Origin of the sequence: Olivibacter ginsenosidimutans (assembly GCF_039542865.1) — a bacterium.
In the GTDB taxonomy this organism is placed as follows: Bacteria; Bacteroidota; Bacteroidia; order Sphingobacteriales; family Sphingobacteriaceae; genus Olivibacter; species Olivibacter ginsenosidimutans.
The window spans coordinates 1-57,671 of record NZ_BAABIQ010000044.1 but is presented as its reverse complement, the minus strand read 5'-3'; the positions used below and the strand labels follow the sequence as shown (position 1 = coordinate 57,671).

Annotated in this window: 48 protein-coding genes (1 of these 48 running past the window's edge); 30 read left to right on the top strand and 18 right to left on the bottom strand. The window is 38.9% G+C overall.

Annotated features, from left to right (window positions below):
- The 3 genes from ccsA to ABD930_RS19810 all read left to right on the top strand — a co-directional run.
- Positions 1–560: the 3' portion of a cytochrome c biogenesis protein CcsA gene (gene ccsA, locus ABD930_RS19820; protein WP_345234621.1), read on the top strand. Its footprint begins 94 nt before the window's first position; only the last 560 of its 654 coding nucleotides appear in the window; the start codon falls outside the window, past its left edge; it ends in the stop codon at positions 558–560.
- A 155-nt stretch (positions 561–715) separates the two neighbouring features.
- Entirely contained in the window at positions 716–946 is a 231-nt protein-coding gene (locus ABD930_RS19815) for a CcmD family protein (protein WP_345234619.1), read from the top strand.
- An 11-nt stretch (positions 947–957) separates the two neighbouring features.
- Entirely contained in the window at positions 958–2,391 is a 1,434-nt protein-coding gene (locus ABD930_RS19810; protein WP_345234617.1) for a Glu/Leu/Phe/Val family dehydrogenase, read from the top strand.
- 67 nt (positions 2,392–2,458) lie between these two features.
- Here ABD930_RS19810 and lon read toward each other — a convergent pair whose 3' ends face one another.
- Entirely contained in the window at positions 2,459–4,921 is a 2,463-nt protein-coding gene (gene lon / locus ABD930_RS19805) for an endopeptidase La (protein ID WP_345234615.1), read from the bottom strand.
- Between the two features lie 342 nt (positions 4,922–5,263).
- Here lon and ABD930_RS19800 point away from each other — a divergent pair, with 342 nt between their 5' ends.
- Positions 5,264–5,935 (top strand): tetratricopeptide repeat protein, encoded by a 672-nt coding sequence (locus ABD930_RS19800; protein WP_345234613.1) that lies wholly within the window; start codon positions 5,264–5,266, stop codon positions 5,933–5,935.
- A gap of 136 nt (positions 5,936–6,071) precedes the next feature.
- Here ABD930_RS19800 and ABD930_RS19795 read toward each other — a convergent pair whose 3' ends face one another.
- Both ABD930_RS19795 and gpmI read right to left on the bottom strand, forming a co-directional pair.
- Positions 6,072–6,614 carry a hypothetical protein gene (locus tag ABD930_RS19795; protein ID WP_345234611.1) on the bottom strand — a complete coding sequence of 181 codons (543 nt, stop codon included), beginning with the start codon at positions 6,612–6,614 and terminating at the stop codon, positions 6,072–6,074.
- 126 nt (positions 6,615–6,740) lie between these two features.
- Positions 6,741–8,258: a 2,3-bisphosphoglycerate-independent phosphoglycerate mutase gene (gene gpmI / locus ABD930_RS19790; RefSeq protein WP_345234609.1), complete on the bottom strand. Its 1,518-nt coding sequence runs from the start codon at positions 8,256–8,258 to the stop codon at positions 6,741–6,743.
- 236 nt (positions 8,259–8,494) lie between these two features.
- Here gpmI and ABD930_RS19785 point away from each other — a divergent pair, with 236 nt between their 5' ends.
- The 4 genes from ABD930_RS19785 to ABD930_RS19770 all read left to right on the top strand — a co-directional run bounded on the left by ABD930_RS19785 (position 8,495) and on the right by ABD930_RS19770 (position 11,446).
- Positions 8,495–8,896: a DUF4783 domain-containing protein gene (locus tag ABD930_RS19785; protein ID WP_345234607.1), complete on the top strand. Its 402-nt coding sequence runs from the start codon at positions 8,495–8,497 to the stop codon at positions 8,894–8,896.
- A gap of 141 nt (positions 8,897–9,037) precedes the next feature.
- Entirely contained in the window at positions 9,038–9,889 is an 852-nt protein-coding gene (gene nadC / locus ABD930_RS19780) for a carboxylating nicotinate-nucleotide diphosphorylase (protein WP_345234605.1), read from the top strand.
- A gap of 52 nt (positions 9,890–9,941) precedes the next feature.
- Complete coding sequence (gene plsY, locus ABD930_RS19775; protein ID WP_345234603.1) at positions 9,942–10,595, top strand: glycerol-3-phosphate 1-O-acyltransferase PlsY; 654 nt, start codon at positions 9,942–9,944, stop codon at positions 10,593–10,595.
- 44 nt (positions 10,596–10,639) lie between these two features.
- Complete coding sequence (locus tag ABD930_RS19770) at positions 10,640–11,446, top strand: M48 family metallopeptidase (protein WP_345234601.1); 807 nt, start codon at positions 10,640–10,642, stop codon at positions 11,444–11,446.
- 157 nt (positions 11,447–11,603) lie between these two features.
- On the opposite strand, the gene ABD930_RS19765 is transcribed toward ABD930_RS19770, so the two are convergent.
- The 4 genes from ABD930_RS19765 to ABD930_RS19750 form a co-directional block, all read right to left on the bottom strand.
- Entirely contained in the window at positions 11,604–12,893 is a 1,290-nt protein-coding gene (locus tag ABD930_RS19765; protein WP_345234599.1) for an anthranilate synthase component I family protein, read from the bottom strand.
- Positions 12,894–12,897: 4 nt separating this feature from the next.
- Positions 12,898–14,172 carry an adenylosuccinate synthase gene (locus tag ABD930_RS19760; protein ID WP_345235429.1) on the bottom strand — a complete coding sequence of 425 codons (1,275 nt, stop codon included), beginning with the start codon at positions 14,170–14,172 and terminating at the stop codon, positions 12,898–12,900.
- A gap of 201 nt (positions 14,173–14,373) precedes the next feature.
- Positions 14,374–14,880: a Fur family transcriptional regulator gene (locus ABD930_RS19755; RefSeq protein WP_345234597.1), complete on the bottom strand. Its 507-nt coding sequence runs from the start codon at positions 14,878–14,880 to the stop codon at positions 14,374–14,376.
- 140 nt (positions 14,881–15,020) lie between these two features.
- The gene (locus ABD930_RS19750; RefSeq protein WP_345234595.1) at positions 15,021–17,234 is read right to left on the bottom strand and encodes a RelA/SpoT family protein; all 2,214 of its coding nucleotides are present in this window, start codon (positions 17,232–17,234) and stop codon (positions 15,021–15,023) included.
- A gap of 148 nt (positions 17,235–17,382) precedes the next feature.
- Here ABD930_RS19750 and ABD930_RS19745 point away from each other — a divergent pair, with 148 nt between their 5' ends.
- From ABD930_RS19745 to ABD930_RS19730, 4 genes are all read left to right on the top strand, one after another.
- Positions 17,383–18,021, top strand: a complete 639-nt coding sequence (locus tag ABD930_RS19745) for a DUF4294 domain-containing protein (RefSeq protein ID WP_345234593.1) — start codon at positions 17,383–17,385, stop codon at positions 18,019–18,021.
- Positions 18,021–18,506 carry a glutathione peroxidase gene (locus ABD930_RS19740; protein ID WP_345234591.1) on the top strand — a complete coding sequence of 162 codons (486 nt, stop codon included), beginning with the start codon at positions 18,021–18,023 and terminating at the stop codon, positions 18,504–18,506. Before ABD930_RS19745 ends, ABD930_RS19740 begins: the two co-directional genes overlap by 1 nt.
- 393 nt (positions 18,507–18,899) lie before the next feature.
- The gene (gene bshB1 / locus ABD930_RS19735; RefSeq protein ID WP_345234589.1) at positions 18,900–19,622 is read left to right on the top strand and encodes a bacillithiol biosynthesis deacetylase BshB1; all 723 of its coding nucleotides are present in this window, start codon (positions 18,900–18,902) and stop codon (positions 19,620–19,622) included.
- A 76-nt stretch (positions 19,623–19,698) separates the two neighbouring features.
- The gene (locus tag ABD930_RS19730; protein ID WP_345234587.1) at positions 19,699–21,054 is read left to right on the top strand and encodes an acyl-CoA dehydrogenase family protein; all 1,356 of its coding nucleotides are present in this window, start codon (positions 19,699–19,701) and stop codon (positions 21,052–21,054) included.
- A 3-nt stretch (positions 21,055–21,057) separates the two neighbouring features.
- On the opposite strand, the gene ABD930_RS19725 is transcribed toward ABD930_RS19730, so the two are convergent.
- On the bottom strand, positions 21,058–22,095 hold the full coding sequence (locus ABD930_RS19725) for an aldehyde dehydrogenase family protein (protein WP_345234585.1): 1,038 nt from the start codon (positions 22,093–22,095) through the stop codon (positions 21,058–21,060).
- A gap of 135 nt (positions 22,096–22,230) precedes the next feature.
- On the opposite strand from ABD930_RS19725, the gene ABD930_RS19720 reads away from it, so the two are divergent.
- Positions 22,231–22,584 carry a 4Fe-4S dicluster domain-containing protein gene (locus tag ABD930_RS19720; protein ID WP_345234583.1) on the top strand — a complete coding sequence of 118 codons (354 nt, stop codon included), beginning with the start codon at positions 22,231–22,233 and terminating at the stop codon, positions 22,582–22,584.
- A gap of 92 nt (positions 22,585–22,676) precedes the next feature.
- Here the strand turns inward: ABD930_RS19720 and ABD930_RS19715 are convergent, their stop codons facing one another.
- Positions 22,677–23,165 (bottom strand): universal stress protein, encoded by a 489-nt coding sequence (locus ABD930_RS19715; RefSeq protein ID WP_345234581.1) that lies wholly within the window; start codon positions 23,163–23,165, stop codon positions 22,677–22,679.
- A 138-nt stretch (positions 23,166–23,303) separates the two neighbouring features.
- On the opposite strand from ABD930_RS19715, the gene ABD930_RS19710 reads away from it, so the two are divergent.
- Positions 23,304–24,086: a C40 family peptidase gene (locus ABD930_RS19710; protein ID WP_345234579.1), complete on the top strand. Its 783-nt coding sequence runs from the start codon at positions 23,304–23,306 to the stop codon at positions 24,084–24,086.
- Positions 24,087–24,130: 44 nt separating this feature from the next.
- Here ABD930_RS19710 and ABD930_RS19705 read toward each other — a convergent pair whose 3' ends face one another.
- From ABD930_RS19705 to ABD930_RS19695, 3 genes are all read right to left on the bottom strand, one after another.
- Positions 24,131–25,525: an arginine decarboxylase gene (locus ABD930_RS19705; protein ID WP_345234576.1), complete on the bottom strand. Its 1,395-nt coding sequence runs from the start codon at positions 25,523–25,525 to the stop codon at positions 24,131–24,133.
- A gap of 126 nt (positions 25,526–25,651) precedes the next feature.
- Complete coding sequence (gene ctlX / locus ABD930_RS19700) at positions 25,652–26,581, bottom strand: citrulline utilization hydrolase CtlX (protein WP_345234574.1); 930 nt, start codon at positions 26,579–26,581, stop codon at positions 25,652–25,654.
- A gap of 96 nt (positions 26,582–26,677) precedes the next feature.
- A complete protein-coding gene (locus tag ABD930_RS19695; protein WP_345234572.1) occupies positions 26,678–28,093 on the bottom strand; it encodes an arginine deiminase family protein in 1,416 nt (471 codons plus the stop codon).
- Between the two features lie 202 nt (positions 28,094–28,295).
- On the opposite strand from ABD930_RS19695, the gene argS reads away from it, so the two are divergent.
- Complete coding sequence (gene argS, locus ABD930_RS19690) at positions 28,296–30,065, top strand: arginine--tRNA ligase (protein ID WP_345234570.1); 1,770 nt, start codon at positions 28,296–28,298, stop codon at positions 30,063–30,065.
- A gap of 10 nt (positions 30,066–30,075) precedes the next feature.
- On the opposite strand, the gene ABD930_RS19685 is transcribed toward argS, so the two are convergent.
- Positions 30,076–30,912 (bottom strand): MBL fold metallo-hydrolase, encoded by an 837-nt coding sequence (locus ABD930_RS19685; protein WP_345234567.1) that lies wholly within the window; start codon positions 30,910–30,912, stop codon positions 30,076–30,078.
- Positions 30,913–31,422: 510 nt separating this feature from the next.
- On the opposite strand from ABD930_RS19685, the gene pckA reads away from it, so the two are divergent.
- A complete protein-coding gene (gene pckA / locus ABD930_RS19680; RefSeq protein ID WP_345234565.1) occupies positions 31,423–33,033 on the top strand; it encodes a phosphoenolpyruvate carboxykinase (ATP) in 1,611 nt (536 codons plus the stop codon).
- A 53-nt stretch (positions 33,034–33,086) separates the two neighbouring features.
- Here pckA and ABD930_RS19675 read toward each other — a convergent pair whose 3' ends face one another.
- On the bottom strand, positions 33,087–35,870 hold the full coding sequence (locus ABD930_RS19675) for a S9 family peptidase (protein ID WP_345234563.1): 2,784 nt from the start codon (positions 35,868–35,870) through the stop codon (positions 33,087–33,089).
- Between the two features lie 259 nt (positions 35,871–36,129).
- Between ABD930_RS19675 and ABD930_RS19670 the strand changes: the two genes are divergently transcribed.
- Complete coding sequence (locus ABD930_RS19670; protein ID WP_345234561.1) at positions 36,130–36,456, top strand: HesB/IscA family protein; 327 nt, start codon at positions 36,130–36,132, stop codon at positions 36,454–36,456.
- Between the two features lie 126 nt (positions 36,457–36,582).
- On the opposite strand, the gene ABD930_RS19665 is transcribed toward ABD930_RS19670, so the two are convergent.
- The gene (locus tag ABD930_RS19665) at positions 36,583–37,770 is read right to left on the bottom strand and encodes a cysteine desulfurase family protein (protein ID WP_345234559.1); all 1,188 of its coding nucleotides are present in this window, start codon (positions 37,768–37,770) and stop codon (positions 36,583–36,585) included.
- Between the two features lie 267 nt (positions 37,771–38,037).
- Between ABD930_RS19665 and ABD930_RS19660 the strand changes: the two genes are divergently transcribed.
- The 12 genes from ABD930_RS19660 (at position 38,038) to ABD930_RS19605 (ending at position 52,992) form a co-directional block, all read left to right on the top strand.
- Complete coding sequence (locus tag ABD930_RS19660; RefSeq protein WP_345234557.1) at positions 38,038–40,743, top strand: alpha-L-rhamnosidase-related protein; 2,706 nt, start codon at positions 38,038–38,040, stop codon at positions 40,741–40,743.
- A 6-nt stretch (positions 40,744–40,749) separates the two neighbouring features.
- Positions 40,750–42,531, top strand: coding sequence for a chloride channel protein (locus ABD930_RS19655; RefSeq protein ID WP_345234555.1), 1,782 nt, complete (start codon positions 40,750–40,752; stop codon positions 42,529–42,531).
- 253 nt (positions 42,532–42,784) lie between these two features.
- Positions 42,785–43,375, top strand: a complete 591-nt coding sequence (locus tag ABD930_RS19650; RefSeq protein ID WP_345234553.1) for a hypothetical protein — start codon at positions 42,785–42,787, stop codon at positions 43,373–43,375.
- A gap of 14 nt (positions 43,376–43,389) precedes the next feature.
- Positions 43,390–44,289 (top strand): AraC family transcriptional regulator, encoded by a 900-nt coding sequence (locus ABD930_RS19645; RefSeq protein ID WP_345234551.1) that lies wholly within the window; start codon positions 43,390–43,392, stop codon positions 44,287–44,289.
- Between the two features lie 475 nt (positions 44,290–44,764).
- A complete protein-coding gene (locus ABD930_RS19640; protein ID WP_345234549.1) occupies positions 44,765–45,214 on the top strand; it encodes a MarR family winged helix-turn-helix transcriptional regulator in 450 nt (149 codons plus the stop codon).
- A 53-nt stretch (positions 45,215–45,267) separates the two neighbouring features.
- On the top strand, positions 45,268–46,473 hold the full coding sequence (gene spt / locus ABD930_RS19635; RefSeq protein ID WP_345234547.1) for a serine palmitoyltransferase: 1,206 nt from the start codon (positions 45,268–45,270) through the stop codon (positions 46,471–46,473).
- A 68-nt stretch (positions 46,474–46,541) separates the two neighbouring features.
- Positions 46,542–47,660 carry a hypothetical protein gene (locus ABD930_RS19630; RefSeq protein ID WP_345234545.1) on the top strand — a complete coding sequence of 373 codons (1,119 nt, stop codon included), beginning with the start codon at positions 46,542–46,544 and terminating at the stop codon, positions 47,658–47,660.
- Between the two features lie 216 nt (positions 47,661–47,876).
- Positions 47,877–50,453 (top strand): DUF5686 and carboxypeptidase-like regulatory domain-containing protein, encoded by a 2,577-nt coding sequence (locus tag ABD930_RS19625; RefSeq protein WP_345234543.1) that lies wholly within the window; start codon positions 47,877–47,879, stop codon positions 50,451–50,453.
- A 69-nt stretch (positions 50,454–50,522) separates the two neighbouring features.
- On the top strand, positions 50,523–51,155 hold the full coding sequence (locus ABD930_RS19620; RefSeq protein WP_345234541.1) for a sterol desaturase family protein: 633 nt from the start codon (positions 50,523–50,525) through the stop codon (positions 51,153–51,155).
- 78 nt (positions 51,156–51,233) lie between these two features.
- On the top strand, positions 51,234–51,986 hold the full coding sequence (locus ABD930_RS19615; protein ID WP_345234539.1) for a CDP-alcohol phosphatidyltransferase family protein: 753 nt from the start codon (positions 51,234–51,236) through the stop codon (positions 51,984–51,986).
- Entirely contained in the window at positions 51,973–52,383 is a 411-nt protein-coding gene (locus ABD930_RS19610; RefSeq protein ID WP_345234537.1) for a GtrA family protein, read from the top strand. The genes ABD930_RS19615 and ABD930_RS19610 overlap by 14 nt, the downstream gene beginning before the upstream one ends.
- A 12-nt stretch (positions 52,384–52,395) precedes the next feature.
- Positions 52,396–52,992, top strand: coding sequence for a DUF4833 domain-containing protein (locus ABD930_RS19605; protein ID WP_345234535.1), 597 nt, complete (start codon positions 52,396–52,398; stop codon positions 52,990–52,992).
- A gap of 33 nt (positions 52,993–53,025) precedes the next feature.
- On the opposite strand, the gene ABD930_RS19600 is transcribed toward ABD930_RS19605, so the two are convergent.
- From ABD930_RS19600 to ABD930_RS19590, 3 genes are all read right to left on the bottom strand, one after another.
- On the bottom strand, positions 53,026–54,351 hold the full coding sequence (locus ABD930_RS19600) for a DUF6600 domain-containing protein (RefSeq protein ID WP_345234533.1): 1,326 nt from the start codon (positions 54,349–54,351) through the stop codon (positions 53,026–53,028).
- A 124-nt stretch (positions 54,352–54,475) separates the two neighbouring features.
- On the bottom strand, positions 54,476–56,191 hold the full coding sequence (locus tag ABD930_RS19595) for a GMC oxidoreductase (protein WP_345234531.1): 1,716 nt from the start codon (positions 56,189–56,191) through the stop codon (positions 54,476–54,478).
- 11 nt (positions 56,192–56,202) lie between these two features.
- Positions 56,203–56,745 (bottom strand): gluconate 2-dehydrogenase subunit 3 family protein, encoded by a 543-nt coding sequence (locus ABD930_RS19590; RefSeq protein WP_345234529.1) that lies wholly within the window; start codon positions 56,743–56,745, stop codon positions 56,203–56,205.
- A 151-nt stretch (positions 56,746–56,896) separates the two neighbouring features.
- On the opposite strand from ABD930_RS19590, the gene ABD930_RS19585 reads away from it, so the two are divergent.
- On the top strand, positions 56,897–57,478 hold the full coding sequence (locus ABD930_RS19585) for a DUF4230 domain-containing protein (RefSeq protein ID WP_345234527.1): 582 nt from the start codon (positions 56,897–56,899) through the stop codon (positions 57,476–57,478).
- Positions 57,479–57,671 lie beyond the last annotated feature (193 nt).

Below are 57,671 nucleotides of genomic sequence, written 5' to 3'. Positions count from 1 at the left end.
TGCATGAAACCATTCGTAATACCTACTTTCATATTCCGATGTGGTTTGCTATGATTTTATTGTACTTTATATCGGTAGTTTATAGTATAAAATATCTTTCTTCCAACGATCAAAAACATGATCTGATGGCCGTAGAATGTGTAAATGTAGGTATTATATTCTGTGCTTTTGGACTAATGACTGGAATGCTTTGGGCTAATGTAACTTGGGGAGAGCCTTGGCCAAATGACCCAAAATTGAACGGCAGCGCTATTGCGACGCTTATGTACCTCGCTTATTTGGTGTTGCGGAATGCTTTGGATGAAGAACAAAAGCGTGCAAAAATTTCAGCAATCTATAATATTTTTGCCTTTCCGGTAATGGTGGTATTATTGTTTATTCTACCTCGGCTTACAGACTCTTTGCACCCAGGGAATGGAGGAAATCCAGCGTTTAGTAATTTGGATATGGATGGTACCATGCGTGCTGTATTCTATCCTGCTGTTGTTGGATGGATGTTAATCGGTGTTTGGATTATGTCTTTACGTTTTCGTTACCGCTTATTGGAAAACGAAGAATAGCCAGCCCCTCAAAGATGACAGAATTTTGATGTATAGAACTCATTATTAGGTTTTTTAAATTTTATTGTCTTAGTGATAAAAGACACAATTGGTATAGGGAACGTATGATTTTGAGTTTTTTATTTAAAATAAAATAATAATTTGTATTAAACGATATGAAGAAGCTAATTCTTTTGTTTTTGCTAGGGGTGATATCCTTTTTTCCTAGTTTTGCACAGACATCAAACGATGTGGAAATGGCTGATGTTTTGCGGAGTTCGGGTAAGATTTATGTGGTAGTGGCTGTAGTTTGTGTAATCTTTTTAGGCTTTATCATATATCTGTTTACCATAGACCGGAAAATCAGTCGCATGGAAAACAAAAGGAAAAACAAAACCAATTACTAATTAATTTTATTATGGCTACAAAAAAGTCAACAGGAGAATTTAGTTTCTTTAACGACGTTTGCCAATTTTTTGATCATGCAGCCCAATTTACGAACCACGATAGAGGTTTGCTTGATCAGATTAAGGCGTGTAACAGTGTTTATCGTTTTCGTTTCCCCATTCGTAGAGCGAATGGCAAGTTGGAAGTTATTGATGCATGGCGAGTAGAACATTCCCATCACAAATCACCAACAAAAGGAGGAATTCGTTATAGCGATATGGTGAATGAGGATGAGGTGATGGCTTTGGCAGCGTTGATGACCTATAAATGTGCTATTGTTAATGTTCCTTTTGGCGGAGCTAAAGGCGGAATTTGTATTAATCCTAGAGATTATTCCGTGCCCGAACTGGAAACGATTACCAGAAGGTATACTGTTGAATTGGTAAAAAAGAATTTTATTGGTCCGGCTATTGACGTTCCAGCGCCTGACTATGGTACAGGTGAGCGTGAGATGAGCTGGATTGCCGACACCTATTTAACCATGAACCCCGGGCAATTGGACGCCCTAGGGAGTGTAACGGGTAAACCGCTTTCCTTAAGTGGCATCGATGGGCGTAAAGCCGCAACTGGAAGGGGAGTGGCTATAGCGATTAGGGAATGTGTAGACGTTGCAGAAGATATGAAATCTTTGGGCTTAACACCAGGTATTGAGGGTAAGCGGATTATTGTGCAAGGACTGGGAAATGTAGGATATAATACAGCTAAAGTATTAGTGGAATATGGGGCGGTGATTGTTGGAGTATGCGAGTATGATGGCGCGCTGTATAATCCAGACGGATTGGATGTGGACGCTATTTTGGAGCATAGACGCAATACCGGAAGTGTTTTAGGCTATAGGAAAGCGAGCAAAGAATTTACAGTTCCCAGTGAAGGCCTAGAACAAGACTGTGATATTTTGGTTCCTGCGGCACTAGAAAACCAACTTACCGAAGAAAATATCCGTAAAATTAAAGCGAAGATCATTGCGGAAGGCGCTAATGGGCCAACCACTCCGAAAGCGGAAGAAATTTTTACACAAAGTGGTGGAATCATCATTCCGGATATGTATTGTAACGCTGGAGGGGTAACCGTTTCTTATTTTGAATGGCTTAAAAATTTATCACATGTAGCCTTTGGGCGGATGGACAAACGTTATGAAGAAACGGCTAATCTTAATATTGTCAATATGGTAGAAGCTGTAACAGGTGTTACGTTAACTTCCGAGCAACGTAGTGTTATTGTTAAAGGCGCTTCTGAGTTAGAGTTAGTCAATTCGGGGCTCGAAGATACCATGATTCGTTCATACCATGAAATCCGGAAGATTAAAATGGCGAATCCTAATATTGATACGTTACGTACGGCGGCTTTTGTCGGCTCGATTGATAAAATCGCTACCTCTTATCAGAATATGGGTATTTGGCCTTAAAACGTAAACATAAAAAATGGCTAACAGAAAATTCCCGTTAGCCATTTTTTATGTGCATTTTGAATTTTTACGTATTCGCGTTTACACTGAAATCCAGTGGCCTTTTGACCTTTTCATCTAATAATGCCAATTTCACCACTTCATTCATATTGGTCACGTAATGGAAATTCAAGTCTTTAATATAATCTTCTTTAATTTCAGTAATATCTTTTTTATTGGCCTTACATAAAATAATATCTTTTATGTTGGCTCGTTTTGCTGCTAATATTTTTTCTTTGATGCCACCTACCGGAAGCACTCTTCCTCTTAAAGTTATTTCGCCTGTCATGGCTAAATTGGCTTTTACTTTGCGTTGGGTGAATGAAGAGGCTAGTGCGGTTAACATGGTAATACCTGCGGAGGGGCCGTCTTTTGGTGTTGCTCCAGCAGGTACATGGATATGTACATCCCACTTATCAAATAAATCGAAGTCAATGCCAAATTCTTCCGCATGGGCCCTCAGATAGGCCATGGCAATACCGGCAGATTCCTTCATGACATCTCCTAAATTACCCGTTAATGTAAGTTTACCTTTGCCTGGGCTTAAGCTGGATTCAATGAAGAGAATGTCGCCACCAACCTGCGTCCATGCCAGACCAGTTACTACACCGGCCACATCATTGCTTTCATAAAGATCTTTATCGTATATCGGCGCACCTAAAATATCAATCACTTCTTGCGAATTAATATTGGGCCCGATAGGTGTTTCCATAACAATATGAGTTGCAACACCACGAACCAAAGCACCAATACGTTTTTCGAGTCCACGCACACCCGATTCACGGGTGTATTCATCAATCACCTGTTCAATAATTTTGCTCTTTAAGGTAATATCTTTTGCAGTTAGGCCGTGCTGTTCTCGTTGTTTAGGTAATAAGTGCTTTTTAGCAATTTCTATTTTTTCCTCAATGGTATAGCCGTTGACTTCAATGACTTCCATACGATCTAACAGAGCAGGTTGTATGGAGCTAAGGTTATTGGCCGTTGCAATAAACATTACATTCGAAAGATCATAATCCATTTCAACATAATGGTCGTAAAAAGCATTATTTTGTTCAGGATCCAGCACTTCCAATAAAGCTGACGAAGGATCTCCCCTAAAGTCATTTCCCACTTTATCGATTTCGTCTAACACAAAAACCGGATTAGAAGTCCCCGCCTTTTTTATGGATTGGATGACCCTGCCTGGCATCGCGCCAATATAAGTTTTGCGGTGGCCCCTAATTTCCGCTTCATCACGTACGCCTCCTAAGGCCATGCGGACATACTTGCGGTTTAATGCTTTGGCGATAGATTTACCAAGAGAAGTTTTCCCTACTCCTGGAGGGCCTACTAAACATAGGATAGGCGCTTTCATATCTTTCTTTAGCTTTAATACCGCTAAATATTCAATAATACGCCGTTTTACTTTTTCTAAACCATAATGATCTTTGTCTAGAATTCTTTCTGCTCTTTTGAGATCAAAATTATCTTTACTGAAATCATTCCAAGGCAAGTCAATCAATAACTCTAAATAATTCAATTGTACCGAATAATCGGCAGCGGCTGGATTGATTCTGCTTAATTTATCCAGTTCTTTCTTAAAATGCGCAGCCGGCTCTGCCCCCCATTTTTTAGTGAGGGATTTTTTTCGTAATTCTTCGATTTCCAAATCAGGTGTAGAACCACCAAGCTCTTCTTGTATAGTTTTTAATTGTTGATTGAGGAAATAATCCCGTTGTTGTTTATCGAGGTCAACCCGTACTTTGTTCTGAATCTGGTTTTTGAGCTCTAATAGTTGCAATTCTGCCGTCAATTGCTCTAATACTTTATTAGCTCGTTGTTTAATGTCTTTCATTTCCAACAGTTGCTGTTTTAAAATTAAGTCAGCATTCATATTGGATGAAATGAAATTGATTAAGAAAGAAGAACTCTCAATATTTTTAATGGCAATACCTGTTTCGCTGGGAATGTTTGGAGAAATGTTGATAATTTGCAAAGCCAGTTCCTTAATGGATGACAACATGGCATTGAATTCTTTCTCTTTTTTCGGTTTATCCTCAACAAAACGGTCTATAGAAGCCTTAATATACGGTTCTGACTGTACTTCTTCTTTTAATTTAAAACGTTGTTTGCCTTGGATGATAACCGTCGTATTACCATCAGGCATTTGCAGCATTTTAATAATTACAGCTACGGTACCTATATTATAAAGCTGATCAAACGTTGGATCTTCAATAGACATATCCGTTTGGGCCACCACGCCGATGATGCGATCACCTTTATACGCTTCTTTAATTAATTTAATGGATTTATCACGCCCAACGGTGATCGGAATCACCACTCCGGGAAATAAAACGGTGTTTCTTAAGGGTAATATGGATAATACTTCAGGTAATTCCTCACTACTCATATCATCTTCATCTTGTTGGGTAAACAAGGGGAAAAATTCCGTGTCTTCATTTATGATTGGTAAGGCATTGTTAAAATCAAATAGATCAAACTTACTCATTTGCGCTGTATATGTTTTAGGGATCTATGGTCAAAATGACAGTTTTTCCCACAATTTTTGTATGTAAGGTTAGTTTCGCAAGGGCTATGCCAAGATCGTATTTTGTACCGTTTTTTACTATTTATGTCATATTTTCAGGTCAATATTGGAAAGCTATTGGTAATGGATACGTCTTTGCGAAGATACACTATTTAAAATTTAAAGTGCTGTAAATGAATAATATTTGCTTTTGTGCAATAAAATACGCTTTTTTTAGTTTATTTTTGTGTTAAGTGGCCGTTAGATTGCTATGTTATGTTTTTGATTTAGCAAGAAGAACGTAAAAAGAACTATTTTTAATAAATGAACATTAGACACAATCAATTTATGAATTTTGGTAAAGTAATGAAACAGTTAGTGTTGTTAGGAGTTTTCCTTTTTTCTATAGGTACTCTTGCTGCACAGTCGCAGTCTTCATCAAGTAATCCTTATGTACGTTTAGGTAATAAGGCGATCATGGACGGAGATTTTAGGGCTGCCGTAAATGCCTTGGAAAAAGTGAAGACTCCAGACACGCTAGTTACTTATATGTTGGGCTATTCACAAATAAGATGCGCCGATTATAATAAGGCCATCGGCTCTTTTACCAAGCTACTTAGTCAGAGCCCTAATAATTTTTCTGCGTATTATTGGCGGGGGAAAGCGCGTAATACGTTAGCTGTACAAAGTAGTAATAAGTTGAGTGACACTGATCGTAGTAAAATGCTTCAAGAGAGTATTGATGATTTTACGAATGCCATTCGGTTAAATCCAGAAGACTTATCCTATTATCAAAGTAGGGGTATGGCCTATCGGGATTTAGGGATTTTACAAGGCACTAGCTCTACAGCTGTTTACAGCAAAGAAGAGGCTACTAACGCGTATCAAAAAAGTATTGAAGATTTGCAACATGTGTTAAAAGCAAATAGCAAGCGCGAAGACTTAGCAAAAGAAATTAAGAAAGTGAAGATTTATAAAGACAATCTGAGTAAATAATAGGACATTAATAACGTTGATAAAAGCCCTGGTAATCGTGCGATTATCAGGGCTTTTATGTGAATATGGCTGCCAACAGTGATTTAAAGACTTAAACTCATCGTCTCGAATGAAGTGTAACGGAATTCAAAAGCTTTTATGGAATAAATCTTCCTTCAATGAGATATTGGTTTTCACCTAGTATGCGAATTCGCTGCGTTTTGTTTATTTTATAGCAAGAATCAGGAAAGTAATCCAATACTTCGGTAGACTGGTAAAGCCAATTGGTATCGCTATTTAGGATATGGATCTGTTGAATAGATCGATCAGTATTTTTGTAAATTTTGATAGATTTTGTACGTAGTCTCGGGTCTTTGCTGTGATAGGTAAGGGTATTTACTGTAGAATCAAGGATGTAACTGTTTAACCAATCGGATTTGTTAATATCAGAAGAGCTGAAAAGTTCAAATTCGTTTGTCCAATTCGTTAATTGAAGCTTTTTTTGTTCGGTATCTTCATTCTTACGTACGGTTTTTAATACCCACTGTTGTTTGATTTTCAGTCTGTTAGCTTGCTTTTGAAAATATTGAACCAAATCAAAATAAGGTTTTTGATCAAGTGGTTCTGTTGTTTTTTGCGAGGTGCAAGATAAAATACTTAGTAAAAGTGAAAAAGTTACGTATTGTTTCTTATAAAGCATGGAGTACCCGTTTCGCTATAAAGGGGCAAAAATATCGAGTTAACCGGTTGAGGTGAATTGATTTGGCAATTGCTCAATGAATAACTTACTCGATATTCTTGCCTATTGTATATTCTTAAGTTTTGCTTAAGAAACTAAAACTTCACCTGTCATTTTTTGTGGTACAGGCACGTGTAGTAAGGTTAAGATGGTTGGCGCAATATCACCCAATTTTCCATCTTTGATTTGTTGATATTCCTGATCAATTAAAATGCAAGGCACCAAATTAGTGGTATGTGCAGTATTAGGTGTTCCATCTTCATTGATCATATATTCCGAATTACCGTGATCGGCAATAATGATAAAGGAATATCCTTCTTTCAAACCCTTTTCCACCACTTGCTTTGTACAAGCATCCACCGTTTCTACAGCTTTCACCACGGCATCAAAGACGCCAGTATGTCCAACCATATCTGGATTGGCAAAATTTAAGCAAATAAAGTCGGGATGATTTTTTTCCATCGATTCGCAGATGGCATCCGCTATTCCTTGAGCACTCATTTCCGGTTGTAAATCGTACGTTGCCACTTTAGGCGAGGGGATAAGTATGCGTGATTCTCCTACAAACGCCGCTTCGCGTCCACCTGAAAAGAAAAAGGTTACGTGCGGATATTTTTCAGTTTCGGCGATACGAACCTGTGTTTTTCCATTTTTCTCCAACACTTCACCTAATGTTTCGGTAATATCGTCTTTCTGGAAGATAACGTCCACTTTTTTAAACGTTTCGTCATAGGAAGTCATGGTAATATACCTTAAGTTTAAAGGTATCATATTGTATTCAGGAAAAGCCTTTTGCGTAAGCGCTAGCGTAATTTCCCGGCCTCTATCTGTCCTAAAATTGAAACAGACAACAACGTCTCCCTCCTGAATAAGGGCAAGTGGAGAACCGTCTGCTTTCACCTTAACGATCGGTTTTATAAATTCATCGGTTACTCCAGCTGCATACGAAGCTTGAATAGCTTCAGTAATATTCGAGGTAGGTGTTCCTTGTCCATGTACCAACAAGTCATAAGCCTCTTTTACCCGTTCCCAACGATTATCCCGATCCATGGCATAATAACGACCAATGGCTGATGCCAATTGTGCAGGATTATTGGTTAAAAAGTTTTCAAGATCGCTTATATATGTCTCTCCAGAGTGCGGATCTGTATCCCGGCCGTCTAAAAAAGCATGAATAAAAACGTTTGTTAAACCAGCCGCTTGTGCTGCATTACATAAACCTTTGAGGTGTTTTGTATGTGCATGAACCCCCCCATCAGATACGAGCCCAATCAAATGTACCGCCTTATGCTGCTCTTTTGCATACGTAAAGGCCTGTTGCAAAATGGCATTTTGTTTTAATTCACCTTCGTCAACTGCCTTGTGAATACGCCCAAGTTCTTGATATACTACACGACCGGCCCCAAGGTTCATATGACCTACTTCCGAATTACCCATTTGTCCAGCAGGTAATCCCACGGCTTCACCAGAGGCCTCTAACTTAGCGTGCGGATAAGTGCTTAATAAATAATCTAAAAAAGGAATTTTGGCGGCTTTAACCGCATTGGAATGATCATCCTTGCCGTAACCCAAACCGTCCAGAATGATAAGCATTGCTTTCTTCATGCTGTTATCTTTTATTTTATGGTTTTTATGAATCTTTTATCTTCACAAACCTAATACAAAAAATGGTCCTACAGCCAATTTTTTTTAAATATTGATTTTTAAGAGTGTGCTTTCTCTTTTATTAGACAAAATGGCATACTTTTCGCAGCAAAAAATGTCGAATTGAATTTGTGTCATAATATATACACTATTACGATAATCTATCCTCATATGCTGAACAATTACGAAGTGGGCTAATGAAAAGTGCGTTTTTAATAGTATTATTTTTAATTAACAGTTTACCTGTGCAGCTGTCTCAACTCGGTACAGCGGATATCATTGATGTGATTGCAAATAGCTTTCGCAGTGGTGATAGTAAGGAACTGGGTATGCATTTTTCTACTTCTGTAAGCCTCTCAATTTTGGAGGATAATAATACCTATTCTAAAAACCAAGCAGAGATTTTGCTTCATAACTTTTTTGATAAATATACGTTTAGAAGCTGCAAAATTTTACATAAGATGGAAACCAATACTAGCAATCGTTATGCGGTATTAGAATTAAGTGATGCCAGTCAAAAATTCAGGGTTTCATTATCGCTTAAAAATTTTAATGGAAAGTTTCTCATAACGGATATCAGAATTGATAAAGAGAAATAGTTGGTTACTTATTCATTTCATTTCATAAGATCATCCATATAGTCGTATAAGCACAATTGTTTGCAAAGCAAACGAAACATACCGATAACCTTTTTTCCGAAATTTTTACTAGGTTTGAGCTCAGTTTCGAATATGAGCACGATGGATACGCAACAATTGCAACTTTTTATAACCAATGCCTTAAGGGAGGATGTTGGAGACGGGGATCATACCTCCTTATCAACCATTCCTGAAGGAAAGCAAGGTCAAGCTAAATTAATCATAAAGGAAGACGGCATTTTAGCTGGTGTAGACGTAGCCTTGGCTATTTTTAAGCAAGTGAATGATTCGCTTGGGGTTCAGGTGTATCGGCATGACGGAGACACGGTAGCGATTGGAGATATTGTGTTAACCGTAGAAGGAAGCATTCATGCTATTTTAGTAGCTGAACGGTTAGTGCTGAATGTGATGCAACGCATGAGCGGTATCGCAACCACAACAAGAAAGATTGTTGATTTGCTAGAAGGTACCAATACCAAAGTCTTAGATACAAGGAAAACTACACCAGGAATGCGCTTTTTGGAAAAAGAGGCTGTAAAGATTGGCGGGGGGGTAAATCACCGGTTTGGCTTATATGATATGATTTTAATCAAAGATAATCATGTCGATTATTCCGGAGGCATAACTGCAGCATTAACTGCAGCAAATACCTATCGCAAGAAATTGAACAAATTGATGCCCGTTGAGATAGAAGTAAGGAATTTGGCAGAGCTTAAAGAAGTTATCGCTTTTGGTCAGGTTGATCGTATTTTATTAGATAATTTTGATTTTGAGACCTTGCGGGAGGCCGTTCGATTAGTAGGGGGGGAATTCATTACAGAAGCTTCTGGCGGAATTGTTCCGGAAAATGCTAAACAGTTCGCTGCGTGTGGCGTTAATTATATTTCCATGGGCGCATTAACGCATTCCGTTAAAAGTCTCGATATGAGTTTAAAAGCACAGTTGCTTAATTAAAGTTGAATTTTTTACGGTAAAGATTTTCGTTTTTTTACTATCATTGTATCCAATGACATCAATTAATGCCATTATTGCGCTTTTGGCTGCCTACTTATTTGGTTCTATACCTACAGCTGTATGGTTAGGACAATCATTCTATGGGGTTGATGTTAGGGAATATGGTAGTGGCAATGCTGGAGCAACAAATACCTTCCGGGTCCTTGGGCCAAAAGCAGGTGTTGTCGTGATGTTGGTTGATATTCTGAAGGGATGGACAGCAACCAATTTGGCTTATTTTATTGGTGTATCGATAACCGGACCTACGAGCTCTGTTCTTTTTATTAATTACCAGCTTGCTTTGGGGGTGATTGCCGTAATGGGCCATTTGTTTCCTTTATTTGCTGGCTTCCGTGGAGGGAAGGGGGTGGCCACTTTATGTGGAATGGTCCTCGCTGTACATTTTCAGGCAGCTCTGTTATGTGTTGGCGTGTTTATCACCGTATTATTGATTACCCGATATGTTTCTTTAGGTTCCATTTTAGCGGGTTTTACTTTTCCATTTAGTATCGTTTTTGTTTTCCATACGCCTTATAAGTCATTGCTGCTTTATGGCATGTGCATCTGTGCTTTAATATTAATTACCCACCAAAAAAATATTGAGCGTTTATTGAAAGGTAAAGAATCGAAAATTACACTTTTTAAACAAAAAACTAAATCGAAGTAGATCGGCACAAATCTTGTTAGTATAAAAACAAATCTATTGGATTTATGAATCAGTATAAGACAAAAATTTTTGCTTCATTGCTATTCCTGTTGTTTGTTGCAGCTTGCTCCACAGTGCCTCTTACTGGCAGAAAACAGTTGAGTTTGGTTGATGATAAAACCATGCAGCAACAAGCTAGTTTAGCCTATAATAATTTGCTGAAAGATCCTAAAACCAAAGTGGTTAAGGGGACAGCAAATGCCCAAATGGTGCAAAATGTGGGTAGAAAGATAGCTCAGGCAGTAGAAACTTACCTTCAGCAAAATGGTTATGCTAACCAATATCAATTTAGTTGGGAGTTTAATCTCATTGAGTCCAACGAAGTAAACGCATGGTGTATGCCTGGTGGTAAAGTTGCGGTATATACGGGAATTTTGCCGGTAACGCAAAACGAAGCTGGGCTAGCTACCGTTATGGGGCATGAGATTGCGCATGCCATCGCCCGACATTCTTCTGAGCGCGCATCGCATGAGATGGCTGCACAGGGCCTTGGAGTAGGTGTTGGTTTAGCAACCAATAAGCAATCCCAATTAACACAGGTTTTGGTTAATCAATTGTATGGTGTTGGTAGCCAAGTAGCGCTTTTAAAGTATTCCAGAAGTCAGGAAAGTGAAGCAGACAGAATGGGCCTGACTTTTATGGCAATGGCAGGTTATAATCCAAATGAGGCAACTGCATTCTGGAAACGTATGGCGGCTAAGGCAAGTGGTCAAAAACCACCTGAATTTTTGAGTACACACCCAAGTGACGAGAGACGTATTGCTGATATTCAAAGTCTGATTCCCGAAGCAATGAAGTATTATAAGAAATGATGGATGATATGAATTAGCCAATGTGATATTAGCCAATAGAAAATGATTTGTCACCTGTATTACTTATAGTAAGATAGTAGTAGTTAAGTAGTGAAGTCGTTATTTGTTAAATAGTTAACGGTGAAAATCAATATATATTACCTTATTCCTTTAACCCTTATACTTTAAAACCTAAAAGTTCCATGATCGCTTTTGCTTTGAGCAAGCATTCTTGATATTCTTCTTCTGCTTGAGCTTCAGCTGTAAGGGCGCCGCCTACATGGAAAGATATCCTCTTTTTTTGTTCATTAAAAAATAAGGTTCGAATAACGACATTAAAATCATAGTCCCCATCTGGCGCAAAATATCCAATAGATCCAGCGTAGAGACCTCGACTGCTACTTTCAAAAGTGTCAATTAATTTCATGGCGTTGATCTTAGGAGCACCCGTCATGGACCCAGCGGGAAAAGTAGCTTGAATACTATCGAGTGGATGGAGGCCAGGCTTTTCTTGTGCAGTAATGGTTGAAATTAACTGATGTACTTGTTGAAACGTATAAACACCTAATAACTCATTTACCCGTACGCTTGCTGGTTGGGCACTCCGGGTAAGGTCATTCCGAACCAAATCAACAATCATAATATTTTCGCTGATTTCCTTTTGGTTAGCCCTTAACCGGTCTCTACATTGTTGATCTTCTTCAGGTGTATTGCCACGAGCAGCCGTGCCTTTAATCGGTTGGGAAATAAGCAATTGTTGTCTTTTAGCCAAAAAGCGTTCTGGTGAAGCGCATAAAAGGTGATTTTCGTATACCTTAAAGTAACACGAAAAGGGTGTTGGAGAAATAGTACTTAATTGCCAATACGCTTCGAGTGGTGAAAATGAAACCTGTTCGGCAAAAAATTCCTGGCAGAGATTGACTTCATAAATATCACCGCGGTGAATATGTTCTAGTAGTTGCTTGAAAGCGTATTTATAGGCTTTCTTAGTCATTTTCGCTTGCACTTTTCCGGAAAAGGAAAAAGGATTATCGATAACAGCGATGGATTGGATTTGCTGAAAAACAGCAGCGGGTTCGTTGCTGTTTATGGAGATTTGGTTTCCATTAATTTGGATCAGGTGTTTAGGAACAAAAAAATAAGCGTCGGGTATGCCTTGTTCATTGGGATGATTAGTCTGCAGTGTCTCCAATTCATTTTTTAAGTCGTACGCTAAAAAACCAGGTATCCATTGGTGTGGATGCTGCGCTATAAAATGCTTTAGTTTCGTAAAAAACGGTTGTTCAGGGGTAGGGAAAAGTTCATCGGTCACTCCAGCTGCTAAAAGTATGTCGAATTTACGATAAGGGTCTTGTGTATTACTTCCGTGGCTATGAAAACAGCAGGCGCTATTAAATAAGGAAGCCCATTGAAGGGCTTGCTTAGTAAATTGTTGGATGTTCTCTGAAAAATATTCAGCAGTTAACATGTGTCTAATCCAAAATAAGCGTCTGGGTTCGATCAGGGCCTACCGATAAATATTTTATTTTGACGCCAAGGTTACTTTCTAAGTACGTCATATAAGCTTTTAAGGTTTCGGGAATCTGGTCAGCATGGTTGACACCTGTGATATCTTCATTCCAACCTTGAATAGTTTCATAAACCGGTTCTGGCTTGATAGTATTGATGTCATAAGGCATATAATCTAGCTTTTCACCATTATGGATATAATGTGTACAAACCTTAATCTCTTCAAAACCACTCAAAACATCAGCTTTAGTCATGACAAGCTCGGTAACGCCATTGAGTAATATCGCATAACGTAAAGCAGGAAGATCAATCCATCCAGTGCGCCTTGACCGTCCTGTCGTGGCGCCAAACTCGTGGCCAATTTGGCGCAGCTTTTCGCCTGTTTCATCAGACAATTCGGTAGGGAAGGGGCCGCCGCCAACACGAGTACAATAGGCTTTAAAAATACCAATAACCTCACCAATATTCCTTGGGGCTACACCAAGCCCGGTACATGCCCCAGCCGTTGTGGTATTAGATGAAGTCACGAAAGGATAAGAGCCAAAATCAATATCTAATAAGGTACCTTGAGCTCCCTCTGCTAATATACTTTTCCCTTCTTTTAAATAGTCGTTTACCAACTGATCGCTATCTACATGAGGAATCGTTTTTAAATAGTCGATGGCTTCAAAAAACGCTTGCTCCCGCTCTTTAAAATCTGGGATTTCTCCATAATGAGAAAGAATATTTTTGTGCTTATCTACTAATTTTTGATATCGTTCTTTAAAATCCGGAAGTGTGGTATCGCCGACACGAATTCCATTTCTTCCTGTTTTATCCATATAAGTGGGACCAATACCTTTTAGCGTCGAGCCTATTTTGCTCGCTCCCATATTACTTTCTGAGGCTGCATCTAAAAGTTGATGGGTGGGTAAAATGAGGTGTGCCCGACGGGCAATAACCAATTTACCAGCTGCAACCGGATCAAAGCCATTGTTTTTGAGATTATCTAGCTCTCTCTTTAAGATAATTGGATCTATAACTACTCCGTTTCCAATCAAGTTCAATGTATTCTTATTGAAAATGCCAGAAGGAATGGTGTTTAAGACATATTTCTGACCATCAAACTCTAAGGTGTGACCAGCATTTGGCCCACCTTGAAAACGCGCTATTAAATCATATTTTGGCGTTAAAACGTCTACGATTTTACCCTTACCTTCATCGCCCCATTGCAGGCCCAAAAGCACATCGACTTTCATCATATGAATTTTGTGTATGTTTAATTAAAGATTATGGAGATGTTTAAATTAAAAAAAGCGTTCAAAAATTATCTTTTATAACCGAATCGTGACGAATACCTTATGGTATTTGTCTCGTCTTTTCACTGTTTATAAAAAATTTTAGCAATCACTTGCTTCTTTTTGAACACTTCTTGGTCTATATTCGTGTAGCCTCGCATCTTAAATGGAAACAGCCTCTCTATTTTTATTTTGGTTGTTTTCCTTCGCTTTTTCCGGACAGCTGTCGTTGCAATCATTGCAAACGCCATATAGGTTTAGCGAGTGATGTTTAATATCGAATTTTAATAAGTCGCCCATCATGCTTTGGATTTGATGAATCCTAGGATCGCAAAATTCTACGACTTTACCGCATTCAATACAAATAATATGGTCATGTTGTTTATAGCCATAAGATTTTTCGAATTGAGCCATATTTTTCCCGAATTGGTGTTTGGTTACCAAATCACAGGATACCAAAAGTTCTAAGGTATTATAGACGGTAGCCCTACTTACCCGATACTTTTTATTTTTCATGTGGATATATAAAGATTCCACATCGAAATGGTCATTCCTTGAATATATTTCTTCCAAGATGGCAAAGCGTTCGGGAGTTTTACGAAGACTTTTGTTTTCAAGATAAGCCTCGAAAATTTTCCTGACCATGCTTGTTGTTTCTGTTGCAGACATAATAATCCTTAATTATATACAAAGCTAAAAATTATTGTTGGGATATGCAATCTTATCATTAGTTGTGTGTTGCGCGTTGTGCACTTATGGTAGCAAGACTTGCAACTGGTAACTCATAACGATCAAGGTACTTAAGGTACTTATAGTTCTGAATCAAACCGCGTAATGCCGGTAATACCTTTTATTTGCTTAAGCTTTTTGATTAGGGCTTCCAAATGTTCGGTATTATTTACATAAACCATTATAGAGCCTTCAAAGATTCCTTGATTGCTACTAATTGTGATGGATCGAATATTGATTTTGAAGTCCTGTGAAATAACGGTTGTAATCTTATTGACTAAGCCGACATCATCAATTCCAACAATTCTTAAGCCGGTAAGAAAGGCCAGCTCCTGTTGGGAAGTCCATTTGGCTTTTACAATTCGGTAACCATAGTTGGCCATCAGCTTAGAGGCATTTGGACAGTTCGTACGGTGTATCTTGATTCCATCATTCACCGTAACGAAACCAAAAACGTCGTCACCAGGTATCGGGTTACAACAAGCAGATAAGGTATAATCCAGCTTCTGGAAATCATCCCCAATAAGCACGGTTTCCTTGTCTTTTTTGTCTACTTTGCGTAATAAACCGTCTACATGGCTGTCGATTTTTGTACTGGCACCACTCGTGGTATCGACTGATTTTTCTGCTACCGCAAACTCCTTGAGCTGTTTTAAGTCGATTTCGCTCTTAGCTACCTTATAAAAAAGCTCCTGCGTGGAAGGCAACTTGAGAAAGGCAGCCAATTTATTCAGGTTATCCGTGTTATAGGTGATTTTGATGGATTTGAGCTTACGTTCCAGTATTTCTTTGCCATCCTCCGCTATTCTACGTTTCTCCTCTTTCAAAGCAGATTTGATTTTGGATTTAGCTTTGGCGGTTACCACAAAATTTAGCCAATCTTCTTTAGGCGTTTGTTTATTGGATGTAATAATTTCCACCTGATCACCATTAGAGAGTTTATGTGACAGGGGTACCAATTTATGGTTAACTTTAGCACCAATACAACTTGCCCCAAGATCAGAATGGATTTCGAACGCAAAGTCGAGGGCCGTAGCATCTAAAGGTAATTGGATTAAGGCACCTTTCGGTGTAAAGATGAAAATTTCGTCTGAGAAAAGATTCATCTTAAAGTCGTCTACAAAATCCAATGCATTAGATTCCGGATTACTTAAGATATCCCGTACTTTTTGTATCCATTGGTCAAGGCCACTATCCGAATTGGATTCTTTATATTTCCAATGTGCTGCAAAACCTTTTTCGGCAATTTCGTTCATGCGTTTGGTTCGGATTTGCACCTCTACCCATTGTCCTTTTGGACCCATGACCGTCGTGTGCAGCGATTCGTAGCCATTGGCTTTAGGTGAAGAGATCCAATCTCGGAGTCTATCTGGATTAGGTCGGTACAGATCGGTAACAATAGAATAAGCTTTCCAGCATTCGGCTTTTTCCATTTCCGGAGTAGTGTCAATAATGACGCGAATGGCAAAAAGATCATACACTTCTTCAAAAGGTATCGATTTTTTACGCATTTTATTCCAAATAGAATGGATAGATTTAGGGCGGCCGAAAACACTGGCTTTAATGCCTTGTTCGGCAATGATTTCTTGAATAGGGCCGATAAATTCTTTGATATAGCGCTCTCGCTCAGCTTTTTTTTCATTTAACTTCCGGGCAATGAATTTATAGGTGTCTGGATCTGTATATTTCATTGACAGATCTTCTAGTTCTGATTTTATAGCGTATAAGCCTAGACGGTGTGCTAAAGGAGCATAGAGATAACTAGTTTCGGAGGCGATCTTAAGCTGCTTGTCGCGCGCCATAAACTCCATAGTTCGCATGTTATGCAAGCGATCAGCTAGTTTAATCAGAATAACACGTACGTCGTCGGCCAATGTCAGGAGCATTTTCCTGAAGTTTTCAGCCTGGATGGAACTATTAGGATCAAAAATTCCGGATATCTTCGTTAACCCATCAGTGATTTTGGCTACTTTTTTTCCGAACTTGTTTTCAATTTCGTCCAAAGTGACATCGGTATCTTCCACCACATCATGTAATAAGGCACAGACAATAGATGTTGTACCAAGGCCTATTTCTTCCGCAGCAATTTGCGCTACGGCAATGGGATGATAGATATAGGGCTCGCCCGATTTACGGCGCATTTCCTTGTGGCTTTCTAATGCCATATCAAAAGCCCGGCGGATCATTTGCTTGTCGCCTTTTTGCAATGTAGGTTTGCAGGCTCGGAGCAATGCTCGATATCGCTTCAATATTTCCTTTTTTTCAGCCTCTAAATCAATCACTAATTCCTTCATATACTTCGTTTTAGTCTATGTGTTTCCTATACGCAAAAAAATTATTACTATACGTTTGAATTTCCAAATTCAACAAGGTTTAATAAAAATTGTATAAGTCGGCAATTTTTCTTTAACTTTATTGAATGGTTTTGTAAGAGCTAAATCTATGAAATTTTTACGTTTATTATTAATTTATTTACTGCTTTTTTTTGGAAAGGTGAGCTTGGCACAGCAGGTTAATAAGGATAGTTTAGCCAATACTACAGATCAAGCCTCAAATATCGGGCCAGCAATGATGTCTACCACCAGGATTAATGGCGAGCGGGTACCTTGGATTTTACTGCGCGAAGTAGTCATAACGGATAGGCGCATTTTTAAAACACCGGAGGACCGCGCCCGATACTATCGTTTGAAATACAATGTGTTAAAAGTTCTGCCTTATGCCCGATTTGCAGAAAATAGGTATGACAAATTACAGCGGGATTTAGCCGTTACGCCGAAGAAGAAGGACCAAAAGCGTTTAGTGAAGGATTGTGAAAAAGAAATTAAAAACATGTTTAACCGAGAGATTAAAAATATGTCCATCACCCAGGGCGAAATACTCATTAAATTAATTGATAGGCAAACAGGAAATTCTAGTTATGACTTAGTGAAGGAATTAAGAGGAGGGGTATCTGCATTTTTCTACCAATCGGTAGCTAAACTTTTCGGTCATAATTTAAAACGTACATATGATCCAGACGAAGATCGGGAAATAGAAACCATTATTCGAAATCACGCCAACGCCAATCGCTATTTTTATTAATGGAACGTATTTACCAGTTTTGTGCAATGAAACCCGATGGTACGGTCGTCGACTTTAATATTTATCAAAATAAGGTCCTATTAGTCGTTAACACCGCAAGCGCCTGTGGATTTACTCCTCAGTATAAACAATTGGAGCAGTTATACCAACGTTATAAAGATCTTGGGTTTGAAGTATTAGCGTTTCCTTCCAACGATTTTGGTAATCAAGAAAAACTTAGCGGTGAGGCTTTACAACAATATTGCAGCGTTGATCAGCAGCTTAATTTTACGGTTTACGATCGTATAAAGGTTAAAGGGGCAGATGCACATCCCATTTTTAAATTTTTAGGTAATAAGTTGCTTAATGGGAAGCTAAATAGTAAACCGTTTTGGAATTTTCATAAGTACTTGATTGATCGGGAAGGAAATGTGGTGGATTACTTCTATAGTTTTACGAGTCCGCTATCCCGGCGTTTGATAAAACGGTTAGAGCAGTTGTTATAGTATGTTGAATAGTTGAGTTGTAGAATAGTTAAGGAGTTGAGTTGTGGGGTAGTTGAGCGATAATCTAGATTAGCCAATGTGATGATTAGCTAATGAATAATAGACTACTATGTACGTGCAATGTGTAACTGACAACGCACAACTAAAAATGTCTTGCTACTTATTGAATGAATAAAAAATAATGAACTGACCATGTTTAAAATTTCATTTTATCTTATAAGGAAATGTAAGTTTATTCACGGATTTTAAACAGGCAATCGATGTTCGTGAGCTCTTCGGGATTTAAACAGGATAAGCTCTATCTGACCGATGGATTAAAGACTGCTTTGCGGTTCATGGATACCAATAGTAGAAATATGGTAAAAATAGTAATAGGCGAATAATTATTTACAGATGAAGTTAGATTTACTAGTAATCACCGTACATCCGGATGATGCTGAGCTTGGATGTGCTGGAACGATTTTAAAGCATATTGCTTTAGGTAAAAAAGTAGGAATTGTGGATATGACTAGAGGTGAGTTGGGAACCCGTGGAACGGTCGAAAGTAGAGCGCAAGAGGCTAGGGATTCAAGTAAACTATTGGGTATCAGCGTGCGTGAAAATTTGGGGTTAAGAGACGGATTTTTTAAAAATGAGGAATACGAGCAACTGGAATTAATAAAAGCTATTCGAAAATTTCAACCCGAAATAATTATTGGTAACGCCCTTCACGATCGCCATCCTGACCACGGGCGGGCAGGTGACCTGATCAATGATGCTTGTTTTTTGTCGGGCCTACGTAAAATAGAAACTAAGGTTGATGGTATTTATCAAGAGCCACATCGTCCGCGTTTACTTCTGCAGTTGATCCAAGATTACTATATTAAACCGGATATTGTAGTGGATGTGAGTGAATTTTGGGATCAAAAGGTACAAAGTATCCGGGCATTTAAATCGCAGTTTTTCAATGAGCAATATCAGGAAAATGAACCACAAACCTATATTTCCAAACCTGATTTTATGCACATTATTGAAGGAAGAGCACGTGAATACGGAAAATATATAGGTGCGGCTTACGGAGAAGGCTTTACCTGTAGACGATTATTAGGTGTAGATAACCTTTTCCATTTGAAGTAATGGTTGATCTAATACGTGAAATGTTGAAGTAAACCCTTTGCGCTAATTTTTGTTTACATCATAAACAAATCTGTATATGTCTAGCATGTTCTCTAAGATAAGACAAGCGGCGGCTTTATTAAAACACATCGATTTTGATCAGTTAGCCAAAATTGCCGGAAAAGTTGATTTGACGAAGGTGATGGATGGTTTTTCCAAAATGGATGATCAGCAATTAAACGGCCTAATGAAACTGATGGGAAGGGAGAAACATAGAGAGCTCCCGCCGATTAATCCAGATTTTTACGAAATAAGTGATCGTTTGAATGCAGCGGATAGTGCATTACAGCTTCGCGTACGTCAATTTATGGAAACCGAGGTTAAGCCACTGGTAAATCACTATTGGCTACGGGATGAATTTCCCTTTGAATTGATTCCTAAATTTGGTGAATTAGGTTTAGCCGGAATAACCATTAATGGCTATGGTTGTCCAAATCGTTCTTTTCTAATGGAAGGTATATTAGCCATGGAAATGGCCCGTGTTGATGCCTCTATCGCCACTTTTTTTGGTGTTCAAAGTGGCCTGGCAATGGGGTCTATTTACTCGTGTGGATCGGATGAGCAAAAGCAAGAATGGTTGCCGGCAATGAATAAAATGGAGAAAATCGGTGCTTTTGGTTTAACCGAACCCGAAGTAGGATCAGGAGCTGCGGGAGGATTAACGACTACCTGCAAGCAAACGGCAGACGGATGGGTGCTTAATGGTCAAAAGAAATGGATTGGTAATGCTACCTTTGCTGATTTGATTATTATATGGGCGCGAGATTTAGATGATCATCAAGTCAAGGGTTTTATCTTGAGAAAAGATACCCCAGGTTTTAGCGTAGAAAAGATCAAAGGGAAAATGGCCTTACGCATCGTGCAAAATGGGCTTATTACATTAACGGACTGCGTAGTAGAGGAAAAAGATCGTTTACCACATGCCAATTCTTTTAAAGATACAGCAAATGTTTTGCGTATGACGAGGGCAGGGGTTGCTTGGATGGCCGTAGGGTGCGCGCAAGGTGCCTATATCAGCGCTTTGGATTATACCCGGAAACGAAAACAATTTGGTAAACCAATTGCTTCTTTTCAGTTGATACAAAATCATTTGGTGGAAATGTTGTCTAATTTAACAGCTATGCAGACGCTAGTATATCGGCTATCGGAATTACAGGACGCCGGAAAATTGAAAGACGAACATGCCTCTTTGGCCAAAGTATTTTGTTCATTACGAACAAGAGATATTGTTAGTCAGGCCAGAGAAGTAATGGGGGGCAACGGGATTCTTTTGGAACATGATGTTGCCCGTTTTGTAGCAGATGCCGAAGCCATCTATTCCTATGAAGGTACAAAAGAGATCAATACCCTTATCGTAGGAAGAGCAATTACAGGGATGAGCGCATTTGTTTGATCACTAGCGGTTTTGTGCCAAAAAATCTAAAGTATTCACTCCATCTGCGTAATCATCCAGTGCCGGTTGTTGGCTCTGACCAAAGGGAAAGCGAGGAATGTTTACCGATAAAGGAGACGTACTTACCACACACTGAATTTGATCTTTTTGATGGTCTAATAGCGTTGTCAGCTGTTCAAAATGGTTATATGTCTGATAATAAGCTACCGCCAAAGGAGACGCTAAACGTTCATCTTCTTTTAATAACAAAAAACCATTATCCAAATGCTTATTACCATTGACTAGATAAATGGATTTGTTATAGTCGTAGTTATTGTGGTATTTGTGGTGATGACTAACTTCACTGAAGGAAGAGATAGCTTCAAAAAATAAATTAAAGTTATACTGTTCAGGGACATATAATTTGGAAACATTTCGGCATCCTAAACCAAAATAGTCGAACAGGTCATGGCCAAGTTGTGTTAATTGTGCTTTACTTTCATTGCCTTGAATAACTGCGACGCTATTTCTGTTTTTACGGATAATATAGGGTACTTCACGGAAATAATATTCAAAATAACGGGAAGTATTATTGCTGCCTGTTGCAATAACTATGTCGAAATTCTTTAAACGATCGGTATAGTTAATAAATGATGCGAAGTTAGGTTCAATATGTATAAGCTTGTCTAATAAAAAGGGAATTAATTGATTATCATCACTGGATAATTTGATCTGGACGTTAAAGCCAGCGATCAGGGCCACTAGAACATCATGAAAGCCTACCAAGGGAATATTGCCTGCCAGCACCAAACCGACTGTTTTAGTTGTTGGGGTATCCAATAAGGGGAGGTAGGGGGCAAGCCATTGAGTAAGTTTTTCGGTGTTAAGGTTCTGTGCTATTGCCTTAAGGGCCATTTGTACAGCAATTGGCGTGAACCAACTATTTTGTGCAGATACGCGTGTAGCGAGCTCAGCCCAATCGTTTGGTTGTTGTTTTAGATATTCGCCAAGGTTATTAAAAGCCCAGATCCGTTTGTCGCTTGTCAAATTATGTATATTCAAAACAGAAATTCGATTAAAATGTTATATTTTCGGTAACTTTGTATGAAATTTTAACAAAAAGCTACTAAATTTGTAGATTATTGTGAAACTAATATTTTGCAAAAATAAGGTATAAACGGATTTTTTAAGAAGATAATGGCAATTAAAATTACGGACGAGTGTATTAACTGTGGAGCTTGTGAGCCAGAATGCCCTAATAATGCGATTTATGATGCAGGCATGGCATGGCGTTTTTCTGATGGGACAGAACTTCATGGAGTAATTGATTTTGGTGACGGTACGACGTTAAATGCTGATGAGGCTCAAGAAGCTTTATCGGATGAAATATATTATATTGTCTCGGATAAGTGTACCGAATGTGTTGGTTTTCATGACGAACCGCAATGCGCTGCTGTATGCCCGGTAGATTGTTGTGTAGATGACGAGGATATTCGGGAGACTGAAGAAGAACTGTTAGCGAAAAAAGCTTGGCTGCACGCGGAAGGCTAGGCCTTTGGCATCGCTTACTAAATACATCTTATAAAAGGATTTCTTATTCGTTTTATAAGATGTATTTTTGTTTTAGCCTGATTCAATAATGATCAATCTTCATCTTTATAAGGAACAATAATGACCGGACAGATGGCATGACGGGCTACACCTTCAGACACACTACCAGAAATAAAGTGATCAAACCCTGTCCGGCCGTGTGTGCCTAAGACAATAAGATCAGCCTGCCATTCGTTTGCTGCGGTTATAATTTCCTTTCGGGGTTGTCCCATCCTACTCATTTTTGTGATATGTGTTGTAGCTCCCGACCATAGGGCGGCTAATCGATCCAATAAGGTAGTTGAGGCTTCTTCTTGTACTTCGTTGATCTCTGGTATATACATGGGGTTAACGCCCATAATAGGATCTACTGCACCATAACTGCTGTTTGTAGGAGGATCTATTACATGTACCAATGCTACTTGGGCATCAAATGCTTGCGCTAGATGATACCCGTATCTAACCGCCTTTTCTGAATATTTGCTATCCTCAACGGCGATGAGTATGCGGTTGGTTTTAAAATTTAAAGGTGAATCTGCCATGACTTTTTTTTACAATATATATTTTTACAATATATATCCTTAACAATTGTGAAGGGTAAAGGTTTGGCTGGTTTCAAGCGCAGTTTCCATGGTATATCCGAGCAAATTAACTAAGTTTGCTTAAAGTTTAGGTGTATCATGGCGTATGGAATTTGTAATCTACCGATTATCCCAGTTAGGGCTGATATAGGTAACAAGAGTGAACTGGTGTCTCAACTATTATTTGGTGAGGCTTTTGAAGTGTTAGAACAGCGGGGGGATTATTTATACATCAAGATAGCGTACGATGCTTACGAAGGTTGGATTGATTATAGACAACAGGAGCCTATAGATGCGGGAATTTTTGAGTCCTTAACAACGGAGGTACAACATATTGCCGACCTATCAACGCATGCCATGTTGCTTAAATTGGGTAAAGAAGAAAGCTTACATTTATTGCCGGGTAGTACCTTGCCGTTTCTGGATGACGATAGCTTTTCGCTTAACAATACCCATTATCTTTTCTTAGGACTTTCACGGGTTCCCGATCGGGAAACCATAGCACAAGAACTGGAAGAAGTGTGTCGATTTTACCTGAATGCTCCCTATTTGTGGGGAGGCCGGTCTGTGTTTGGAATAGATTGCTCAGGTTATGTCCAGTTAGTGTATAAACATTTCGGAATTTGTGTGAAGCGGGATGCTTGGCAGCAGGCGGAACAAGGAAAAGTTGTAGACTTTTTGCAAGAAGCGAAATTAGGTGATCTGGCTTTTTTTGATGATGAAGAAGGCCGGATTACGCATGTTGGTATTTTGTTAAATGCCGAAGAGATTATTCATGCATCGGGACGTGTAAAAATAGATCAAATAGATAATACAGGGATTTTTTCGAGAGAACTAAATAAATATACCCATCATTTAAGGATTGTAAAGCGTATTTTTTAGCGGGCTGTTTAAAAAAAGCCACTGCTGTGAATATAGCCTCAACATTATGAGTGGTATCCCAAGATTTTTAATACTTGCTTAGAATTTTGTTCTTCACCAAACACTTCAAAGTTAAATGTTTCATCTCTGTTTCGTCGAACAATCACATGTTTAGGTGAAGGTAGCAAGCAATGATGTATGCCGCCATAACCACTTAATACTTCTTGATAAGCGCCGGTATGGAAAAAACCTAGGTACTGTACTTTTCGAGTTTTAGGCATGAATACATTATTCATGTGCGCTTCTTGATTATAGTAATCCTGACCGTCACAAGTAATTCCTCCCAAGTTTACCCTTTCGTATTCAGAATCCCAGTTATTAATAGGCAATAGAATATATTTTTGATTTAATGCCCAGACATCTGGTAAATTGGTAATAAAGGAACCATCTAACATGAGCCATTTCTCCCTGTCGTTTTGTTGTTTCCTACCCAATACTTTATATAATATCCCTGAAGCTTCTGCTACAGTATACTTTCCAAATTCAGTAATGATATCCGGTTCCATTACATCGTGCACCGCACATATTTGCTTGATTCGATTGACGATTTCATTTACCATATATTCGTAATCAAAATCATGTACCAACGAATCTTTGAAAGGCATTCCCCCGCCAATATCCAAGGTATCGAGATCAGGATTAATTTTTTTGAATTTGCAATAAAGGGTTACATACTTCTCTAATTCATTCCAGTAGTAAGGTGTGTCCGATATCCCTGAATTAATAAAAAAATGTAGGAGTTTTACCTTGAAATTCGGGTTAGGGACAATTTTGTTGTTGTAGAAATCAATAATGTCCTCCATTCTAATACCGAGTCTGGAAGTATAGAACTGGGAATCCGGTTGTTCTTCTGCGGCAATGCGGATGCCTAAGTTACAAGGCTCATCTAGTTCTACCTCATCATCGTATAGATTAAACTCTTCTTTATTATCCAGCACGGGGACAATATTCTTGAACCCATCATGGAGCATGTCAATAATATATTGTTTATACTGAAAAGTTTTGAAGCCATTACAAATGACCGTGATATCCTTAGAGACAACACCCTTCTTTTCTAATGCATCAATTACAGGCATATCAAATGCAGAAGACGTTTCAAGGTGAATATCATTTTTTAGCGCTTCTTCTACAATGTGCTTAAAATGCGAGCTTTTGGTACAGTAACAGTATTTATACGTACCTCTATAGTTATTTTTCAGGATAGCCGTTTGAAATAATATTTTGGCTTGCTGGATTTTCTTGCTAATAATGGGGAGATAGGTGAATCTTAAGGGTGTACCATAAGTTTCGATCATTTCCATTAAGTTTAGATCGTGAAAATAGAGCTCATCATCGATGATATCAAATCCGTCTTGCGGGAAACCAACACTTAGGTCAAGAAATTCCTGATAACTTTGCATTTATCCTAATTAAAAATTTTTGCAAACTTAGATAATTTTCTTTTATATGCAATCGTCAAAAATGACATATAAAAGCAATTATTCAAGGTGTATTTGTTTTATCGGTATTCACGGGGATTAATGCGGTTATTGATCTTTTTTCACGTTATTGGTGAGTGGTAAAAATAGCTCGGCCAACATACACCGCGCACTTCCGCCGCCGTTTTTTTCGATATGGTCAAGGGGGGTATAAAGTAGCTTTGCATGTTTTTCGAGGCATGATAACTGAATAGAAGTTAAGGATACATATGCTTGCTTTGATAGCACTAACAGGTTATTACCTATATTGTTTGATAAATGGAGCATATTGCCTGCAAAATGTGCCATCTGTTGATGTGAAATATCGACGATTTCTTTCATTGTCTGTCTTAAGGATGTTAGAACCGCTGCTCGTTCGGCGCAATTTTTAATCGCCTCGCTACAGATGACGGCAAATGTGTCGCCTATACAAAGCATAACATTGGTGTGATAAATAGCAAAGCCATTAGCATCAACGGCATTAAAAACCAGTGGTGTATAGTTCATTAGATGACAGAAAGTAGTGAAAGGCTTTAAGGTACTTCTAGGGGATAAGCATAGATAAGCGATTTTATGTTGTCGGTCGAGCACCATGCTTCCGGTGCCTTCTAGAAAAAGGTCTTCCTTTTCAAAATAACTCAGATCTACGAGCGCTTTTATGGTATACTGTTTTTGCAGTGCTGTTAAGATTTCAGTTCTTCTCTCTTCCCGTCTATTGCCTGCAAACATGGGGTATAGCACCACTGTTCCATCTTCATGGAAAGAAACCCAATTGTTTGGAAATACCGCATCTGGAGTTTTGGGAGTGGATGAATCATTAAATAGTTCCACTATAACACCATTCAACCGTAATATGTCAACAAATTGGTCAAATTCATGAAGGGCTAAAACCTGAAGATCTCCCTCCTTCGAAGTCACTTGGAATTTATTATTTACAGCTGTTTCCGGATTATATGCAAAATTTGCTGGACGGATCATTAAAACACGATTTGTTGCCATGGTATGTAAGTGTCAAATCAAGTATCAAGGCGTTTCACGTTTTACGTTATAGCTCCACGCTTTAAGTACAAATCAATAACTAAAGATTAAATGTAATTACTCATCTCTGAGCAAAGGCAAGCTCATACAATGAAAACCACCTCGTGCTCGAGATAATTCTGCGGAGGGAAGCGTGATTAGCATATCTTGCAATTCATCTATCGTTAGTTGGCGCGTTTCTAGCAACGCGATGAGTTCTTGCGCTTTTATTACGGTGAAATGATTTTCCTTAAAGGCCTGAATAGTTTTATCGTTACGGTCATATCCTAAAACAACTCCTTCTTTTAGCGCTAACAGGTTACAAGAATCCGTCCATTGTTCTCGTGCATCGTAAGGAAAACTATTGTTTCCACTGTAAATAAACCGCGTTTTTTCCGTGCAATGCAGATCATTTTGACTAATATCATCGAGCAGATCTTCCAGCGACTGAAAGTACTTAGGGTGTTTGGATGTATCTCGAAAAAATTGTATAATTTCTAGGGCAGGTTGTTTGGAGGACTCAAAAAAGCTTAAGGGTTCATCTACTACCGTCTGTGCAGATTTCGCTACGGTACCCAGTACCACCCATACATTGCGTTTGACCTGTGTGAAAATGGTATCAATATGCATAAAGTCCCGTTTACTAGGAATTTTGATTACGGTTACCTTATCGATCACTTCATGTTTGAAAAGGAGTTTAATGGCCTCATGTGCGCCGTGGATAGAGGTGCGCTCACTACATCCAATCAATACATGATTTTTACTGACAACCATCACATCCCCACCTTCTAAGGTTGCCCGTTGTTCTTCATCTTCACCTGGTCGAAGAAAATGCTGAATGGGATCCGGAATTTCTAGTATATTTTTTTGGTAAGCCTTAAAATAAGAGTGATTAAAAAAGATATAGCGCATTAAAAGGTTTTCTCTGCCTCTTGCTTTTTTTGCTGGTTTATTGAGTAAAATATAATTGTTAATGACCACACCAAGGTCTCTCGTAAAGATCAAGTTTGGGACAGGTGCAAAAATCATCTGTTCATCGTCAAAAGAGCCAGATAATACAATTTTGGCCAGCTTGATCGGTTCAAGGGCGGTAAGCTGCTGTTGTAGACGGTAATTGCAACCTTCTATAGCACATACGGCAGCCACGAGACTGCTTTTCACGATTGGATCTTTCAATATGGTTGCCAGTAAGGTCTGTATTTCTATGACGTGCTGAGAATGGTAGAATTGTGGATGATCGGGTTTAAAAAAGGCACGTGTTTGTAGCGCTTCTTGGCTTGCTGTTGTTATTTTTTCAGGATCAATAAAGTATAATAAAAGCTTTATATAATAGTCATATTCTTCTTTACGCAACGTTTTTAAATGTACGATATCTTCAAAAAGCCAGTCTTGGGCTTTAGAAGGCACTACTTGTCCTAGTCCGCTGTCTGGACTATGTACTAATACCTTTCGAAGGGTACCGATCTCGGTTTGCACATTAAGCTGAAATTCCATAATTTGATATATTAAAAATAAAAATTAAAAACGGGGAATAGGGCTCTTCAAACGTAGACTTACAACGAACAAACAACAACTCATAACCAACAAGATGCAAAATAGCCTTTTATTTCTGATTTTAAAATGAGCAAAACAAATTGATGGGGCCAAAAGCTAGTGTGGACTTGTATATCAAAACAAGTTTATCTAAGTTTGGCGCATGAATTTTATCGCATCTTTAACGCGGCAAGCTATACAAGCACTATATCAGCAAGATATCCCTGAAAGTGCAATTAATTTACAAGAAACCCGAAAAGAATTTGAAGGACAAATAACGGTTGTTACTTTTCCATTTACTAAATTTTCAAAAAAATCGCCCGAAATAACTGGTACAGAGCTGGGAAATTACTTAGTAGCTCACGCTCCAGCTGTTGCTTCCTTTAATGTGATTAAAGGTTTTCTCAATTTAAGCTTGACAGACGAGTATTGGCTCTCCCTATTTCACCAAGAGGTGTTATCCGATCAATTCGGAATACTTCCAAAAAACGGGGAACGAGTGATGGTAGAATATTCCTCACCAAATACCAATAAGCCTTTACACCTGGGACATGTTCGGAATAATCTTTTAGGATTTTCGGTAGCAACCATATTGGAAGCGGCAGGATATGACGTGATTAAAACCAATCTGGTGAATGATCGTGGGATACACATTTGTAAATCGATGCTCGCTTGGGAGAAGTTTGGTCATGGTGAAACACCTGAATCTAGCGGGTTAAAGGGTGATAAGCTGGTGGGGAATTATTATGTGCTCTTTGATAAACAGTATAAACAAGAAGTAGATACCTTAAAAGCAGCAGGTAAGAGCGAAGAAGAGGCTAAGCGAGAATCACCGTTGATGCAAGAAGCACAGGAATTATTGCGTAGATGGGAAGCAGGAGACCCGCACGTGATTGCTTTATGGAAACGGATGAACGATTGGGTTTATGACGGTTTTGAAAAAACCTATGAACGGATGGGGATTACCTTCGACCGGGTATATTATGAATCAAACACCTATCTTTTGGGTAAAGATATTATTGAAGAAGGTTTATCTAAAGGTGTGTTTTTCAAAAAGAATGATGGATCAGTTTGGATCGATTTAACTGCAGAAGGTTTAGATGAAAAGCTGGTGTTGCGCAGTGATGGTACTTCTGTTTACATTACGCAGGATTTAGGAACAGCTCAACTTAAGTATGATGATTTCAAAATGGAGAAATCCATTTATGTTGTAGGAAATGAGCAGGATTATCATTTTAAAGTATTGTTTCATATCCTTAAAAAATTAGGCAGGCCATGGGCTGATGGATTATACCATTTGTCTTATGGAATGGTTGATTTGCCTTCCGGTAAAATGAAGTCAAGGGAAGGAACGGTGGTAGATGCTGATGATTTAATGGATGAGATGGTACAAACAGCAAAGGAGCGAACAGAAACTTTAGGTAAAGTTGATGAATTCTCTGAAACAGAGAAGCTTGCTTTATATGATATGATCGGAATGGGGGCACTGAAATATTTTTTACTTAAGGTAGAACCTAAAAAGCGATTGCTTTTTGATCCTAATGAATCCATCGATTTCCAAGGACACACTGGACCCTTTATTCAGTATACGCATGCTAGAATCAAATCCGTACTTCATAAAGGAAATCATCAATTGTCTAAGGATGCGATAGCACCTAAAGCTTTGGAAACCATTGAACGTGATTTGATTAAGGAATTAGTGAGTTATACTGATGTAATTAGTAATGCAGCAGAGACTTATAGCCCAGCTGTTGTGGCTAACTATTTATTCGAATTGGCCAAATTATATAATAAGTTTTACCATGAGCTTTCAATTTTAAAGACAACGGATACCCTAAGCAAAAACTTTAGATTAAACTTATCGGCAGCAACAGCAAAAGTGATTGCGGCCGGTATGGAGTTGTTGGGTATTCAGGTACCCGCAAGAATGTAAGCTTGGTATATTAAAGTTCATTTAGTCGGAATGTTTTCCCAAGGCGAATGCCCTTCTCCGTTTGTTGGAGTGTACAGCATTCATACAATGGATCATGTTCCAGAAATAAGACATAACGATTAGCTAGTGCTTCTTTCAAATACTGGTTTTTTTCTTTTAATGTTTGCAAAGGAAACATATCATAAGCCATAACATAGGGAAGCGGTATGTGACCAACTGATGGTAATAGGTCCGCCATATATAAAATCGTTCTTCCTTTATAACTGATTTGAGGTAGCATCATGGCGTCCGTATGACCATAAGCAAAGCGTATAATTATATTTTCTGCAAAGGGTACCCGCTCTCCCTCGGCAATAAATTTCAACTGCCCGCTTTCCTGAATGGGAAGGATATTTTCTTTTAAAAAAGACGCTTTTTCACGGTCGTTAGGGTGAATAGCCCAGTTCCAATGCTTTTGATTACTCCAATAGATAGCCTGTTTAAATGTCGGTACCAATTGTTCGCCTTCCTGGGTTATAGCACCTCCGACGTGGTCAAAGTGAAGATGGGTTAACAAGACATCGGTAATATCATCGGGATGAAAACCATGTTGGGCTAAAGATTCGCTCAATGATGGGCCATGGGGTTGATAATGGCTGAAAAATTTTTCATCTTGCTTATCGCCCAGTCCTGTATCTATTAATATTCGTCTGTCGCCGCTCTCAATCAATAATAAACGAGCAGCCCAAGTACACAAATTGTTTTCGTCGGCAGGATTGGTGCGTTGCCAAATGCTTTTCGGTACGACACCAAACATCGCTCCGCCATCTAGTTTGAACAAACCTGCATCAATACTATATAAATTCATAGCTATACATTTCTCTTCATTTGCCAATATAAGAAATTTTGGAAAATACTACTTATGAAAGACTCCGTTTTCGACACTAATTGCTACAGTAAACCTACTGATTTGACACTGAAAGCTACAGCGGTCACACTAATTTGGTAGTGATTTGAGACTATCTTCACACAAGGTTAACACTACTCCAACTATAGGTAAAGACTTCCCAGATGCTGCAAAACTGTCGGTATAGAATATTAAAAAACTGAAAGGTTTGTTTTTGTTGAATCATTAAATTTTTTCTTTTATTTTTTATTATTGATAATTATTGTTCTTTTTTTAAGGTATTTTTTGTTAATATGTTAATAAAAATCTTTATATATCTTTTTTTAATATAAGTGCTTCTAAATTAGCCATATACCTGCTGTTTTTGGAGAGTGTATTTTGTACAACATTCTGATTATTAGTGGTTTTTACTTGCTTTTGCTCTTTTTTAATACGTAGTTTTGCGTCAAATTTTAACAAAAGCAAAAATTTATGAAGGCTACTATTTCTACGGGGTTGGATATAGGAAATCAAAAATTTCATCCGCAAGGTGACGTATTTTATCAATTATCGGTTACTGAATTGGTGGAACATGCCATTAAAAACGGAGAGGGTAAGCTCACAAGTGATGGCGCACTGGCGGCGGATACTGGAAAATTTACAGGTCGATCGCCACGCGACCGCTACTTGGTGTATGATCAGCAAACGGCAAACACGGTTTGGTGGGGTGATATTAATCAAGCCTTGGAACCAATATATTTTCAACAGTTGTTGGCCAAAATGTTAAACCATGTGGCGCAGCGGAATCTCTATATTAGGGATGGGTATGTTTGTGCAGATGATCGGCATCGCTTAACCTTACGAACAATAACGGAATTGGCGTATCAGAATATTTTTGTACATAATTTATTTCTAAGACCTTTATTTAATCAAGCCATTGGAAATATTGATTGGACGATTTTGGCTGTGCCCAGTTTCGAAGCGAATCCATCACAAGACGGTGTGAAAAGTCCGAATTTTGTGGTTATTAATTTTACGGAGCAAGTAGTCTTAATTGGTGGCACGGGTTACACTGGTGAAATTAAAAAAAGTGTTTTTTCGGTATTGAACTATCTACTACCGTTAAAAAAGGGAATTTTGTCTATGCATTGTGCCGCAAACGTCGGGAAGGACACCGGAGACACTGCATTATTTTTTGGCCTATCGGGAACAGGGAAAACCACCTTGTCGGCTGATTCTAAACGCAGTTTGGTTGGCGATGATGAGCATGGCTGGGATGAACGTGGTATATTTAATTTTGAGGGTGGATGCTATGCAAAATGTGTCAATTTAGATCCGGAACGGGAACCACAGATTTATCACGCGATTCGGTTTGGTACGTTACTGGAAAATGTATGCTTGTCGGGCGATAGTCGGATACCCGACTATTCTAATATCAGTAAAACTGAAAATACCCGAGCAGCATATCCAGCAGATTTTATAAGTGGTGCGTTGAACCCAGCATTGGCGCCGAGCCCGAAGCATATCTTTTTTCTAACGGCCGACGCTTTTGGTGTTTTACCTCCCATATCGCGTTTAACCATTGAGCAGGCCATGTACCATTTTATTTCTGGTTATACGGCAAAAGTTGCAGGCACAGAGGCCGGAGTAAACGAACCGATGGCCACCTTTTCTGCCTGTTTTGGAAAAGCATTTTTACCATTGCATCCAGGAAAATATGCAGCTATCTTGGGAGAAAAATTAAAATCGGCCAACATTAACGTTTGGCTAGTAAACACTGGGTGGGTAGGGGGCGGTTATGGCGTAGGAAAGCGGATAGATTTGGCTTACACTCGACATTTAATCAATGCGGCCTTAAATGGTGCCTTGGATAACGTCAGCTATACTAAACATAATCTTTTTGGCTTAGCATATCCTACACACTGTGTTGGAGTGCCGGATAAATTGCTTAGTCCGATAGATAGCTGGGAAAATAAAGAAGCTTATCTTGAGCAGGCTAATCGCTTAGCAGAAGCTTTTATAACTAATTTTAAGCCATATGAAACAGGGGTAAGTGAATCGGTGTTAGGTGCAGGACCGCAACGGAAAAAGGAAGTCGAATAAAAAAGAAGAGGATGACGCTCGAAATGAGTAAATTTCAGGCATCCTCTTTTACTTTATTGCACCAGGTCAAACCCCCAATCTATTCCCTTTCGTGTAGCGGGCACACCTTTTTCTAGCCAAACTGGAGCAGCTTTGCCCTTTAGAAAATGATCAAAAAATTGTTGTTCTCTCACTTGAATATCTTTTCTATTTTGTCGTTGAACAAGGTTATGTTCTTCACCATTGTAGTTCAATAACCATACTGGCTTCCCCAACCGGCGCAATGCCGTAAACATCTCGATGCCTTGGTACCAAGGCACAGCGCCATCTTTATCGTTAGACATGATGACTACGGGTGTGGAAACCGATTTGAGATGAAAGAGTGGAGAATTTTCAACGTATAAATCATAACCTTCCCAAAGATCTTTACCAATGCGACTTTGTGTTTTTTCATATTGAAATTGTCGGTTAACGCCGGTTCCCCAGCGTATACCACCATAGGCTGAGGTCATGTTGACAACCGGAGCTCCAGCCCAAGCGGCAGCATATAGGTTAGTCCTAGTAATAAGGTGAGCTACTTGATAACCTCCCCAGCTTTGCCCTTGTATGCCTAGATGTTGTTCGTCAACCCAAGAGAACTTGGCTAATTCTTGAACACCTGAATTGACGTATTCTTCGGCAGATTTGCCAGGATGCCCAATTTCATAGCTGATATCAGGTGCAAAAACCAGATAGCCATTGCTTACAAAATAGCTTATATTCAATCGGGAAGGGGTAGGTGCAGGCGGAATATAGGTGTTTAGACCATCAGATAACTTCTCATAAAAATATGCGATCAGCGGATATTTTTTTGCTGGATTAAAATCTTCCGGCTTATATAGGATACCGGTAGCCTCGTGTCCGCCTGGTGTTGTCCATTTAACCAGCTCTGCTGTACCCCAATTGTACTGTTGCTGTTGTGGATTGAGTGCACTTAACTTGGTTTCGTCTTTAAGATTATCGGACGCATAAAGGTCGGGTGAATGCGTATAATTTTCCTTCGTATAAGCGATTAATTTTTCATCTTGGCTGGCGGTTATGGTTTGATAGGTATATGGTCCCATGACAATTTCCTTTGGATCACGTCGATTCCTTGGGTTGGAGTAGAACCAGCCGCTTTCTTTGTTAGTTTGATTGAAAGCGTTCAGCAGTAAAGGATGAGTCGGATCAATAATGACGGCATGTTGTTTTTTTGCTAAACCAACTTTTGGTTTAATCGGTATATGCCTAAAGGTTACTTTACTACTTCTGCCAAACCCGTTGGTGAGTAATCGTCGATCGCTGCCTTTGAGATCAAAACTCCAGATGTCATATTTATCATAAAGAAATATTTCTTTGTCGTCTGCCGACCATCCGGCAATACCATAGGGGTAGGCAAACGTTGGTGAGTCATTATCTTCATCAGCGAAGCTTACCGGAAGATCTATATTTAAAATTTTTAGACGATTGGTATTTGCTTCATAGCTGTTCCATTGTTTGGTAGCTAAATTATACCAGACTACAAACTGTCCATTAGGCGATAGCTGTGCATGTGCATAACAATTTTCAGCAATTTTCCGTTTACTTCCATCGATGGTGGAAATCACATAAAAATCCTGTGGCGTTGTACCTTCCCATTGGGCGGCAACTCTTTTACCTACATTCGTGCTACCCAGTGCATATAAGTTGTCCGCATCATCTGTCAAATCGACGTCAGGTAAATCTATTGAAGCTAATGGAATTATGGTGCGGTTTCTTTTGGGGTAAATAACACTAAGATAGCTTTTTCCCAGATCTTGCTTTAGGTTCACCAGCTGTTGCGGTTGGAGGTAATCGTCTTTCCAATTCCAGATATCGACGTTAGCTACTTCGAAATCAACAATCGTCGTATCTTTTACCGGTGGAATAGGGGCTATACCGAAGAATAGTTTTTCGCCACTCTTGCTAAAGCGGATATTACCGTCGCCACTTACATTCCAATTGCTAGGCATGCCAATAGTGTTAGGCTGGGCAATAATACCGGCCGTATCGAGGTTGGGAGTGTAATAGTAAAGGCTATAAGGTTTTTGAAGAGCCTTCTTTGGACTTTTTTCGGCTGCAAAAGCTAATTGAATGCCCTGTTCATCGAACGTTATGTGTTTATAGGTACCCGGTCCATTACTAATTTTTTTGAGTTGTTTTTCCTTGATCAGGTATAAAAATAAGCCTGCATTGGCAGTAGAATCATTACGAATAAAAACCAGTTGATTTCCAGCGTAATCCAAATAAAAGTCGTTAACCTCTTCAAAACGTTCTTCGTGTCCGCTTGCTAAATCGCGTACATGTAACGTTCCAGATGATTTATCTTTTTTTTCTTTTGTTTTAGTACTGTCTGAAGTCTTTTCAGCCTCTTCCATATAGGCAACAATAGCAGATGATTCATCCGCTAGTTTAAATGATTTGATGCGTGGCGTTTTAAAAACAGTATTGGTTTCCAAAGCAATGATCGCTAAGGAATCTTTGGGCATTTCGTCGGGCTTTTTCTTTTGGATTCTCGCTTGCCTAATTGTCGCATAAGGTGCTTTAACCAAACCAATAGCGTAAGCACCATCGGGCGTAAGCTGTACCTGTTTGCCTCGTGGAAGGGTGGCGATCTTTTCACCTTTTGGTGTGGTTACCATCCATGTTGTGTCGCCTTGTTGTGGCGCGATGTTGTATAGTATAAATCGACCGTCTTGGCTGACATTCAGTGATTTAATACTTTGCCAACCATCGTAAACGCTATGGTCTAGTGGTTTTTTTTGTCCGAATAAACAGCCGCAACATAGACAGAAAATACTGGTTAAATAAAGAATACGCATAATGTTTAACCTATGTGGTGAGGCTAAATATCCGAAAAATATAAGAATAGTGATTAGAAATCACCATTATTTTACATTTTGTCTTAACTTTTCTTCAAAAAGGTAAAAACCGATGAGTTCTGCGACGAACTCATGAACGGTTACGTTTCTTCTGTGGAAGAAGAAAGTAACATAACCCTGTCATATTTTTTGATGAGCATATCGTGATTTTTTATTTATTAGTAGAATCCCGATATTTGAAAAGTAATTCAGTATAGGTATGATAACGGTAACAGAAAAAGCAAAAAATAGAATTTTAGAAATCTTACAAGGAGAGCGCTATGATGCTTCGTATTTTGTTCGTGTAGCAGTAGAAAGTGGAGGTTGTTCTGGCCTGACCTATAAATTGGATTTTGATAATACGGAGAAAGCTGGTGATCAGGCTTATGAAGATCAAGGAATTAAAATTGTATTGGACATCAAGTCATTCCTGTATTTAGCCGGTACAACCTTAGATTATAGTGATGGTTTGACTGGAAAAGGTTTTAATTTTATTAACCCCAATGCTTCGCGTACCTGTGCTTGTGGAGAAAGTTTTGCTGTTTAGACAGTTAATGGTGAATAGTTAATAGTGTCTTGTCCTGATATAGGTTGACAGTTTAATTAACTAGACACGGGCAACTGGCAACTCATAGCTTATTCCCTACTCCCTTTTCACAAATTCACCTTAACCCTAAATAATCCCTGCTTGATGCATCTGCCACAGTGGAGAATGCTGTCTTATTTTTTCTACAGCTTGATGAATATAGGAAACTGTTTTCACAAGCTGGGTTGTCGTATTAGACATACCTAAGCTAAAGCGTATTGAACAATGAGCATCTTCCGCTGTAAGTCCCATTGCCAAAAGAACGTGGGAAGGTTCTCTACTTCCGCTGGCACAAGCCGACCCCGAGGATAATGCCAGTTGAGGCAATGCTGCCATAAGTTCTACACTTTTAACATATTTGAAACAAATATTGGTAACATGGGGTAAACGACTATGGGTTGTTCCATTAATGGTAATTTCTGGCAATTGGAGTAAGTCTCTTTCGAGGTTGTCGCGAAGCTGCTTTAGTCGTTCGTTTTCGGCTGTTAAAGACTGCTGTGCTAAAGCCGCAGCTTTACCTAGTCCTACAACCCCAGGTACATTAAGTGTTCCTGCTCGTAGCTGATGTTCCTGCTTGCCACCATGTAGTAAGCTGCCAACTTGTATAGGTGTGCGTTTTCTCTTAATGTATAAAGCACCCACACCCTTAGGTCCGTAACATTTATGTGCACTCAATGCGAGCAAATCGATATGCTGTTGTTCCACATCAACAGGAATTTTTCCTACCGCTTGGGTGGCATCGCAGAAAAATAAAACCTGATGTGCTTTTGCTATTTCTCCAATTTGAGCAATTGGGTGCAATACCCCCGTTTCATTATTGGCAAACATGAGACAAATGAATATAGTATCTTTTCTTATCGCTTGATCCAGCTGCGCTAAATCTATCTCTCCAAGAGCGTTTACAGGAAGCAGTGTCACCTCGGCACCTAAACGTTCCAGATAACTACAGGTGTCTAAAACCGCAGGATGTTCCGTTTCACAAGTAATGATATGTTTGCCTATTTTTTGGTAATGGTTAAAAATTCCCAAAAGTGCTTGATTGATTGCTTCAGTGGCACCTGAGGTAAATATAATTTCTTTCGGAGAAGCGTGAATGAGTTGCGATACTTCCAAACGGGCCTGTTCTATAGCTTGCGCTGCCAGTCGACCAGCTTTATGATAAATGCTGGAAGCATTGCCATAGATCGAATCAAAATAGGGAAGCATAGCCTGTAGCACAAGTGGATGAACCGGTGTAGTAGCGCAATGATCGAGATAAATATAATCGTTTTCCATAATGTTTATAAAAATAACAAATAAATGGCTCGCTTCTTGATATAATGGCTAAAACCAATACAAAAGTAAACAAAATGGAAAGGTTGTATGTAAGTGATTTTTATGGTAGGTTTGCACCAATGTTTAAAATCGTATATGGGTTGTTTATCTCGTAAATTATTTCTTAAATGGTTATTGAAAAGTTCACCTAAAACAGGAGTACCTACACGTCTTTTGTTTTGGGCAATTTAGTCGATAGTCGTATTTCTTTATTATCAATTTTATAACATGACAATTAGCCGCGGATTAAAACGATATGCGCTTTATTTTTTAGGAATAATACCCTTATTTTCCTGTACCGATAACTATAATAAAGGAGAGATTTATAAATCACCTGAATTCACCCTGTTTCCAGATAAAGTAATACAAGGAGAGTATGAAGCTAAAGCATTATCAGCCACCGAAATAACATCTAATTATCAAAGTAAATCGACTACGGCTGTCAGTCCACGTATTAACTTCAAGTTTAGCATTAACGGTAAAGATAACGAATTACCTTCTGGTGCACATCACACCCTAGTGGTGCTTCCAGACACTCAGGAAGGAAAAGAGGTTACGATAAAATTCGGTAAACTTTACCACGATGAGACCAACGTGCCGGCTCATGTCAATTTACCAAAAAATGCCAAGGTGCATATTAAATTAGATTTGCGTGAGGTATTCGATGCTTTTGATGAAAAGGGATATTTTACCAATTTTAATGGATTGAAATTATATAAGGAGGACTTTAAAAAAGTATATATTGCCGGCAACATTTCTCCGCTTTCTTGGGATTTTGATAATTTGGTGAATCATCCGGAACTGGAACTGAAAGATGCAGATGGTGATCATATTTATGAACTTGCGTTAACCTTAAATAAGGAACAAAAGCAAACAACAAAGCAGCATTGGAAATTAACCAAGGAGCTTGGTCATTATCCAGCTTACAGCTCTCCATATCTGATGATGGATGCGCTCTATAACCTGTCATTAGAAGAAATGGAAAATAATATAGAGGCAGACAGCACTTTTAGGGCAGGTAAAGAGTGGACTGGGGTATGGACGAGGGACGTAAGTTACAGTACTATCCTGTCGATGGCTATGTTACAACCCGAAGTAGCCAAGAAAAGCCTATTACGTAAGGTTAATAAAGAAAATCGTATTATACAGGATACAGGAACTGGAGGGGCCTATCCCGTATCAACCGATCGGGTTGTATGGGCTATTGCTGCTTGGGAAGTTTATAAGGTAACAGGCGATGAGGCTTGGCTTAAAACCAGTTATGAAATTGTGCGAAATACACTGGAAGATGATCAAGTTAATGCGTTTGATCCGCGTACCGGATTGATGCATGGTGAGTCTACTTTTTTAGACTGGCGTGAACAGACGTATCCAAAATGGATGCAGCCGGTCGATATTTATGAGTCTTTGGCACTTGGTACTAATGTAGTACATGCGCAGGCCCAACGCGTGTTAGTGGCGATGGCAGAGCGATTGCAGGACACCGCTACTGCGGGAAAATATAAGACCTTAGCCGATAGCCTAACCCTCAATATCAACAAGCATTTTTGGTTGGCAGATCATGGCTATTATGGACAATATATTTATGGAGGAATCAATAAAATTCTTTCTGAGCGCTCGGATGCTTTAGGTGAGGCGTTAGCAGTATTATTTGATGTGGCCGATGAAAAACAGCAAGCCAATATCATCACCAGAACTCCAGTCGTTTCTTATGGTATTCCCTGTATTTATCCACAGACAACATTTATTCCGTCCTACCATAACAATGCCATATGGCCATTTGTGCAAGCGTATTGGACAATGGCGGCAGCTAAAGTGGCCAATGACGAAGCAACTGTTGCAAGCTTGGCTTCACTTTTAAGGCCAGCAGCGCTATTTTTAACCAATAAAGAAAATATCAACGCCGGTGATGGTGATTACAGTCGTACACAGGTGAATTCAAGTGAAATGCTCTGGAGTTTATCCGGTAACTTGGCTATGGTATATAAGGTGCTTTTCGGTATGTCTTTTGAACCAGAGGGTTTACGTTTTAAACCTTATGTTCCGGAAGTGCTAAGGGGCGAACGTAAGTTATTGCATTTTACGTATAGAAAAGCTTCGTTAAATATTACGTTAAGTGGATATGGAAATACCCTAACGACCGTTCGAGTAGATGGAATGGAACAAGATGATGCACTCATTCCAAGTAATTTAACTGGTGAACATGAAATAGAGCTGGTACTAAGTGATAATAAATTACCAAAAGGGAATCTCAACAAAGTGCCCAATACGTTTGCTATCGATATGCCAGCATTGAAATATGAAAATGGTAAATTAAATTGGCGCCTTGTAGATGGTGCCAAAGACTATAAAATCTTAAAGAATGGGGAGGCTAATACATTGGTAACCGTTAATACGATACCAATCCCGCAAAATGAATTTGCCGAATACCAAGTAGTGGCAGTAGATTCAGCTGGACAGGCTTCTTTTGCCAGCAGACCATATATCGTTTCTTCACCTGAATTTGTACAAACGTATGAAATTGAAGGCTTTGTGAAAACTTATTTGAAGAAAAGTCCAGGTTACTCTGGTAACGGTTATGTGAAAATCGGAAAAGGAGTAAATGAAGCTATTCAGATTCCGATTACTGTTCCGACAAGTGGTGAATACGCGATCAGTTTTCGGTATGCCAACGGCAATGGACCTATCAATACTGATAACAAATGCGCAATCCGTAGTTTGGAATTAAACGGACAGTTCGCCGGACCGGTTATTTTCCCGCAACGCGGAAAAGATGAGTGGTCGGATTGGGGATCGACCAATCAAGTGATTGTGCACTTGGATAAAGGAGAGCAGCAATTGAGCTTGCAATTTAAACAACCCGTTAACCAAAATATGGACGGTGCACTAAATGAAGCGTTAATCGATTATCTAAATGTCATTAAGATAAAATAGTTCGTCTTGAAACAAAAAGGTATTATTTATGAAATTAACCAATGGCGTATCCGGAAGATTTCCAATCGAAATTTTCTAGTAATACTGGCCGTATTGGTTGGTTTGGTGGGGGGACTAGCTGCGGCAGGATTAAAAGGATTAACCCATCATATTGCAGCCTTTTTGCAGGACGATGTGCAAACTAAATATAAATATTACTTGTATTTATTTTTTCCTTTAATTGGAATACTACTCACCGTTCTATATGTGCGTCGCTTTATTCGAAAAGGTAAATTTGAACATGGCATTACCCCGATTTTATATGCTATATCACGAAAATCAAGTCAAATTGAATCACACAACATTTATTCACAAATTATAACATCGGCCCTTACGGTTGGATTTGGAGGATCAGCCGGGCTCGAAGCACCTATCGCGTATAGTGGTTCGGCTATCGGATCAACGATAGCTCGATTTTTCGGACTCAGCTATAGGGAGGTGACAATGTTATTGGCTTGTGGTGCTGCCGCAGGTATAGCCGGCGCGTTTAATAGTCCGGTAGCAGGGATGGTGTTTGCCATCGAAATTTTATTGCCTGAATTTTCTATACCTGCCTTTATTCCCTTACTAATGGCAGCAGCAACCGCTTCCGTGATTTCGCGTATTTTATATAGTGAACCCCTTTTTTATTTAGTTTCGGATGAATGGGTGCTGCCTGCTCTGGGTTTTTATATTGTTTTAGGTTGTTTGGTAGGAGCCTTTTCCATTTATTTCTCTAAGGTTGATGGATGGGTTAAAGGTTGGTTTGCAAAAATCAAAAATCCATATCATAAGGTATGGGTTGGGGGAATCAGCTTAGGCATATTGATCTTCGTTTTTCCTGCCCTCTATGGCGAAGGCTACATTACTATTCAACAGCTATTGCTGGGGAAATCCAATTCATTGTTGGCCAATAGTATTTTTTCCGATTATAAGCATGTGGGTTTTATGGTGGTAATTTATGGAGCAGTTACCCTGTTTGCCAAATCTTTTGCAACACTGATTACACTCAATAGTGGTGGGAACGGGGGGACATTCGGACCAAGTTTGGTTATGGGTGGCTTGGTTGGTTTTGTATTTGCCCATGGTATCAACTTAACAGGCTTAACTTACCTTACAGAAGCCAATTTTATTGTTGCAGGTATGGCTGCAGCCTTAAGCGGTATTATGCATGCCCCGTTAACCGCTATCTTTTTGATAGCAGAAATTACGGGTGGTTACACGCTAATGGTTCCCTTGATGATTGTTGCTGCAATTTCTTATTTCATCAACCGTGCGGTTATGAAATATTCGATATATACCAAAAATTTAGCAAAGCATGGCGACTGGCTTTCTTATGAAGATAAGGATAAGACGGTGTTGCGTATGATGAAATTGCGATACATTCTGGAAACTAATTTTACCGTGCTTGCGCCGGATGAAAAACCAATGGACAGGCGATCAGATATCATTCATACCAAAAGAAATATATTTCCTGTGGTGGATGCAGCGCAGAAGCTATTGGGAGTGATTTATAGTGAACGGCTTTTTAGTATATTAATGGGCGAAGAGGTAACCGATAAAACAATGAAAGAATTAGCACAAGCGCCGATTGACGTTGTACGTATGGATGCCAATATGTATGACGTCATGCGTAAGATGGATCGAGAAGATATCTGGATTTTACCGGTTTTAGATGAGCATGATCGTTATATGGGCTTTGTATCGAAATCGGCTATTTTTAATAAATATAGGGCTTTGCTGATGAGGCAGGGTACATACCTAGATTAATGGAATCGATTCAAAAAAAGCTTAACAAACATTAACCTTTGATCCTACGAATAATGTTTACCTTTGTTTACAAGGAAAAGGGAATAGGTGGGTCGTGATTTTGTTATCAGGAGCGAAGCGATCTCTTGAATATGATTGAGCAGCTAAAGAGGAAGTGAAAAATAATTGATGCAAGCTTCATGGGCGTTAAAAACAGTGGGTAACGAGCTGATTTATACCTTTGAAATTTTGTACTCATAAATAAATTGTTCGAATGAAAAAACTAGGTATAGGGATAGCGGTACTTTTTATCTGTGCTTGCGGAATTAATCAACAAGCGAAACAGATTAAAGCATTGGAAGCTTGTAAATTTGAAGTGAAACAGGTAGACAGTGTTTTCTTAGCAGGAACGGATGTGATGAAAATGGTTCAATCGGGGAGAGTGGATACACGGAATATGAGTGGTGTAGCACTGGCAATGTTAAGAAAGGAAGTGCCCTTAAAAGGAATTCTTCATTTAAAAATAACGAATCCAACTCATGATCTCGCTGGAATTAATCAATTTCAATATCAACTGCTTATGCAGGATAAACAGTTGGCAACCGGTTTAGTCAACCAACAGGTAAAAGTTAAACCAGGCGAATCTTTAGAAGTGCCGGTAGCTATTGATGCTAATGTCTATGGTCTGCTTTCCAATGGATCCGTGTTGCAGGAAATTGCTGATTTTATTTCGGGCGATCAGCCTAATCAGGAAAGTTTGCTTACGATTAAATTAAAACCCACCATAGCCATTGGTAATAAAACGATCAACTATCCAGGCTGGATAACCTTTGATAAGAAGGTTACGCGCAATTTATTGTTGTAATTATTCTTAATGATATGGGCAAAAAGTCAACTGAGATCATTTCACATCATCTTTCGGAAGACGATTCCAGAGAATTTGCCGTATTTCACATCAATAAACGATTGCTTAATTCAAAGGAGTTTAAACCTTACAATATATTTAATCCCTTTAAATCGGATTTTTTTGCCATTTTGATGGTACACGAAGGCGTCATTGATGTTAATGTTAATTTGCAGCACTTTCGCTTAGAAAAAAATAACCTTTTAGCTTTTGCACCAAATATGATCAAGCATTTGGTGGATATCAGTGATAACTGTAAATTTTATGCTATCTTGTATAAGTCGTCTTTTTTGGTCAATGCAAATATCCGCGAATTTCACCAAGATGTTTACGACTTACTTATTTCGGGAATGCCCTTGTTCAATCTCGCTTTACATGAAGTAAAAACATTAAATAATCTCATTGAGGTGATGCTTTTGCGAAGCTATGCTGATGAATTGAATCAACCCAACGATGCCGTGGTAAAGCATGGTTTCTTAGCTTTTATGTATGAATATGCTTTTCTCTACCGGAAGTATATGAAAGAGCGAAATCGGAAAGTATCCCGAAAAGAAGATATCATGCTTCGTTTTATTAAATTGGTGGCGAATCATTTTAAAGAAGAAAGAAGTGTTGATTTTTACGCTAAAAAGCTTTTCATCACCTCCAAATATCTTTCAGAAATCACGAAAGATGTCGCAGGAAAAACAGCAAGCTCTATTATTGCCGAAATGGTGATTATGGAAGCCAAAAGCTTGTTAAATATCCCTTCCCTAACTATTATTGAAATTGCAGATTTACTTAATTTTAGCGATATGTCGTTTTTTGGTAAATATTTTAAGCGTTATACGGGTGTTAACCCGTCTACCTACCGTAAAACCAGCGTACTGCATTAGTATCCTTCATCTTAATGTCAAATTTGTTGAGAATGCAACGATTATTTTTGTTGATAATTTTTTATAGCAAATTACTGCTATCTTAGCTGAGAAATAATAGTACTTCCCCCTTTTTGTTTAAAAGTTTTTAAAAATAAGTGCAGTTTAAAATTTTTGAGCTGTACGTATACAAGTTGCGATTAAACGAATAGCATGGTTAATATTGCCTTAACATGGGGAAAAGGGGGTTAATCAAAAACATTTTAAAAATACAGAAATTTAGACGTATTATTGTAAATTAAAATAGAATAGTAAATGCATTATTTAGCCAATAAAAACGGATTTTTGACCTAAAAAAGCAAAAGAAACAGGAAGCAAGAGGATTTTTATACCGAAAAAAAGACCAATTTTGGCGAAATATTAACCTTTTTTTAATTTAATATTGGGTTGATATTTGTGGCATTATTAGTTGATATGTAAACGATTTTTGATATAGATGAATCAGGTTAAAAATAATGATGATTTAGCGATATTCCACCTCGATAACTTGAGTAAGTTATTGCGCAATAAAGCCAATCAGTATCTGTCTGCGCAAGGTATCGATGTGCGGATAGAACAGTTGCCTGTTTTATTTAGTATACCGGAGGAAGGACTTCCGCAGCAACAGATTGCTGATGAGATTGGACGGGATAAATCATCGGTATTGAGAACAATCTCTAATCTAGAGCGGGAAGAGCTCGTATGTGTAACGACAGATATAGCAGATAAAAGAAAAAATTGTGTGATGCTTACGCCAAAAGGTAGGGCCTTGGCAAGACTTATTAAAGATAAAATCGTAAATCTGGAAAAAGTATTGTTCAATAGCCTTAAAAGTCCGGAGCATGACCGTTTTATGCAAGTTATTAAATCGATTGGAAATAATTTGCAAAATATACATATCATATAAAATTGTATTAAATTAAAAAGTAGATAAGCCCATTGGCTTTAAATTTTAATTAGATGAGTAGAAATTTTGACAAGCGTATTGCAGATTTTAAAGATGCGGCGGTTATAAAAGAAAAAGGCCTTTATCCTTATTTCAGACCAATCGAATCTGGACAAGATACGGAAGTTATTATTAACGGGAAAAAGGTACTTATGTTCGGCTCAAATTCTTATTTGGGTCTTACCAACCATCCAAAAATTATTGAAGCTGCTCAAAAAGCTACCGCGAAGTATGGAACGGGATGTGCAGGTTCTCGATTTTTGAACGGAACACTCGATATTCATGAGGAATTAGAAGCCAGACTTGCAGATTACGTCGGAAAAGAAGGTGCTGTTTTATTCAGTACGGGTTTTCAAGCAAATTTAGGTGCGCTTTCGTGTCTTACAGGCAGGAATGATTACCTGATTTTGGATGAAAGCGATCACGCCTCAATCATTGACGGTTGTCGTTTATCGTTTTCGAAAGTAATTAAGTATAAGCATAACCATATGGCTGATCTACGGAACAAGCTTAGCCAACTGCCCGAAGATGCTGTAAAATTGATTGCCGTAGATGGTGTTTTTAGCATGGAAGGCGATTTTGTTAAGCTACCAGATTTAGTGCAGATTGCTAAAGAATTCGACGCCGCAGTTATGGTTGACGATGCACATGGTTTAGGTGTTATCGGTAAACAAGGTGCAGGCACGGCATCCCATTTTGGTTTAACAGACGATGTAGATGTTATTATGGGCACATTTAGCAAATCACTCGCCTCTCTGGGTGGTTTTCTTGCCGCTGATGCAGCTACCATCGAATTTTTAAAGCATAGAGCACGTTCATTGATGTTTAGTGCCAGTATGACACCGGCTGCTGCAGCAAGTGTATTAGCCGCTTTAGATCTTATTCAGTCTGAACCGGAACACATTGATAATTTGTGGAAAAATACAGCATACGCTAAGCAACAATTGTTGGAAAATGGTTTTGATTTAGGAAAAACGGAAAGCCCTATTTTACCGGTCTATATCCGTAATAATGATGCAACATTTTTAATCACAAAGCGTTTGCAGGAAGATGGGATTTTTGTTAATCCGGTAGTATCTCCCGCTGTTGCGCCGCAGGATACGCTTATTCGTTTCTCCTTGATGGCTACCCATACATTCAGCCAAATAGACGAAGCTATTCATAAACTAACTAAAGTTTATCAAGAGACTTTTGCTAGTGAATTTGTTAAAATTGCATAAACGTTGTCCATTTGATAATTTATAAGCTACATTTGATAATTTATAAGCTATAAGTACTATTTTTTACTATGAACATAGTTGAAGTATCATCTAAAAGCCAGTTGAAAACATTTATCGATTTTCCACATGAGTTATATAAGGATGATCCAAACTATGTACCGGAGTTGTTTGTGGCGCAACGCGACATACTTACACCAGGCAAACATCCCTTTTATAAACATTCTTATATTCAATTGTTTTTAGCTTATCGGGACAATCAGGTGGTTGGTCGGATTGCAGCAATATATAACACCAATCACAATGCGTTTACCGGTGCTAATGATGGTTTTTTTGGTTTTTTTGATACCATAAACGATCAAGAAGTAGTAGATGCCTTATTGGATCAATCTATTGTCTGGTTGAAGACTAAAGGAGCAACCAAAATCGTAGGTCCGGTGAACCTGTCTACTAACGAAACTTGTGGATTATTAGTTAAGGGATTTGATAGACCTCCTGTGGCCATGATGCCCTATAATAAACCTTATTATGAATCGCTGTTGCTTCATACCGGTTTAAAGAAGCAAACGGATTTGCTCGCTTATCTCGTTCGTCGGAATAACCTAAATGATCGGTCAGTTCGTTTGCTTGAAGCTTTAGAGAATCGCTTGCTACGGAGTAATATTCGCATAAGGCAAATTGATAAAAAGAATTTAAAAAACGAGATTCCTAAAATAAAAGCACTTTATAACAGTGCATGGGATAAGAATCTGGGTTTTGTACCCATGACAGATGACGAGTTTAATTACATGGCTAAAGATCTCGCGCTTTTGCTCGATCCCAAATATGCTATTATAGCTGAGCAAGGCGATAAAATGGTCGGATTTGCCTTAGGAATTCCAGATATTAATCAAATACTGATCAAGATTAAGCGCGGGAGACTTTTTCCGACAGGAATATTCAAGCTTTTATTCGGACTCAAAAATGTTACTGGTGTTAGGGTATTGCTTTTGGGCGTTATCGATGGTTATCGTAAATTAGGAATTGAAGCGTGTCTTTATGGTAGATTAATTAAAAATGCAGAAGGTACTAAGTTAGAATATGCCGAGTGCTCTTGGATGCTGGAAGACAATTACTTAATGAACCACGCTATTGAGCAGATTAACGGGGAATTGTATAAACGCTACCGTTTATTTGAAAAACCAATTTAAAATAGTAGTGTTTCCATCTTAAGCCTCTCATTTTATATGCTGTTGCGTTATTCGTTTTCAAGAACGCTATCCCTTATTTTTCGTGATAAGTCGGTGTAAATCTGTAAAGAAGGTTTTAATTTTTGACTTTTTGACCACAATAGTCTTATATGAAATGTTTTATTTTGCATGCATAATTGGTTAAATGGCAGATACCCTACAAATTGATTTAAAAAAGTGAAAATATTTACTGCAACATTTCGTCAACATATTACCCGTTTCTATCTATTGTTTTTTTTATTGCTTGCAGCATCCTTTGTTCGTGCGCAAACTACCCTCGTACGGGGAGTTATAACGGATGCGGCAACAAAGGAAACCCTTCCTTATGTAAGTGTGCTCATACCGGGAACAACTATCGGTACATCGAGTGATGATGAAGGTCATTTTAGCATCAAGATCGAAGGAAACCATACCAAGCTAAAATTCGCCTATATTGGCTATTTACCAATCGAGAAAGAAATTCAAGTAGGAGAAGACCAAGTGATTAACATTCAGATGAAAGTGGATGCTAAAATGTTGGATGAAGTTGTTGTATCAAGTAAAAAAGGAAGATATAAAAATAAAAATAATCCTGCAGTTGAGCTAATTCGGAAGGTTATTGCACATAAAAAAGAGAATCAGATGGAGAACTATGATTATGTGCAATATGAAGAATACAGCAAGCTGTCTATGGCCTTGAGTAATCTATCAGATAAGTTTAAAGAGAAAAGGATTTTCAGAAATTATCAATTTCTATTTGCCGAGCAGGATTCTAACGCCATAGGAGGGAAGAATGTACTTCCCGCGTATATGGAGGAAAAGTTATCCAATATCTATTTTCGTAAAAATCCCTATAAAATGAAACGCTATATTTTAGCCAATAAGCAGGCTGAATTTGATCCGCATTTTATAGACAACGATGGTGTCAGTAACTACTTGCACCGATTATACGAAGATATCAACATCTATGACAACGATATTTCTATTACGACCAATTTGTTTTTGAGTCCGATTGCAAACAATTCGCCTACGTTTTATAAATTCTTTATCAGCGATACGGTGAAAACGGAACAGCCTTGGCTAGTGGAGCTAAGCTTTGTACCGCGCAATAAGGCTGATTTATTGTTCGAAGGAAAATTGTATATCACCTTAGATGGTAACTATGCGGTACAAAATGCATACTTGACTGTTAATAAAGACATTAATTTGAACTTTATGCGTGATTTACAGGCTAAGCTGGAATATAGCAAGAATCCAGATGGTCGCTATCACTTGAGCAAAAGTACCTTGACTATGGAATTCGCACTTGGCGATAAAGGAGGAGGTATTTTAGGTGAACGTACCGCTTCTTATCAAAAATATGAAATAGGACAGTCTCAGCCGGATAGTATTTATAAAGGGCCTGATGAAGAAATTGCTTATAACCCTGACGTAAAAACAACAGAAGAATATTGGAAGAGCGTGCGGCACATGCCTTTAGAAATTCGTGAGGTAGGCATTTACAAAAATGTCGATACCTTACAAACGATTAAATCATTCCGACGGATTATGGATTGGGGTACTGTGCTTTTGGCTGGTTACAAATCCTTTGGTAAATTTGAAATGGGACCTGCGAGCACCTTTTATAGCTGGAATCCGGTAGAAGGATTTCGCCTACGGTTAGGAGGTCGTACCACGACGGATTTGAGTAAGCGGATGTTTTTTGAAACGTATGGAGCTTATGGTTTTAAGGATAAAAAGTGGAAATATTTTGGAAGTGTTACGTATTCACTGAATAACAAATCGGTGTATTCTTTCCCTTTGCATTATTTGAAAGCCAGCTATCAACACGATACTAAGATCCCTGGCCAAGAATTGCAATTCGTTCAGGAGGATAATTTTTTACTATCGTTTAAACGCGGAGATAATAACCGATGGTTATATAATGATATTGCTAAATTAGAATATGTACATGAATTGCCCAGTAGATTTTCTTATAAGCTTGGATTTACACATTGGCGCCAGCGCCCAGCGGGTGTGCTGCTTTATCAACAAACAGACGCTAATGGAAACCTGCATACCATCAATGAACTCACCTCAGCAGAAGTAAACGTCGAGTTACGTTACGCCCCTCATGAGCAGTTTTATCAAGGTAAGGTTTATCGCATTCCGATTTTTAATAAATACCCGATATTCACATTACGTTATAATTTAGGCCTAAAAGACGTTTTTAACAGTACTAATGAGTACCATAACTTTAGTGCCAATATCTTTAAACGTGTTTACTTATCGCAATTTGGTTATTCGGATATTACGTTGGAAGGAGGGTACATTTTTGGGAAAAATATTCCATTCCCCTTGCTTGATATCCATCACGCAAACCAGACTTATGCTTATCAGTTGAATTCGTATAACTTAATGAACTTCTTGGAATTTGTCAGTGATCATTATGCATCTGTTAATGTACAATATTATCTTAATGGATTTATCTTCAACAAAATCCCCTTACTTAAGCGCTTAAAATGGCGTGAAGTGGTCAGTTTTAAAGGTTTATGGGGAGGTTTAAGAAACGAAAATAACCCTAACTTTAATGATGCGGTATATAAATTTTCTGCTGATGAGAACGGTTTGCCTATTTCGTATGCATTGGGTAGCACCCCCTATGTTGAAGGAAGTGTGGGCATCGCTAATATATTTAAGTTGGTTAGGGTAGATCTGATTAGACGGTTTACTTATCTGGAAAATCCGAATGTATCTGAGTGGGGAGTACGAGCTCGTGTTAAATTCGATTTTTAGTGGAATTGGCTAGCTTTTTACGTATTTTTGTACTATATTATTGATACAAGCTTCATAGATCGTATTATCATGGCAAAGAATTATGTTTCTAACTCTCAGGAGTCTGTGCGGATGTTCAAAAGCAATTTGCTGGAACCGCTGACTAAGGTGCATTTTACAGTGCCTTTGATATTATATGTGCCGGTTATTATCTACTTTACTTGGAAAGCCTTTGCGGATTATAGTGTGTCTATAGGCTTTTATATAGGCTATTTTGTAATCGGTCTATTTGTATGGTCGTTTACCGAATATGTGATGCATCGTTTTGTTTTTCACTTGCCGCCTAAAGGGAAAATTATGGAGCGCTTACACTTTATATTTCATGGAGTTCATCACGACTATCCTATGGATAAATTGCGCTTGGTTATGCCTCCATCGGTAAGTATTCCTTTGGCGCTAGCGCTTTACTTTTTATTTAAATTGTTCTTTAGTGATATCCAAATGGCTGCATTTTTTCCCGGCTTTATTGTGGGCTATCTTTTTTACGATATAGGTCATTATGCGATGCACCACTATAATTTCAAAAGTGGGATCATGAAAAAGATTAAACAACACCATATGTTACACCATTATCAGGATGCAGATAAAGGTTATGGGGTAAGTTCTCCCTTTTGGGATATTATTTTTGGTTCCAACTTCAATAAAAAGAAAAAAGCAAAATAGGTGCTATTGAACCTCCTTTAATTTAAATAATGGTCTGTTCAAATAGTGGTCTGTGGCAGGTTATTGGTAGGAAAAAAGATGCGGAATACGGGCTTAAGAACAGATGAAAACCAGCAAGACGTAAATCTTAAGACAATCAAAACGGAAAATAAAAATATTTTCAAAGATAGAAAGCGCACCAATTTACTGAAAAGTGCAGAACAACGAGCGATTGCTTATTTGGTAACGAAGGTGCCGCAATGGATGACACCGAATATGCTTACCGCTATAGGTGTTTTGGGGGGGATTATTGTTTTGGTCGGTTTTTTGGCGGCGAATTATGCTGATCGTATCTTTCTCTTATTGGGGGTATTGGGATTATTAGTGAATTGGTTTGGCGATTCGTTGGACGGTAGGATAGCTTATTACCGAAATATTCCACGAAAATGGTATGGGTTCTCCTTAGACATTATTATGGATTGGATCAATACTGTTATTATGGGCGTAGGTTTTATCGTCTATCTCGGTAACGGTTATGAATTGCTCTCCTATTTTTTTGTCGCATTATATGGTTGGGCAATGATTATCGCCTTATTGCGCTATAAGATAACGGATAAATATACGATAGACGCTGGAGTTGTAGGGCCAACAGAGATTAGGGTCATTATCAGTACCATATTTATCTTAGAAGTACTCATCCCTAAAACAGTTAATATTTTTTCTGCACTGGTGGTTGCTATTTTGTTTATTGTTAATGTGGTAGACACTAAAAAATTGTTAAAGCTTGGTGATGCACGTGATATTGAGGAAAAGGCAGCTAAACAAAACCTTCCCACTGGTGAAGAAAAATAACTTTTATACGTTCCTCAAGGCACAATTTTCTGCGTTTTTTGGTGGTATAGTTGATTATTTAACTATGATTGCCTGTACCGAACTGTTGCATATTCATTATACGATTTCCATCGTTATCGGAGGCGTTATTGGAGCAATCATTAATTTTACAATTAATCGCCATTGGACTTTTGGAGCAAGTGGTATACGTGCTAAGGATCATCTGACGATACAGCTGATGAAGTTTATCACAATGGTAGGAGGAAGCATCGTATTGAAATCCTCTGGCACCTATCTTCTGACGGAAGGAGTACACGCCGATTATAGGATAAGCCGAATAATTGTTGATATACTGGTTTCTTTAGGGTTTAATTACACGTTACAACGATATTGGGTATTCAAGAGGAATACACCGTAAAAATTGATGTTTATGATGAAGAATTGCTGTTTACTATTTTCTTATTTATTGCTATTTATAATAGGGCAGACGACTGCTTATGCGGGATCTGTGGTTAAAAATACGGTTGTCGCAAATTATAAAAGGCATGTAACCTATGTAGATTCGTTTCCCACTCCAAAAGATATTGATCATTTGCTGTTTTATATTCAACGTGATCCAAATACCAATACCATTTGTTATACGTTGAACATCGATAAAGATGGTAAACTCGACTTATCGAATCCGATACATGCCTTTTGGATTCGCTATCCAGAAGGAGGAGTAAAGAAAGATCTTAATTTTATCCAACGGAAATTTGCTTATGGAATTAATACCAAAAAACTGTCTGACGGATCGTATGATGTACGGTCTGTAGCTTATAATAAGTTACCTATGCGTTTGAAAAAGGATGTGAAGGGTGTTTTTAGGATATACGCAACGATCAATAATAAGGAGGCTATTTTAGAACGTATTTTTATCCGTATCGGTGATGGGGGGACGTTTTGGAATCCGGATGTTAAATATATAGAACTTAAAGGTGTAGAAGTAGATTCGGGAAAGAAAACTTTAATGCGGTTTAAACCCTAAAAAGACCCCGAGCGGGGTCTTTTTAGTTTAACATTATCGGCTACCTCTGCTAGGCCTCGTGGTAGAACTGGAACTTCTGGAAGTACTAGGGCTTGAAGACCGTTCAACGCGTTGCGGACGAGACTGAACCGCTGGGCTTGCCTGTGTTGCTGGCTTGGTTGCTCTTGCACCTCCAGTAGATCTACTTCCGCTAGACGGTGTAGCGGTAGGCCGTTGTACCCCTTGGCTACGCGTAGGTTGTGAAACACGAGTATTGTTGTTACCTCTGGTAGGGGCCACCGCACCTGTTGAGGGGCGTGAAGAACTAGACCTGCTAGTTGGACTAGCGACACTAGGTCTGTTGGTGGTCGTGCTAGGTCTTGTTGTCGTCCTATTTCCCGTAGGTCTCGCCGTGCTCTCTGAAGGCTTTACTGTGCTTCTCGAAGGCCTTGCCGTATTTCCCGTTGGACGTGTAGTGCTGCTACCGGTAGATCTAGCGTTAGACCCTGATGGCCTAGTGGTACTTCCTGTAGCTCTTGTCGTACTTGTTGTTGGCCGTGCAGTACTAGACCTACTTCCAGTCGGTCTGCTAACGCTTGTTCTCGATGCTGTCGAACTGGAAATTCTACTTGGCCTGGCAGATGTGTTTTTATTAACCGTTGGTCTGTAAATTTCAACAGATCTGCCCGAAACTCTACCCGCACCGGGGCGGCTAGCGTCGGCTATACGGTGTACCGGAACCGAAGTACGGGTTACCCGTTGTATATCACTCCGTCTTGGGCCGCTAACATAAGTACGATTATTATGCACATAAGTGTTGTTGATAATCGTTGTGCGATTATACACATTAACAACGGTTCTTCTAGGTGCATAATACCGATGAATAGAAGGGCTCAATAGATAACGTTGCGGAACAAAAATCCAAAAATTTGCGGGAATATTTACACTGACGCCGATACTAATACCGGGGCTTAAAGGAGCCCAACCATAGTAACCACCGCCGCTTCTCCAGCTGACCCATGCAGGCCCCCATTCATAACCAGGTATCCAGGACCAGCCGAATCGATTGTTGTAGTTCCACCGTCCATAGTGGAAAGGAGCCCATCCCCAATTGTAATTGGAAACCCAAGTGTTTCCATAATCGGTCATTACCCATTGCCCGTTCGTAGCGTATGGTTGGAAATCTGGTTCTACATCCGGTACCCAAATGTAACCATAATCAGGGTCATCAATCCATTCGCCATAGGGAGATAATTCGTCATAAAATTGTTGGAAAGAGATACTTACTCCCGGTTGAGCAGCTACTTTTTGTAACATTCCAAAGATTAATAGGAACGTTAACGATAAAAGTAGTGCGCGTATATTGCTTATTGTTTTCATGGCTCAAAGTTTTAAGTCCCACCATCTGTTTGCTATAATATCTGACAAGAAGGAGGCCAGAAAGTTTAACCATGTACCTATGCGTGTTTATCTTTTTCTATTTCTAATCCTTTTTACACAAAACCTATAAATTACGCTTTTTTAATTCATTTACTGCATAATCAACCGCCCGTGCCGTGAAAGCCATATAGGTCAAGGACGGATTTTGCGTTGATGTTGACGTCATACAAGCCCCGTCGGTAACAAAGACGTTACTACAGCGATGCATCTGATTCCATTTGTTTAACAATGATGTCTTGGGATCATTACCCATACGTACGCCACCCATTTCATGGATATCAAGCCCTGGAGCTTGGCCCGCTACGTTGGATTGGATATTGGTAAATCCGGCTTCGGTAAACATTTCCGTTAGCTGCTCGATATAGTCGGCCTTCATCTTGGCGTCATTATCGTCGTAATCAATTGCTATTTTCAACAATGGTATACCCCAATCATCTTTTTTATCTTCCGATAAGGCAACATAACTTTCTGCTTTGGGGATGGTTTCTGCCATCATATGCGAGCCCACGCGCCATGGACCCAACGTGGGGTTCAATAATTGGTCTTTTAAAGAACGACCTACTAAGGAGGTATCGCTATTACTAGCACGATAAGCAGAGAATCCCGCCGCGTAACCACGTAGAAAATCGGTTTCTTGTTTAAATACGTTTCGAAATCTTGGAATATACCCACCACCGGCAGGATTTCTTCCATCCGTTTTAAATTCCATCAGTCCGTCATATTCTGCACTAATGCGCGCACTATAATTATGAAAAGCAACGTATCGACCTAATAGGCCACTATCATTTCCTAAGCCATCCGGAAAACGGTTGGATGTTGAATTGAGCAGGATGAGATTAGTATTTAGGGCAGCTGCATTAACAAAGATAATTTTGGCAAAAAAATCGATCTCCTCCTTCGTTTGCGCATCGATCACTTTTACGCCGATAGCTTTTCCCTGTTGTTCATCGTATATTACAGAATGGGCTACAGAGAAAGGGCGCAAGGTTAGTTTTCCCGTCTTTTGTGCCCAGGGAATTGTGCTGGCATTGCTACTGAAATAACCACCGAAAGGGCAGCCCCTTTGGCAAAGCACACGATTTTGACATTGTACGCGGCCTTGATCGAGATGGATCTGGTTGGGTTTGGAGAGATGGGCACAACGGGCACTGATCACATGTCGGCCATGGTATTTCTTAGCAAGTACTCCTTTGAAATAATCTTCAACAGCATTCAACGGATAAGCCGGCAGAAATTCGCCATCGGGTAATTCTTTTAACCCATCGCGATTTCCAGAGATTCCGGCAAATTGTTCGACGTAGCTGTACCAAGGAGCAATATCGTTGTACCTAATGGGCCAGTCTACAGCAAAACCATCACGTGCCGGCCCTTCAAAATCGAAATCAGACCAGCGTTGGGTCTGCCTTGCCCATAATAACGATTTTCCACCTACCTGATAGCCTCTTATCCAGTCGAAAGGCTTATCCTGAATGTAAGGATGTTCTTGATCTTTAACAAAAAAATGTAAGGCATCTTCTTTAAATGCATAACATCGGTTGGCAATAGGAGCGGCTTCTTGGATGGCTAACGGCACTTCACCCCGGTGTGCCAATTCGTAAGGGTAGAGGTTAGTCGTTGGATAATCGACTACGTGCTTAACCTCTCTTCCCCGTTCCAAGACAAGTGTCTTCAATCCTTTTTCTGTGAGCTCTTTAGCGGCCCAACCTCCACTGATACCAGAGCCTATAACTATGGCATCGAAGGTGCGGTCTTTCACGCTGTCGATAGCTAAATTTGACATGATGTATTTGCTTAACTTGTTTTTGATGACGATTTAACGGGAAAATAGCCATTATACCTTCCCGGAATAAGCTCATAACGTTTTAAATCGCTCATCACATATTTTGAATTCAAGAAACCTTGAATAGTCCGTCGTTTAGTAATGGTGTAAAACCGATAGCTATCCTGATCTTTATTTTCGGTATTTTCCAATTCCTGTAAAAGGGTTAGCCGTTGTGCAGCCGTAATATCTTTAACGGATTGATTAAACCGTTTTTGTGCCAGATCTTCTACGATATTCAATCCATTTATAAAACAGGTTTGATCATCTTTACTATGACAATCATCTACCATTTTGAGTACAAATAAGTGGAGGTTTAAATCTTTTGCACCGGGGCCATCCGTTCGGGGAATGAGGGTTTCTGTAATTTCAGATAATATTTGCTCCTGATCCGAATCAATCGTTATACGGTTTAACTGGATAGAGGCTTTACCAGAATTTGTTGTACAGGAGGGTAGTACGGCCACACCACCTGCAACGATTAAAAGATTTTTTATAACTGCTCTTCTCTTCATCTAACTGTAGTTGAGATTCGATCGCCTACTGGTCGATACTAACCTTCAATATTAACGATAAAATCGCGAAGATGGAAATCAGTAGCCAAAATCTTAACCTAAAAGTAAACCTTTCGGACAATGCTTTGTTCCACCCTAAAAGAAAAAATACATGTTTAGACGGTTTGTTGTCATTTTTGGCTTTTTTATAACCTTTGGCGTGCTTCTTATTGCCGCTTGGCTGGCCTACCATAAATTTAATCCAACAGCAGACCACGTAATCAGGGAAGAGGTTATGCTGGAGCGTATCGCTGATATCGGTAAATTAGAATTGGTCAAATATTCAATGAAGGATGTCATCGAACGAAAAGAATTGAGGTATTTCTTTCCAGACCAACGGGTATTATTTATAGCAGTAGGGGAGGTTACCGGTTGTATTGACCTAAAAAAGATCACTGAAAAAGATATTGTTAAGCAAGGTTCAAATGCCATTACCATCTATCTACCAGCACCAGAAATCTGTTACGTTAGATTAGACCATAAGCGATCTAAAATCTACGATATAAGTGGGGCGTGGTTACCTGGAGATACCCAGCATTTAGTTGAGGGCGTATATAAATTGGCGGAACAACGGTTATTGAAGAATGCACAAGAAATGGATATTTTAGGGAAGACAAAAGAAAATGCGGAAATAATTTTCAAACCCATGTTAGCTAATATTACGGGTTTAGAGGTTACGATTGCCTTCCGTTAATCCATTTGTATAAACCGAGCTAATTTCTTTTTCTTCGATAGATACGGCCAAAAAAAGAAATGAACCGTCCACGATTAAAATTTAATTTTTATCACTAGTGTCCGGGAAAAATAAAAAGGAGCAGTAGAAATTAATCGAACTGCTCCGAGATTTATACTTTTGAGTTACGACACAAAAAAGTATGAACAAAAGT

What these genes read in the sequence shown, in the direction of transcription:
- ABD930_RS19815 (WP_345234619.1), top strand. Translation starts at nt 716, where the DNA reads ATGAAGAAGCTAATTCTTTTGTTTTTGCTAGGGGTGATATCCTTTTTT.
- ABD930_RS19810 (WP_345234617.1), top strand. Translation starts at nt 958, where the DNA reads ATGGCTACAAAAAAGTCAACAGGAGAATTTAGTTTCTTTAACGACGTT.
- lon (WP_345234615.1), bottom strand. Translation starts at nt 4,921, where the DNA reads ATGAGTAAGTTTGATCTATTTGATTTTAACAATGCCTTACCAATCATA.
- ABD930_RS19800 (WP_345234613.1), top strand. Translation starts at nt 5,264, where the DNA reads ATGAACATTAGACACAATCAATTTATGAATTTTGGTAAAGTAATGAAA.
- ABD930_RS19795 (WP_345234611.1), bottom strand. Translation starts at nt 6,614, where the DNA reads ATGCTTTATAAGAAACAATACGTAACTTTTTCACTTTTACTAAGTATT.
- gpmI (WP_345234609.1), bottom strand. Translation starts at nt 8,258, where the DNA reads ATGAAGAAAGCAATGCTTATCATTCTGGACGGTTTGGGTTACGGCAAG.
- ABD930_RS19785 (WP_345234607.1), top strand. Translation starts at nt 8,495, where the DNA reads ATGAAAAGTGCGTTTTTAATAGTATTATTTTTAATTAACAGTTTACCT.
- nadC (WP_345234605.1), top strand. Translation starts at nt 9,038, where the DNA reads ATGGATACGCAACAATTGCAACTTTTTATAACCAATGCCTTAAGGGAG.
- plsY (WP_345234603.1), top strand. Translation starts at nt 9,942, where the DNA reads ATGACATCAATTAATGCCATTATTGCGCTTTTGGCTGCCTACTTATTT.
- ABD930_RS19770 (WP_345234601.1), top strand. Translation starts at nt 10,640, where the DNA reads ATGAATCAGTATAAGACAAAAATTTTTGCTTCATTGCTATTCCTGTTG.
- ABD930_RS19765 (WP_345234599.1), bottom strand. Translation starts at nt 12,893, where the DNA reads ATGTTAACTGCTGAATATTTTTCAGAGAACATCCAACAATTTACTAAG.
- ABD930_RS19760 (WP_345235429.1), bottom strand. Translation starts at nt 14,172, where the DNA reads ATGAAAGTCGATGTGCTTTTGGGCCTGCAATGGGGCGATGAAGGTAAG.
- ABD930_RS19755 (WP_345234597.1), bottom strand. Translation starts at nt 14,880, where the DNA reads ATGTCTGCAACAGAAACAACAAGCATGGTCAGGAAAATTTTCGAGGCT.
- ABD930_RS19750 (WP_345234595.1), bottom strand. Translation starts at nt 17,234, where the DNA reads ATGAAGGAATTAGTGATTGATTTAGAGGCTGAAAAAAAGGAAATATTG.
- ABD930_RS19745 (WP_345234593.1), top strand. Translation starts at nt 17,383, where the DNA reads ATGAAATTTTTACGTTTATTATTAATTTATTTACTGCTTTTTTTTGGA.
- ABD930_RS19740 (WP_345234591.1), top strand. Translation starts at nt 18,021, where the DNA reads ATGGAACGTATTTACCAGTTTTGTGCAATGAAACCCGATGGTACGGTC.
- bshB1 (WP_345234589.1), top strand. Translation starts at nt 18,900, where the DNA reads ATGAAGTTAGATTTACTAGTAATCACCGTACATCCGGATGATGCTGAG.
- ABD930_RS19730 (WP_345234587.1), top strand. Translation starts at nt 19,699, where the DNA reads ATGTCTAGCATGTTCTCTAAGATAAGACAAGCGGCGGCTTTATTAAAA.
- ABD930_RS19720 (WP_345234583.1), top strand. Translation starts at nt 22,231, where the DNA reads ATGGCAATTAAAATTACGGACGAGTGTATTAACTGTGGAGCTTGTGAG.
- ABD930_RS19715 (WP_345234581.1), bottom strand. Translation starts at nt 23,165, where the DNA reads ATGGCAGATTCACCTTTAAATTTTAAAACCAACCGCATACTCATCGCC.
- ABD930_RS19710 (WP_345234579.1), top strand. Translation starts at nt 23,304, where the DNA reads ATGGCGTATGGAATTTGTAATCTACCGATTATCCCAGTTAGGGCTGAT.
- ABD930_RS19705 (WP_345234576.1), bottom strand. Translation starts at nt 25,525, where the DNA reads ATGCAAAGTTATCAGGAATTTCTTGACCTAAGTGTTGGTTTCCCGCAA.
- ctlX (WP_345234574.1), bottom strand. Translation starts at nt 26,581, where the DNA reads ATGGCAACAAATCGTGTTTTAATGATCCGTCCAGCAAATTTTGCATAT.
- ABD930_RS19695 (WP_345234572.1), bottom strand. Translation starts at nt 28,093, where the DNA reads ATGGAATTTCAGCTTAATGTGCAAACCGAGATCGGTACCCTTCGAAAG.
- argS (WP_345234570.1), top strand. Translation starts at nt 28,296, where the DNA reads ATGAATTTTATCGCATCTTTAACGCGGCAAGCTATACAAGCACTATAT.
- ABD930_RS19685 (WP_345234567.1), bottom strand. Translation starts at nt 30,912, where the DNA reads ATGAATTTATATAGTATTGATGCAGGTTTGTTCAAACTAGATGGCGGA.
- pckA (WP_345234565.1), top strand. Translation starts at nt 31,423, where the DNA reads ATGAAGGCTACTATTTCTACGGGGTTGGATATAGGAAATCAAAAATTT.
- ABD930_RS19675 (WP_345234563.1), bottom strand. Translation starts at nt 35,870, where the DNA reads ATGCGTATTCTTTATTTAACCAGTATTTTCTGTCTATGTTGCGGCTGT.
- ABD930_RS19670 (WP_345234561.1), top strand. Translation starts at nt 36,130, where the DNA reads ATGATAACGGTAACAGAAAAAGCAAAAAATAGAATTTTAGAAATCTTA.
- ABD930_RS19665 (WP_345234559.1), bottom strand. Translation starts at nt 37,770, where the DNA reads ATGGAAAACGATTATATTTATCTCGATCATTGCGCTACTACACCGGTT.
- ABD930_RS19660 (WP_345234557.1), top strand. Translation starts at nt 38,038, where the DNA reads ATGACAATTAGCCGCGGATTAAAACGATATGCGCTTTATTTTTTAGGA.
- ABD930_RS19650 (WP_345234553.1), top strand. Translation starts at nt 42,785, where the DNA reads ATGAAAAAACTAGGTATAGGGATAGCGGTACTTTTTATCTGTGCTTGC.
- ABD930_RS19645 (WP_345234551.1), top strand. Translation starts at nt 43,390, where the DNA reads ATGGGCAAAAAGTCAACTGAGATCATTTCACATCATCTTTCGGAAGAC.
- ABD930_RS19640 (WP_345234549.1), top strand. Translation starts at nt 44,765, where the DNA reads ATGAATCAGGTTAAAAATAATGATGATTTAGCGATATTCCACCTCGAT.
- spt (WP_345234547.1), top strand. Translation starts at nt 45,268, where the DNA reads ATGAGTAGAAATTTTGACAAGCGTATTGCAGATTTTAAAGATGCGGCG.
- ABD930_RS19630 (WP_345234545.1), top strand. Translation starts at nt 46,542, where the DNA reads ATGAACATAGTTGAAGTATCATCTAAAAGCCAGTTGAAAACATTTATC.
- ABD930_RS19620 (WP_345234541.1), top strand. Translation starts at nt 50,523, where the DNA reads ATGGCAAAGAATTATGTTTCTAACTCTCAGGAGTCTGTGCGGATGTTC.
- ABD930_RS19615 (WP_345234539.1), top strand. Translation starts at nt 51,234, where the DNA reads ATGCGGAATACGGGCTTAAGAACAGATGAAAACCAGCAAGACGTAAAT.
- ABD930_RS19605 (WP_345234535.1), top strand. Translation starts at nt 52,396, where the DNA reads ATGATGAAGAATTGCTGTTTACTATTTTCTTATTTATTGCTATTTATA.
- ABD930_RS19600 (WP_345234533.1), bottom strand. Translation starts at nt 54,351, where the DNA reads ATGAAAACAATAAGCAATATACGCGCACTACTTTTATCGTTAACGTTC.
- ABD930_RS19595 (WP_345234531.1), bottom strand. Translation starts at nt 56,191, where the DNA reads ATGTCAAATTTAGCTATCGACAGCGTGAAAGACCGCACCTTCGATGCC.
- ABD930_RS19590 (WP_345234529.1), bottom strand. Translation starts at nt 56,745, where the DNA reads ATGAAGAGAAGAGCAGTTATAAAAAATCTTTTAATCGTTGCAGGTGGT.
- ABD930_RS19585 (WP_345234527.1), top strand. Translation starts at nt 56,897, where the DNA reads ATGTTTAGACGGTTTGTTGTCATTTTTGGCTTTTTTATAACCTTTGGC.